This window comes from Mesorhizobium sp. BR1-1-15, assembly GCF_020165475.1.
Taxonomy (GTDB): domain Bacteria; phylum Pseudomonadota; class Alphaproteobacteria; order Rhizobiales; family Rhizobiaceae; genus Mesorhizobium.
On the sequence record NZ_JAIUIF010000012.1, the window covers coordinates 108371 to 163970 of the forward strand.

General features: G+C 63.8%; 60 protein-coding genes, 1 pseudogene and 1 riboswitch (1 of these 62 only partly in view). Of the genes and pseudogenes, 44 read left to right on the plus strand and 17 right to left on the minus strand.

The genetic code is table 11. The features are described 5' to 3' along the window. A protein-coding gene (locus LB541_RS20350) for a hypothetical protein (RefSeq protein WP_140521538.1) crosses the window boundary here: on the plus strand, window positions 1-54 show its 3' portion. Its footprint begins 2520 nt before the window's first position; the window shows 54 of its 2574 coding nt (coding positions 2521-2574); the start codon falls outside the window, past its left edge; it ends in the stop codon at window positions 52-54. A 179-nt stretch (window positions 55-233) separates the two neighbouring features. On the opposite strand, the gene LB541_RS20355 is transcribed toward LB541_RS20350, so the two are convergent. Further along, the gene (locus LB541_RS20355; protein WP_140515917.1) at window positions 234-1061 is read right to left on the minus strand and encodes an O-methyltransferase; all 828 of its coding nucleotides are present in this window, start codon (window positions 1059-1061) and stop codon (window positions 234-236) included. Window positions 1062-1245: 184 nt separating this feature from the next. Here LB541_RS20355 and LB541_RS20360 point away from each other — a divergent pair, with 184 nt between their 5' ends. The 6 genes from LB541_RS20360 to msrA all read left to right on the plus strand — a co-directional run bounded on the left by LB541_RS20360 (window position 1246) and on the right by msrA (window position 3722). Next, window positions 1246-1983: a glycoside hydrolase family 108 protein gene (locus tag LB541_RS20360; protein WP_224619441.1), complete on the plus strand. Its 738-nt coding sequence runs from the start codon at window positions 1246-1248 to the stop codon at window positions 1981-1983. Between the two features lie 2 nt (window positions 1984-1985). Further along, the gene (locus LB541_RS20365; RefSeq protein ID WP_140499933.1) at window positions 1986-2186 is read left to right on the plus strand and encodes a hypothetical protein; all 201 of its coding nucleotides are present in this window, start codon (window positions 1986-1988) and stop codon (window positions 2184-2186) included. Continuing rightward, window positions 2183-2422 (plus strand): ABC transporter permease, encoded by a 240-nt coding sequence (locus tag LB541_RS20370; RefSeq protein ID WP_140521540.1) that lies wholly within the window; start codon window positions 2183-2185, stop codon window positions 2420-2422. The genes LB541_RS20365 and LB541_RS20370 overlap by 4 nt, the downstream gene beginning before the upstream one ends. Beyond that, complete coding sequence (locus LB541_RS20375) at window positions 2407-2607, plus strand: hypothetical protein (RefSeq protein WP_140499930.1); 201 nt, start codon at window positions 2407-2409, stop codon at window positions 2605-2607. Before LB541_RS20370 ends, LB541_RS20375 begins: the two co-directional genes overlap by 16 nt. 100 nt (window positions 2608-2707) lie before the next feature. After that, window positions 2708-3019 (plus strand): hypothetical protein, encoded by a 312-nt coding sequence (locus LB541_RS20380; RefSeq protein ID WP_140500166.1) that lies wholly within the window; start codon window positions 2708-2710, stop codon window positions 3017-3019. Window positions 3020-3203: 184 nt separating this feature from the next. Further along, a complete protein-coding gene (gene msrA / locus LB541_RS20385) occupies window positions 3204-3722 on the plus strand; it encodes a peptide-methionine (S)-S-oxide reductase MsrA (RefSeq protein ID WP_140663785.1) in 519 nt (172 codons plus the stop codon). A gap of 139 nt (window positions 3723-3861) precedes the next feature. Here msrA and LB541_RS20390 read toward each other — a convergent pair whose 3' ends face one another. Further along, window positions 3862-4179, minus strand: a complete 318-nt coding sequence (locus LB541_RS20390; RefSeq protein WP_140515911.1) for a hypothetical protein — start codon at window positions 4177-4179, stop codon at window positions 3862-3864. 217 nt (window positions 4180-4396) lie between these two features. Next, window positions 4397-4510: riboswitch (TPP riboswitch) on the plus strand. Between LB541_RS20390 and LB541_RS20395 the strand changes: the two genes are divergently transcribed. The 4 genes from LB541_RS20395 (at window position 4501) to LB541_RS20410 (ending at window position 7742) form a co-directional block, all read left to right on the plus strand. Continuing rightward, entirely contained in the window at window positions 4501-5109 is a 609-nt protein-coding gene (locus LB541_RS20395) for a Ykof family thiamine-binding protein (RefSeq protein ID WP_224619442.1), read from the plus strand. It overlaps the preceding riboswitch by 10 nt. A gap of 98 nt (window positions 5110-5207) precedes the next feature. Further along, the gene (locus LB541_RS20400) at window positions 5208-5963 is read left to right on the plus strand and encodes an ABC transporter permease (RefSeq protein WP_140685726.1); all 756 of its coding nucleotides are present in this window, start codon (window positions 5208-5210) and stop codon (window positions 5961-5963) included. Beyond that, window positions 5960-6727 (plus strand): ABC transporter ATP-binding protein, encoded by a 768-nt coding sequence (locus LB541_RS20405; protein ID WP_224619463.1) that lies wholly within the window; start codon window positions 5960-5962, stop codon window positions 6725-6727. Before LB541_RS20400 ends, LB541_RS20405 begins: the two co-directional genes overlap by 4 nt. Further along, entirely contained in the window at window positions 6720-7742 is a 1023-nt protein-coding gene (locus LB541_RS20410) for an ABC transporter substrate-binding protein (RefSeq protein ID WP_224619443.1), read from the plus strand. Before LB541_RS20405 ends, LB541_RS20410 begins: the two co-directional genes overlap by 8 nt. Before the next feature lie 167 nt (window positions 7743-7909). Here LB541_RS20410 and LB541_RS20415 read toward each other — a convergent pair whose 3' ends face one another. Continuing rightward, on the minus strand, window positions 7910-10312 hold the full coding sequence (locus LB541_RS20415) for a tetratricopeptide repeat protein (protein ID WP_224619444.1): 2403 nt from the start codon (window positions 10310-10312) through the stop codon (window positions 7910-7912). Window positions 10313-10460: 148 nt separating this feature from the next. Between LB541_RS20415 and LB541_RS20420 the strand changes: the two genes are divergently transcribed. From LB541_RS20420 to LB541_RS20500, 17 genes are all read left to right on the plus strand, one after another. Beyond that, window positions 10461-10640 carry a hypothetical protein gene (locus LB541_RS20420; protein WP_224619446.1) on the plus strand — a complete coding sequence of 60 codons (180 nt, stop codon included), beginning with the start codon at window positions 10461-10463 and terminating at the stop codon, window positions 10638-10640. 95 nt (window positions 10641-10735) lie between these two features. Beyond that, window positions 10736-10900, plus strand: a complete 165-nt coding sequence (locus LB541_RS20425) for a DUF3309 family protein (protein WP_023757858.1) — start codon at window positions 10736-10738, stop codon at window positions 10898-10900. A gap of 479 nt (window positions 10901-11379) precedes the next feature. After that, the gene (locus tag LB541_RS20430; RefSeq protein WP_140499919.1) at window positions 11380-12105 is read left to right on the plus strand and encodes a GntR family transcriptional regulator; all 726 of its coding nucleotides are present in this window, start codon (window positions 11380-11382) and stop codon (window positions 12103-12105) included. A 3-nt stretch (window positions 12106-12108) separates the two neighbouring features. Next, on the plus strand, window positions 12109-13161 hold the full coding sequence (locus tag LB541_RS20435; RefSeq protein WP_140499917.1) for an ADP-ribosylglycohydrolase family protein: 1053 nt from the start codon (window positions 12109-12111) through the stop codon (window positions 13159-13161). Then, window positions 13158-14141: a PfkB family carbohydrate kinase gene (locus LB541_RS20440; protein WP_140521544.1), complete on the plus strand. Its 984-nt coding sequence runs from the start codon at window positions 13158-13160 to the stop codon at window positions 14139-14141. Before LB541_RS20435 ends, LB541_RS20440 begins: the two co-directional genes overlap by 4 nt. 40 nt (window positions 14142-14181) lie before the next feature. Further along, window positions 14182-15243 carry an ABC transporter substrate-binding protein gene (locus LB541_RS20445; protein ID WP_140499914.1) on the plus strand — a complete coding sequence of 354 codons (1062 nt, stop codon included), beginning with the start codon at window positions 14182-14184 and terminating at the stop codon, window positions 15241-15243. A gap of 65 nt (window positions 15244-15308) precedes the next feature. Next, on the plus strand, window positions 15309-16178 hold the full coding sequence (locus LB541_RS20450) for an ABC transporter permease (protein WP_140521545.1): 870 nt from the start codon (window positions 15309-15311) through the stop codon (window positions 16176-16178). Continuing rightward, window positions 16178-16966 carry an ABC transporter permease gene (locus LB541_RS20455; RefSeq protein WP_140521546.1) on the plus strand — a complete coding sequence of 263 codons (789 nt, stop codon included), beginning with the start codon at window positions 16178-16180 and terminating at the stop codon, window positions 16964-16966. The genes LB541_RS20450 and LB541_RS20455 overlap by 1 nt, the downstream gene beginning before the upstream one ends. After that, window positions 16966-18030, plus strand: coding sequence for an ABC transporter ATP-binding protein (locus LB541_RS20460; protein ID WP_140499909.1), 1065 nt, complete (start codon window positions 16966-16968; stop codon window positions 18028-18030). The genes LB541_RS20455 and LB541_RS20460 overlap by 1 nt, the downstream gene beginning before the upstream one ends. Before the next feature lie 58 nt (window positions 18031-18088). Beyond that, window positions 18089-19339, plus strand: coding sequence for an aconitase X (locus tag LB541_RS20465; protein ID WP_140499907.1), 1251 nt, complete (start codon window positions 18089-18091; stop codon window positions 19337-19339). Beyond that, entirely contained in the window at window positions 19336-19785 is a 450-nt protein-coding gene (locus LB541_RS20470) for an aconitase X swivel domain-containing protein (protein ID WP_140499906.1), read from the plus strand. Before LB541_RS20465 ends, LB541_RS20470 begins: the two co-directional genes overlap by 4 nt. 245 nt (window positions 19786-20030) lie before the next feature. Then, a complete protein-coding gene (locus LB541_RS20475) occupies window positions 20031-20627 on the plus strand; it encodes a thioredoxin family protein (RefSeq protein ID WP_224619448.1) in 597 nt (198 codons plus the stop codon). Between the two features lie 27 nt (window positions 20628-20654). After that, window positions 20655-22280 (plus strand): FAD-binding protein, encoded by a 1626-nt coding sequence (locus LB541_RS20480; protein ID WP_224619449.1) that lies wholly within the window; start codon window positions 20655-20657, stop codon window positions 22278-22280. Continuing rightward, a complete protein-coding gene (locus LB541_RS20485) occupies window positions 22277-22603 on the plus strand; it encodes a ferredoxin family protein (protein WP_224619452.1) in 327 nt (108 codons plus the stop codon). The genes LB541_RS20480 and LB541_RS20485 overlap by 4 nt, the downstream gene beginning before the upstream one ends. A gap of 13 nt (window positions 22604-22616) precedes the next feature. Further along, the gene (locus LB541_RS20490; RefSeq protein ID WP_140499899.1) at window positions 22617-23453 is read left to right on the plus strand and encodes an ABC transporter ATP-binding protein; all 837 of its coding nucleotides are present in this window, start codon (window positions 22617-22619) and stop codon (window positions 23451-23453) included. A gap of 12 nt (window positions 23454-23465) precedes the next feature. After that, window positions 23466-24365 (plus strand): ABC transporter permease, encoded by a 900-nt coding sequence (locus LB541_RS20495; protein ID WP_140582292.1) that lies wholly within the window; start codon window positions 23466-23468, stop codon window positions 24363-24365. 36 nt (window positions 24366-24401) lie between these two features. Then, window positions 24402-25421: an aliphatic sulfonate ABC transporter substrate-binding protein gene (locus LB541_RS20500; RefSeq protein ID WP_140515877.1), complete on the plus strand. Its 1020-nt coding sequence runs from the start codon at window positions 24402-24404 to the stop codon at window positions 25419-25421. Window positions 25422-25472: 51 nt separating this feature from the next. Here the strand turns inward: LB541_RS20500 and LB541_RS20505 are convergent, their stop codons facing one another. Next, a complete protein-coding gene (locus LB541_RS20505; protein WP_140515875.1) occupies window positions 25473-26501 on the minus strand; it encodes a LacI family DNA-binding transcriptional regulator in 1029 nt (342 codons plus the stop codon). A gap of 459 nt (window positions 26502-26960) precedes the next feature. Between LB541_RS20505 and LB541_RS20510 the strand changes: the two genes are divergently transcribed. The 9 genes from LB541_RS20510 (at window position 26961) to LB541_RS20550 (ending at window position 35402) form a co-directional block, all read left to right on the plus strand. Beyond that, window positions 26961-28058, plus strand: a complete 1098-nt coding sequence (locus tag LB541_RS20510) for a Gfo/Idh/MocA family protein (RefSeq protein ID WP_140728481.1) — start codon at window positions 26961-26963, stop codon at window positions 28056-28058. Between the two features lie 42 nt (window positions 28059-28100). Beyond that, window positions 28101-29015: a sugar phosphate isomerase/epimerase family protein gene (locus tag LB541_RS20515; RefSeq protein ID WP_224619454.1), complete on the plus strand. Its 915-nt coding sequence runs from the start codon at window positions 28101-28103 to the stop codon at window positions 29013-29015. Between the two features lie 55 nt (window positions 29016-29070). Next, the gene (locus tag LB541_RS20520) at window positions 29071-30015 is read left to right on the plus strand and encodes a substrate-binding domain-containing protein (protein WP_140561048.1); all 945 of its coding nucleotides are present in this window, start codon (window positions 29071-29073) and stop codon (window positions 30013-30015) included. A gap of 59 nt (window positions 30016-30074) precedes the next feature. Further along, a complete protein-coding gene (locus LB541_RS20525; protein ID WP_224619455.1) occupies window positions 30075-31079 on the plus strand; it encodes an ABC transporter permease in 1005 nt (334 codons plus the stop codon). 2 nt (window positions 31080-31081) lie between these two features. Continuing rightward, a complete protein-coding gene (locus tag LB541_RS20530; protein ID WP_140499887.1) occupies window positions 31082-31858 on the plus strand; it encodes an ATP-binding cassette domain-containing protein in 777 nt (258 codons plus the stop codon). Between the two features lie 4 nt (window positions 31859-31862). Then, a complete protein-coding gene (locus tag LB541_RS20535) occupies window positions 31863-33044 on the plus strand; it encodes an aldose 1-epimerase family protein (RefSeq protein WP_224619456.1) in 1182 nt (393 codons plus the stop codon). Between the two features lie 85 nt (window positions 33045-33129). Then, window positions 33130-34212 (plus strand): fatty acid desaturase family protein, encoded by a 1083-nt coding sequence (locus LB541_RS20540; protein ID WP_224619465.1) that lies wholly within the window; start codon window positions 33130-33132, stop codon window positions 34210-34212. 28 nt (window positions 34213-34240) lie between these two features. Continuing rightward, complete coding sequence (locus tag LB541_RS20545; RefSeq protein ID WP_140651064.1) at window positions 34241-34552, plus strand: MocE family 2Fe-2S type ferredoxin; 312 nt, start codon at window positions 34241-34243, stop codon at window positions 34550-34552. 49 nt (window positions 34553-34601) lie between these two features. Beyond that, window positions 34602-35402 carry a 3-methyl-2-oxobutanoate hydroxymethyltransferase gene (locus tag LB541_RS20550; protein ID WP_224619457.1) on the plus strand — a complete coding sequence of 267 codons (801 nt, stop codon included), beginning with the start codon at window positions 34602-34604 and terminating at the stop codon, window positions 35400-35402. On the opposite strand, the gene LB541_RS20555 is transcribed toward LB541_RS20550, so the two are convergent. Both LB541_RS20555 and LB541_RS20560 read right to left on the minus strand, forming a co-directional pair. After that, window positions 35367-35852, minus strand: coding sequence for an aromatic amino acid lyase (locus LB541_RS20555; RefSeq protein WP_411969805.1), 486 nt, complete (start codon window positions 35850-35852; stop codon window positions 35367-35369). The two genes, LB541_RS20550 and LB541_RS20555, sit on opposite strands and share 36 nt — an antisense overlap. Continuing rightward, a pseudogene (locus LB541_RS20560) lies at window positions 35801-36053 on the minus strand (ornithine cyclodeaminase family protein); the annotation flags it as partial. The gene LB541_RS20555 and the pseudogene LB541_RS20560, both read right to left, overlap by 52 nt. A 13-nt stretch (window positions 36054-36066) precedes the next feature. On the opposite strand from LB541_RS20560, the gene LB541_RS20565 reads away from it, so the two are divergent. The 7 genes from LB541_RS20565 to LB541_RS20595 all read left to right on the plus strand — a co-directional run bounded on the left by LB541_RS20565 (window position 36067) and on the right by LB541_RS20595 (window position 45492). After that, window positions 36067-37500 (plus strand): DHA2 family efflux MFS transporter permease subunit, encoded by a 1434-nt coding sequence (locus LB541_RS20565; RefSeq protein ID WP_224619458.1) that lies wholly within the window; start codon window positions 36067-36069, stop codon window positions 37498-37500. 271 nt (window positions 37501-37771) lie between these two features. Further along, window positions 37772-38758 (plus strand): ABC transporter permease, encoded by a 987-nt coding sequence (locus tag LB541_RS20570; protein ID WP_224619459.1) that lies wholly within the window; start codon window positions 37772-37774, stop codon window positions 38756-38758. 118 nt (window positions 38759-38876) lie between these two features. Then, entirely contained in the window at window positions 38877-39902 is a 1026-nt protein-coding gene (locus LB541_RS20575; protein ID WP_140499876.1) for a sugar ABC transporter substrate-binding protein, read from the plus strand. A gap of 258 nt (window positions 39903-40160) precedes the next feature. Further along, complete coding sequence (locus tag LB541_RS20580) at window positions 40161-42284, plus strand: ABC transporter permease (protein WP_224619460.1); 2124 nt, start codon at window positions 40161-40163, stop codon at window positions 42282-42284. After that, window positions 42281-43330: a hypothetical protein gene (locus tag LB541_RS20585; protein ID WP_140499872.1), complete on the plus strand. Its 1050-nt coding sequence runs from the start codon at window positions 42281-42283 to the stop codon at window positions 43328-43330. Before LB541_RS20580 ends, LB541_RS20585 begins: the two co-directional genes overlap by 4 nt. Beyond that, window positions 43330-44826, plus strand: coding sequence for a sugar ABC transporter ATP-binding protein (locus tag LB541_RS20590; RefSeq protein WP_140499871.1), 1497 nt, complete (start codon window positions 43330-43332; stop codon window positions 44824-44826). Before LB541_RS20585 ends, LB541_RS20590 begins: the two co-directional genes overlap by 1 nt. Window positions 44827-45084: 258 nt before the next feature. Beyond that, window positions 45085-45492, plus strand: a complete 408-nt coding sequence (locus LB541_RS20595; RefSeq protein ID WP_224619461.1) for a carboxymuconolactone decarboxylase family protein — start codon at window positions 45085-45087, stop codon at window positions 45490-45492. Window positions 45493-45503: 11 nt separating this feature from the next. Here the strand turns inward: LB541_RS20595 and LB541_RS20600 are convergent, their stop codons facing one another. The 11 genes from LB541_RS20600 to LB541_RS20645 form a co-directional block, all read right to left on the minus strand. Continuing rightward, on the minus strand, window positions 45504-46391 hold the full coding sequence (locus tag LB541_RS20600; protein ID WP_181167212.1) for an amidohydrolase family protein: 888 nt from the start codon (window positions 46389-46391) through the stop codon (window positions 45504-45506). Then, window positions 46391-47467: a vWA domain-containing protein gene (locus LB541_RS20605; protein ID WP_224619467.1), complete on the minus strand. Its 1077-nt coding sequence runs from the start codon at window positions 47465-47467 to the stop codon at window positions 46391-46393. Before LB541_RS20605 ends, LB541_RS20600 begins: the two co-directional genes overlap by 1 nt. A 101-nt stretch (window positions 47468-47568) precedes the next feature. Further along, window positions 47569-48450 (minus strand): AAA family ATPase, encoded by an 882-nt coding sequence (locus LB541_RS20610; RefSeq protein ID WP_140666839.1) that lies wholly within the window; start codon window positions 48448-48450, stop codon window positions 47569-47571. An 8-nt stretch (window positions 48451-48458) separates the two neighbouring features. Further along, entirely contained in the window at window positions 48459-49463 is a 1005-nt protein-coding gene (locus LB541_RS28560) for a xanthine dehydrogenase family protein molybdopterin-binding subunit (RefSeq protein ID WP_140521560.1), read from the minus strand. A gap of 1 nt (window position 49464) precedes the next feature. Beyond that, window positions 49465-50832 (minus strand): xanthine dehydrogenase family protein molybdopterin-binding subunit, encoded by a 1368-nt coding sequence (locus LB541_RS28565; protein WP_140499863.1) that lies wholly within the window; start codon window positions 50830-50832, stop codon window positions 49465-49467. Between the two features lie 10 nt (window positions 50833-50842). After that, the gene (locus tag LB541_RS20620) at window positions 50843-51325 is read right to left on the minus strand and encodes a (2Fe-2S)-binding protein (RefSeq protein WP_140499861.1); all 483 of its coding nucleotides are present in this window, start codon (window positions 51323-51325) and stop codon (window positions 50843-50845) included. Between the two features lie 52 nt (window positions 51326-51377). Further along, window positions 51378-52172: an FAD binding domain-containing protein gene (locus LB541_RS20625; protein WP_140499860.1), complete on the minus strand. Its 795-nt coding sequence runs from the start codon at window positions 52170-52172 to the stop codon at window positions 51378-51380. A gap of 10 nt (window positions 52173-52182) precedes the next feature. After that, the gene (locus LB541_RS20630) at window positions 52183-52626 is read right to left on the minus strand and encodes an SRPBCC family protein (protein ID WP_140499858.1); all 444 of its coding nucleotides are present in this window, start codon (window positions 52624-52626) and stop codon (window positions 52183-52185) included. A 117-nt stretch (window positions 52627-52743) separates the two neighbouring features. After that, complete coding sequence (locus LB541_RS20635; RefSeq protein WP_140499857.1) at window positions 52744-53571, minus strand: helix-turn-helix domain-containing protein; 828 nt, start codon at window positions 53569-53571, stop codon at window positions 52744-52746. A gap of 177 nt (window positions 53572-53748) precedes the next feature. Further along, window positions 53749-54747 (minus strand): ABC transporter permease, encoded by a 999-nt coding sequence (locus LB541_RS20640; RefSeq protein WP_140499855.1) that lies wholly within the window; start codon window positions 54745-54747, stop codon window positions 53749-53751. A 61-nt stretch (window positions 54748-54808) separates the two neighbouring features. Then, on the minus strand, window positions 54809-55552 hold the full coding sequence (locus tag LB541_RS20645; RefSeq protein WP_140500157.1) for an ATP-binding cassette domain-containing protein: 744 nt from the start codon (window positions 55550-55552) through the stop codon (window positions 54809-54811). Window positions 55553-55600 lie beyond the last annotated feature (48 nt).

A 55600-nucleotide genomic window follows, 5' to 3' on the forward strand; every position in this document is an offset into this window, starting at 1 on the left:
GCAGCAGCCGCTGCCGGCCGCGCGGTCAGGCTCAATCGCTGGGTGGTGCGCTAGTTCGGTTTCTTGCAGGATCAGCAATGCTTCGTCGCCATCGGGAAGTACGGCACCTTCAGGTAGTCATCGGCCGCCATGGGGCGGGGTGTCGATGTTCCGGCGCATGCCGAGATAAAGCCTGCGGGCGATATTTCTGAGCAAGGTCTCGCCTCCGATGGTTTATCCGGGCTGTCGTCTCGTCACCGCCTGATGCCCCAGGCATAGGTTCTTTGCTTGGACGCGTTCAGACGGCGCACCTCGTACCGGCCCTGCCGCTCGATCTCGGCGACTGCTTCGACCACGCCATCGAAGGACCCTGGCGTGACGTCGTCGAATACGACCATGTCGCCCTCGCGCTGAACGCCCGAAACGCAGCGATGCTCGGCCAGCACGTTCTTCCTGGTGTGCTGCGCGTCGATGAAGGCGAAGTGGATCCGGTTCACGCCGACCCTGGGCAATTGAAGGAGTGAATCGCCTTGCAGGAAAATGATCCGGTCGGCCAGCGGCTGCCAAGGCCGAAGCAGTTCGGCGCGCGACTTCCTGCCGTCATGGTCGTCGATGCAATTCCAGTAGAAGCGATGATGGTGCGGCAGGACGTCGAGCGTGACGACATGCCCGCAGGCGCCGGCATCGGCGAGTGCCTTGGCCATGCAGATCGCGGAGAAACCACGCGCGGTGCCGGTCTCGACGACGGTGGTGAACGGCCTTGGGCTGTCGGCCAGCTGGCGGCGAAGAAGACTGTAGAGCACCCGCCCGTGCGGGTAGGCGAGCGCGCTGGTCTTGATGGTGATCTGGGTGTGGAGGGCCAGTTCGTCGAGCCAGTCGCGATCGACGGCAAAGCCGGTTTCGGCCTCGAGCCTGTCGATCTCAGCGAATGAGACGCGCCGGGTGGCTTCGAACAGCCTCAGATATTCCTTTTTCGAGGCACGCGGCGCCGAGCCCAGCGGGTCGACGTTCCAGCGGCGATCGATGGCGGCCGACAGCCTGTTGAAGGCCAGGCGCCGCGCGGCGCCAACAAAGTCTCTCATCCCAGACCTGTTCGTCCCAAAATTGTATTTTTTCTAACCATGCGCCGGCCGGCGCGCAAGGCGACCTCCGGTTTTGACGCACTGCAAGTAGGCACCGAGGCGCGCGCAACGGCGACTATCCGCACCCCTGTGCTGCCGGCGATCACCCACTCACCTCATCCACCAAGAAATCGAAAGGGATATCATGGACCGCAATTTTACGCGGGCGCTTGCGCTCGTCCTCAAATCCGAAGGCGGCTGGTCGGACAATCCGGCCGATCCGGGCGGCGCCACCATGAAGGGCGTCACGCTCGCCAATTTCCGCCGCTACGTGAAGGCGGATGCCGCCAAGGCGGATCTCAGGAAGATCAGCGATGCCCAACTCGCCACGGTGTACCGCCGCTTCTACTGGGATGCGGTGGCTGGCGCCGAGTTGCCCGATGGCGTGGACTACGCAGTGTTCGATTTTGCCGTGAACAGCGGGCCGGGCAGGGCGGCGAAATATCTTCAAGCAGTGGTCGGCGCCGCCCCGGACGGCCGCATCGGGCCCGAGACGCTCGCTGCCGTCAGTTCCAGACCGGCCGCCGTCGTCATCGACAATCTCTGCGATGCCCGCCTGGCTTTCCTGAAGCGGCTTCCGACCTGGTCGACTTTCGGCAAAGGCTGGTCGAGCCGGGTCGGATCCGTCCGCGCACAGGCGCTGCTGCTGACGGCTGTCGGGGCAGGCGAGGCATCGGCCACGCGGCCAGATCCTGCACCGGCCGCTGCTGCGGCGGCGCCGGGCGGCGCTGCTGCCGTAGATGCCGTCGAACCGGTCGCGGCGGCGCCTGCCGGCGCCAACATCCCAGCTGCCACCAAGGCGGGCGGGATCATTGTCGCGTGCCTGCTCGTCGCCTACGCCGCCTGGCACCACATCGCCGCCGCCTTGCAAGGAATGTTCTGATCATGGCCACCACAACCCAGCCGACCATCCGCCCGACCAACAAACTGACGGCCGCGACCATCGCCGCCGCCGCCGTTTCGATTTCCGGCGTCTTCGTGCGCAATGTCTGGCCATCCTGGTACGATGCCGAGACATGGGCCACGCTGCTGCCGCTAGCCGTCTTTGCCGTCGGCTATCTCGTCAAGGACGCGCCAAACCAATGAGCGCGCTCCTCTCCTTCCTGCTCAGCAATTCGACCGTTCTCGGCATCGGCGCGGCCATCGCCGCTGCGTTTGGCTGGGGTGTTCGCCAGCGGCTTGCCGGCGAGCGCGCCGAACGCAGCCGGCAGGCCGCGGCCGAGGCGGCGGCGCGGGACGTCGCCAACCAGGTTGACAACGATATCGGCGCGCTACCCGCCGCCACTGCCCGAAAGGAGCTCAGGTCATGGGCAAGGGATTGATTGTCGCAGCGGCCGCAGCACTTGTCGCGGTAGCCGGCTGCACCACCGTCACCGGCGGATTTTGCGCGGTCTCGAGCCCGCTGCGCTTGTCCGCATCCGCCGTCGCAGCACTGTCGGATGCGGAAGTCCGGACGCTGCTGGCGCACAACCGCAAGGGCGAGAAACTGTGCGGGTGGAAGCCATGACGATCGTGTTGCCGCTCGATTCGGGCCCTGCTGCTCGGGGACCGCTCATCTTCGGTGCCGGATCGGTCATTCTGTTTCCTGATCGCGAGACAATGAAATGATGCATGATCTTTTCGACCTGCTCGGTATCAAGGTGCCGGTGGTGGTCGCCGGCCTTTCCGGCGGCATATTGCGCGCGCTGTCGCGCCACCGCTACAAACCGCGCGAGATGGTGGCCTCGCCGATCTGCGGCGCGCTAGCCGCCGCCTATCTGACGCTGCCCGTGGTCCAGTATTCCCGCGCCATGGGCCTGCCGATGGCCAATGACGACACCACGACCCTGGCGGCCGCATTCCTCATCGGCGTCTGCGCGATGTGGATATCGGATATCGTATTCGAGGTCGTGGTGCGCAGGTTCAGGCCTGGGGAGTGACGCCGCGCGTCCGTGGTGATCGGCAGCAGGACGCGCCCGTCGACTGGACGAAGCCGACGACAATGCCCATCTATGGGAAATCCTGGAGCGGCTGTCATAGCGCCGGGCCTCCAGTTTTATCGTGCGCAATTCCGGACGGAAACGGCTACAACCTTTCCCCGGAGTTGCTTTGGGGAGATTTGATATGGCGACTTCAAGCGAACGCGCGGTGCTTGCCGGCGGCTGTTTCTGGGGCATGCAGGATCTGATCCGACGCATCCCGGGCGTCCTGTCCACGCGCGTCGGCTACAGCGGCGGCGACGTGCCTGATGCCACCTACCGAAACCATGGCACCCATGCCGAAGCCATCGAGATCAATTTCGATCCCGCCAGGGTGAGCTACCGTACGCTGCTGGAGTTCTTCTTCCAGATTCATGATCCGACGACACGCAACCGCCAGGGCAACGATGTGGGGATGAGCTACCGTTCGGCGATCTACTACACCACCGATGAGCAGAAGCGCGTCGCCGAAGACACTATCGCCGACGTCGACGCCTCGGGCCTGTGGCCCGGCAAGGTGGTCACCGAGGTGGCTCCGGCCGGCGCGTTCTGGGAAGCCGAACCCGAGCATCAGGACTATCTGCAGAAATACCCGAACGGCTACACCTGTCATTTCGTCAGGCCGGGCTGGAAGCTGCCGGTTCGCGAAAAGGCTGTTTCGTAGACGGCGCCCGAACCGAGACGAAGGCCGATGGCGGTTTACGTCTCAGGCGCCTGCCTGTTCGGCGAGGGTGAAACATAAAGAGACGGAAACGCCACGGAACAGACGCCCCGTGGCGTTCTCCAGCAGTTTCGGCGAATGGCTACTTGCCGCAATGCTTGTCATTGACGGTCGGCGAAGCCGTGCCCGGAGCGGTGTGGCTGGCATCCGGCTGAGCACCTTGTGGGCTGGCCGGACAGTTCCGGTCCGCGTTCGAATTCATGCCGTCGGGCATGACGGTCGTGCTGCCGGTCGTGCCAGGATCCACCGTGTTCGGCGATGCCGGCGTGTTCGGGTCGACCGTGACCGACTGGCCGCTGCCGGGCCCATTATTGGCGCCGTTTCCGCCAGCACTTTGCGCCATCGCCGAAGTCGCGAGACCAATGGTAAGAGCCGAAGCTGCGAGGATTTTCATGAGCATGGTTTGTCTCCATTTCTGTGAAGTCTTCGCTCGTTTCCACGAAGTTCGTCGCGTTTGCGACTATAGGGACAACCACTCGTCGTGGCTAAGGTTCCGGACAAATTTCCCTCAAGACCGGGCCCGACGGAACCGCCCATAATCAGGCCTGGCGCAATGCATTTCCGGCGATGGTCCTGAAAAAACAGCTTTCATAGCCGCCCGATTGGTGCTTTAACGCGTCCATCCACAGGGGTGCTCCGTACGGTCGGGGCTGAGACGGGGGCGGCAAGCCCACAGACCCTAGAAGCTGATCTGGGTAATACCAGCGGAGCGAGGCGGGCGATGTTTTCAGGCGCACAGATTTCCCTATATCCCATGTCCAGCGATTTTGTCGGCGTCATCCTTGGCGCGCTCGGGGCACTGGACCCTTATCGTGATCGACTGCGGATCGAGACCGACGATATCTCGACCTTGCTGGTCGGACCGCCCGAGGTGCTGTTTCCTGCCATGCGCGACCTGTTCGTGGCGGCAGCGCGCAGCGGCAAGCATTGCGTGCTTTCGGCCGCCATCTCGCGCGGCTGCCCGGGCGAGCCGGACGATCCGATCTGCCGCTCCGACGCGTTTGGCGGACCTGCCGGGCCGCTCGGCCCGCGCAAGGAAGCCGCTATCGCCGCCGTGCGCGGCGTGGCCGCCACCGGCCAGCCGGCGGCGGCGCAGTTCTCGCTTTATGTCATGGGCACCGACGACCACATGGACGAGATCTATGGCTGCATCGACTTCCTGAAGCAGTCGGGCGTATATGAGCGCTCCAAGCATTTCTGCACAAAGTTGCGCGGCGACGCAGGCGCCATTTTTACCGCACTCAACGAGGCCTTTTGCCGCTTCGGGCCGGGTGCCGGCCACGTAACGCTCGACGTCACCGTCTCGGCCAACAGCCCCACCGCCGTCTGACGGCGCGCCCCGCGCCATCCGCTCCGGGTACCTGCGTGTCCTCCCCGTCCGCCCCTTCGCGTCCGATCGTGGACCTCATCGCCAGAACCGCTCCGGCGATGCTTTCGGTGGGGCTGCTGCTAGCCGCGTGGGAACTCTATGCGCGCTTTGGTGGCATCAAGCCGACAATCCTCCCGGCGCCATCGCGCGTCTTCGCTCAGGCAATGCTCAACCGGCACGCGCTGGCCGATAACGCCGTGCCAACCCTCCGTGCCACGCTCGCCGGCTTTGCCTGTTCGCTCGGCGCTGCCTTTGCGCTGTCGATATTGATCGACTTCTTCCAGCCATTGCGGCGCGCCCTTTTTCCGGTCTTCGTGGTCAGCCAGACCTTGCCGCTGGTGGCGATTGCACCGCTGGTGGTGCTGTGGTTCGGCTTTGGGCTGATGCCCAAGATCATGCTGGTGGCGCTGGTCACCTTCTTTCCGATGTTGGTGGCTTTGGCCGAAGGCTATGAGGCGACAGAGGCTGAGATCGGCCAAATGCTGCGCGCCATGGGAGCAGGGCGCTGGCGTGTCTTCATCCTGGCGCGGCTGCCCTCGGCGCTGCCCTACTTCTTCGCCGGTGTCAGGATCTCGATCACCTATGCCGTCGTTGGCGCCATCTTCGCCGAATATGCGGGCGCGGCGAAGGGCCTCGGCATCTACATGCTCAACGCCAAGAACAACTTCCGCCCGGACCTGGTGCTGGCCGCCGTCGCCGTCAGCGCCGTGCTGACGCTCGTCCTGTTCGGGCTGACGATGCTGGTCCAGCGCCTTGCCATGCCATGGGAACGGACCGCCGGCGGGCGGGCCGCAGGAAAGGGGCCGTGGCGATGAACCGGCTCGAACTGCGACATGTGCGCAAGGCCTTCGAAGGACTCGACGTGCTTGCCGACATTTCGCTCAGCGTCGGCGCCGGCGAATTCGTCTCCATTCTGGGCCCCTCCGGCGCCGGCAAGTCGACGCTGTTCCAGCTTCTGACCGGCGCGCTTCACGGCGAGGGCGAGATATTCTTCGACGGCAAGCCGCTCGATGACCACGGCCGGCATTTCGCTTTCATGCCGCAGCGCGACGCGTTGATGCCTTGGCGGCGCATTCTCGACAACGCCACGCTCGGGCTTGAGGTGCAAGGTGTCAGGCGCAAGGCTGCCCGCGCTCGCGTTGCTCCGCTGTTCGAGGAATTCGGGCTTGCCGGTTTCGAACGGCATTTTCCGGCGCAGCTTTCCGGCGGCATGCGCCAGCGAGCGGCCTTGCTGCGCACCGTGGTGCAGGAACGCGATATGCTGCTGCTCGACGAGCCATTCGGCGCACTCGATGCCCTGACCCGCGCCGCCATGCAACGCTGGTTGGAACAGATGCGGCGGCGCCACTGCTGGACGGCGCTGCTGATCACCCACGACGTGCGCGAAGCTGTGTTCCTGTCCGACCGCATCTATGTGCTTTCGGCGCGGCCGGCGCGCGTCGTCGCTGAGATCACCGTGCCGCTGCCGCGTCCACGCGAACTGGCCGGCGGCGCTGCACGGCAGGCCGGCACCCTCGAAGCCGAGATCCTCGACATCCTCCTCAACCCGAGCCACCAGAAGGACACGGACCATGACTGACCTGACGCGCCGGCAAGCCTTGCTGCTCACTGCCGCTGCCGGCCTTCCCCTTGTAGCCCGGCCAGGCCGATCTCTTGCCCAGGCGGCCGCCCGGAAAGTAACGGTGGCGCTGGACTGGACGGTCAACACCAACCATATCGGCCTGTTCGTCGCTCGCGACAAAGGGTTTTACAGCGAGGCCGGCCTCGAGGTCGACATCCTGCCCTACAGCGATACCGGTGCAGGCACGCTGATTGCCAACCGCGTTGCCGATTTCGGCATCAACGGCTCCATCGGCCTCTTCACCCAGAAAACCGCCGGCGCCGATCTCAAGGCGGTCTATGCCGTGGTGCAGTCCGAAACCGGACGGCTGGTGTTCAATGCAGCGCGTGACGAGATCAGAACCCCCAGGGATCTTGACGGCCTGACCTATGGCGGTTTCGGCAGTGCCTGGGAAAACGCGCTGATCTCGACCATCATCCGTCACGACGGCGGCAAGGGGGCTTTCGAAACGGTGACGCTCGGCACGTCCGCCTATGAGGCGCTGGCCAACGGTTCGATCGACTTCACGTTGGAGGTCTCGACCTGGGAAGGCGTCGAGGCAGAACTGAAAGGCATCAAACAGCGAAGCTTCGTCTATGCCGACTACGGCGTCCCCGACGAGCACACCACGCTGATCTCCTCTAGCGATGCGTATCTGCGTGCAAATCCGGAATTGGCGTCGGGCTTCATACGGGCAACGCGGCGCGGCTACCAGTTCACCGTCGATCATCCCGAAGAAGCGGCCACACTGCTGATCGCCGCCAACAAGGGTGCCCTGACCAATCCGGCATTGATCCACGCCTCGCTGAAGACGCTGATCGACGGGCACTATCTGCGCCGGCAAAACGGCGCCATAGGCAGCATGGACCCGGCCAAGATGGAAGCGATCGGTTCCTATCTCTTCGCCGCCGGCATCCTCCGGAACGGGGACGGCGAGCCCGTTGCCCGGCAACCGGATTTTGGCAACTATTTCAGTAACTTCTATCTGGGGTAGGGATCAAACCGCATCGGGCGCCAGCGCTGCTCAAGCTGATTGCCTTTCGTCAGTCTCGTCAGAGCTGCGCCCAAGGCAAACCTTTAAGGCAATAAAGCACAGAGCGGCGACTGCCATTACGCCCAAACCACTCCAACGCAAAATCCGCGCCCTCCCGAAAAGCCCGTCTAATCTACCCCAAGGCTCAGTGCCTTCTTGCGATCGGCCTGAGCACGCTTGCGGTTGCCCTTGGCTTCCCACGCCCGGCTCCGCGCCTCGTAGGCGGTTGCGAAATCCGGCTTAAGCCTTATCGCCTGGCTGAAATCCGCGATGGCCCCTTCACAGTCCGCTCTGCTGGTTCGGATCACGCCTCGACCGAAATAGCCAAAGGGGTTCTTGTGATCGAGGCTGATGGCCTTTTCGAAATCGTGCAGCGCGGCGACGTCCTCGTGCCCTCCCATCCATAGGAGGCCTCGATCGGCATAGACCCTTGCGTCCGCGGGGTTGAGATTGATGGCCTTTTCGAAGTCGGCAAACGCCCCGTCGTAGTTTTCCTGGAAACTGAGGTTCTGGCCGCGACTGTAGTAGGTCTCGGCTATATTCGGATTGATCGCGATCGCCTGCGTGTAATCGGCAACAGCATGAGCATAATCGTTCTTGGCCTCCCAAGCCATGGCCCGGGCCAGATAGGCGTCATGAAATGCCGGGACCAGTGCGATCGCCTTGCCATACAGGGCTATGGCGCCGTCATAGTCATTTTTCTCATGCAGCCTCCGACCCTTGGCGAAAAGCGCCTTGGCGGCCGAATCAGTATCGCTCGGTGCGGCCGAACCGGCGGCTGAACTGGCGGTGGCCGCCGCCGAGCTGACGGCGCCGAGCGTGGCGGCCGCCATATCGCCCTGTCCCTTCGCAGCCACAGCCGCCTTGCGGGCGACCGCGTAATCGCGATTGTCGGGATCGAGCTTGATCGCCTGGCCGAAGTCGGCGATTGCCTCGTCATAGTCCTTCCTGTCAGCACGCGCCATGCCGCGCCCATAATAGCTGGCGTCGTCTTTCGGATCGATCTCGATGGCTACCGAATAGGCGGCAATCGCGCGCCCCGCGTCGCCCTTGGCGTGCCAGGCCATGCCCATGCAGAAGTAGGCGTCGCGCGCTTTTGGATCGAGTGTTGAAGCCCGGCTGCAATCGGCAAGAGCGCCTTCGGCATCGCCTGACGTGATCTTGGCGAGGCCCCGGCGAGAATGAGCCGCAGCAAAATTGGGGGCGAGCTGGATGACCGTGTCGTAATCGGCGATCGCTTGCTCGTAAACGCGTTTGGCGGCCTGGGCCTTGCCGCGGCCGTAATAGGCGAACCGGTTGTTCGGATCGAGCGCAATCGCTTTGTTGTAGGCGCCGATCGCCTGATCGTACTTGCCCATGTCCAGGAAGGCATCGCCGCCAAGGATCGCTTCGAGGGCGCGCGGATCGGTCGCCTCCAGAACCCTTGCGGCCAGCGTGTCTTGGGTGGCAGTGATATCCGGAACGACGGCTCGCTGCTTTTGCTGTTGGGTGTCCGGCAACGGTGCCGGCTTGCTTTGGTCGGCGGCAAGCTGAGCGCCGCAGCTTCCTGCCCGCGTCGGATCAAGCTCGATGGCGCGCAGGCAATCCGCCGCCGCTCCGGCGCTGTCTCCCTTGAGTGTCCTTGCGCGGCTGCGCCCGAGATAGGCGTCCGCATTGTCGGGATCGAGGCTGATCGCCTTGTCAAAATCGAGAAGCGCGCCCTCGAGGCCATACTTCGACAGCCGCATCCCCGCACGCTCGATCAAGGTCTTTGCGGCTGCGCGATTGCTGGTCGTATCCTTGGCGGCGGATAAGTCCTCGCCGGGCGCCTGTTCAGCATCGTCATCGGTGACAGTGGGATCGAACTCACTCTCGGCGGCGCGGGCGATACCGCGTTTGACATTGGCCAATATGTTGTTGGGATCGATACGGACCGCCTCGTCATACTCGGCCAGGGCCTGTTTCGGGTCGCCCATCCTGTCCCAGGCGATGCCCAGGCCCGCATGCGCCTTGCCATTCTGAGGGTCCGCCTCGATCGCCTGTTGAAAATCGATGATGGCCGCGTCGATCTTGCCCTTGTGCAGGAAGGCGAGGCCACGGTTGCTGTAGGCATCGCTGGAGGACGGCTCCAGGCTGATGGCGATGTTGAAGTCCGCGATCGCACGGTCGTCGTCTCCATTGCTGAACCAGTCGGCGCCGCGGTTGAGATACGCGGAAGCGTCGTTCGGATCGAGCGCGATCGCCTCGCTGTAGTCGGCGATCGATCGGTCGTATTGCTTCTGGTCGCCGAGAGCGACGCCCCTTTGGAAATAGGCTGTGGCGCGGCTGCGCGCTGGCTCTGCGGCGTCCTCCGCAATCGCGGAGCAGGCAACAATGCGCTTGTCCGACTCGATGTCCTCGCCGAAGCAGGTTGCATAATCCTTCTCGGCTGCGAGCGCAGGCGTGTTCCGGGCGAGAGCGGCGCCAAGCCCGGCTGAGGGCCACCGGTCGGGCGCAAGGCTTGTCAGCGCGATCGCGGCGGCGAGGAGCCCCGCATCCTTCCACCTCATCATATCGCTGGTCCCCCCAAAACTTTAATCCGCCTTGGCAGCTAGGTTCCCTACTGTTCCTTATTTGTTCCAGAAATGCAAGCATGAATTGCAAATCCGCTCTCACAGATCTGACGATGCAAGATCGAGATAAGTCGAAGTGGATCCGATCTTGACGCTCAACCGCCTGTTTTTGCTGTCGGCTTTATCCTTCTACAATCTCGCCGTTTACGCCGTAGTCACGTTCCTTCAGCTTTATCGTATCCTGCGCGTCGGCCGGTCGGAAAGCCCCGCCATTGCGGCAGGACTGCTGCACGAATTGCGCCGTCGCCTTCTCGACGTCATGCATTAGGTGGAACGCGAACGCGTTCAAAGCGTTGTCTGTGAGCAACATTCTCAACCCAGAAGTGCCGAACCGGCGCGCAAGTGCCTGCGGGAGTGGAAGCCATGAGTCTTGGAACCATCCTTATCATCATCCTTATCCTCGCCCTGCTCGGCGGCTTCAGTGGCCTCGGCGGCGGTCCGTTCTACGGAACCGGTTATTATGGTGGCGGCGGGCTGGGGCTTGTGTTGCTGATCGTCATTATTCTGGTCGTGCTCGGACGCATCTAAAGCGCGTCGTGCACGTCGTTCTCACAAGGCGAGAGCCGCTTTTGGGCGACATGCATTGTTTGGGCGACATGCATTGGTCGCTGATCGCGATCCCGTGACCAATGTCGATGCCGGTGCGCACCGGATCGTGATGCGGGCAAACAGGCTTGTGATCGGGCCTCTGGCGAAACTCCCGTAAGGTGATTTCGGTCCACACCCCCCGTGGAAAGCAAGAGGAGAGGTCCCACCCCTTGTCCTCCTCCAAGGCCCGCCCCGGTTCCCGGAGCGGGCTTTCGTTCTTCTGCCGGTAGGGTCACCGCAGCAGGATCGCGACACGGTGCGACGCGTCCAGCACTGGGGAAATTCCTTCTTCGTTGCCGCCTGCGGCCGGCGGATCGTCGAAAGCAGTGCATCGGGGCACATGACCCGTCCCATTGACAAGTCCGCTATACGAGGAGAGATTAAACAGGACTAGACAGGTTCACTATACAGGTACGAATATGAAGCGGAGCGCGATCAAACTGTCTCCCGGCACGGGCAAGCCCGAGCAGATCGCCACCGTTCTGGAATACGAGATCCGCTCCGGCGTGCTGGGTTTCGGCGACCGTCTGCAAAGCGAAAACGAACTCGTGCAGCGTTTCTCCGTCAGCCGCAACACGGTGCGCAAAGGCTTGGAGGAACTTTCCAGCCGCGGATTGATCACCACAAAGGTCGGTATCGGCTCCTTCGTCACCTTTGACGGCAAGCCGGTCGATGATGCGATCGGCTGGTCGCGCGCGCTGGCCAATGCCGGCGCCAACGCCGAAACGCGGACGCTGCGGCTGGAGGTGATCGAAGACCACGACCTTGCCGTGCTGTTAGGCGTCGAAAGTCCGCTCTTCATCGCCGTCGACCGGGTCCGCACCAATGCCAGCGACGGCCATGCCATCTCCATCGAACGCAGCCGCCTGCCGCTGTCGCCAGAGCTGGAGGACGTGCCTCTGCGGGGCTTGCGCGAAGGCTCGCTGCACCAGACGCTACGCGAAGCGGGGCTTGTACCCGACCATGGCGAGGAGTGGGTCGACATCGAGATGTTGAACGCCCATGACGCCGCTATCCTCGGGTGCCCGCAAGGCACACCCTTCCTGCGCGGCCGTCGCCTGACGCGTGCGGCCGATGAGCGGCCGGTCGAATATGTCACCAGCCTGCTCAATCCCGCCCATTTCGCGCTGCATATGAGGTTCTGAGCGATGCCGGAGAACGAGCTTGAGATGGACCGCGCCATGGGTGCGCTCGTCGGCGGGGCGCTGGGCGACGCGCTCGGCATGCCGACGCAGCTTCTGTCGCCTCAGCGCATCGCCGAACTCTACGGCCATGTCGAGGATTTCGTCTCGCCCTTTGCCGATCATCCGGTGTCGAAAGGGCTGCCGGCCGGGACTATCACCGACGATACCGAGCAGGCGCTGCTGCTCGGCCGCATCCTGGTTGCCTCAGGCGACCGCTTCGACCATGCGCGCTGGGTCAACGCGCTGCTCGACTGGGAGCGCGAGGTCAAGGCGCGCGGCAGCTACGACCTTTTGGGACCGTCGACCAAGCGCGCCATCGACGCCATCAACAAGGGCGTGCCAGCCGAGGAGGCTGGGCGCGGCGGCGACACCAATGGCGCGGCCATGCGCATCGCGCCGCTCGGCATCATGATGCAGCCGGAGCCGCTGGATGCGCTCGTCGACAAGGTGGCCGAAACCTGCCGGGCGACACACAACACCTCGATCGCCATTGCCTCCGCCGCGGCGGTCGCGGCCGCCGTCAGCCGCGGCATCGCCGGCGGCGACTGGCGCGCCGCGTCCGACAGCGCCGTCGCGGCGGCGAGGCGGGGGGCGACACACGGCCACTGGGTGACCGGCGGCGACATCGCCGCGCGCGTCGCCTGGGCGCAGGATCTGATCCGCGGCAAGGCGCCACGAGACGCGGTCCGGCTGATCACCGATCTGGTCGGCACCGGCGTTGCCAGCCAGGAGTCCGTTCCGGCCGCTTTTGCTGTGCTGGAGGTCGCCGGCGGCGATGCTTGGCAAGCGGCGGTCATCAGCGCCAATCTCGGCGGCGACACCGACACGATCGGCGCCATCGCCGCAGGCATGGCCGGCGCCTGCACCGGCCTTTCACGATTGCCGCAGGACCGCATCGCCCGCCTCAAAGGCTTTGACATGGCGGGCGTTCGTGCGCTCGCCGCCGATCTCGTCGCGGCGCGGACCTCGCACAGTCGCCTGGAGCAGGCCGGCCCCGGCAAGGACGCGGCGGCATGAGCGCGCGTCTCGTCCATATCGGCAGCGCGGTGGTCGACTATGTCTACCGTATCGATGCCTTGCCGGCGCCGGGCACGGAGAAGACGGCTTCGAGCTATGCGCAGGTCGCCGGTGGCGGTTTCAACATGATGGTCGCGGCAATCCGCACCGGGATGAAGGTGGTATTCGCAGGCCAACTCGGCAGCGGACCCAATGGCGACTTCCTGCGCGCCGCCTTCGCCGTCGAAGATATCAACATTCTGACGCAGCCTTCGCCTCTGATGGATAGCGGCAACTGCGTCGCCATGATCTCCAGCGATGCCGAACGCACCTTCGTGTCGTGGCCGGGGGCGGAGAGCGTGCTCAGCCTCGACATGATGGCTCCGGTGCTGGTCTCGACCGAGGATTGGGTGTTCACGTCAGGCTATACGCTGAGCTATCCCGGCAGCCGCGACGCGCTCACCGACTGGATCGAGACGCTGCCGGCGGACATTCCACTTGTCTTCGACCCGACGCCGGTCGTTTCGGACATTTCGCGCGCCACCCTGTCGCGGGTGCTCGCCCGCACGACCTGGCTGAGCTGCAATACGACGGAAGCCGCCGACATTGCCGGCCCGGGCGATGCCGACGCCCTTGCGGCGCGATTGCTTGCCGATCATTGTCCCAAGGCCGACGGCGTCGTCATCCGCTGCGGCGCCAGGGGCTGCCATATCCGACTGGCGGACGGTTCCGCCGGGACCATTCCCGGTTTCAAGGTGGCGGCGGTCGATACCAACGGCGCCGGCGACACTCATATTGGCGCCTTCGTAAGTGCGCTCGCGCGCGGCATGCTGCCTTTCGAGGCGGCGCGCTACGCCAATGCGGCGGCGGCCATTTCGGTCACTCGCCATGGCGGTTCATCCGCGCCCACAGACGCGGAGATCCGGACTTTCCTGAGCCATGCCGACGGTGGCTCGACCGGCGCGCGAGGCCAGAACCGGAAGGCCCATCAGACAGCCTGATTAAGCCCGGGAAGCGGGCAAACAAAAGAGAGGAACGAACATGCGCATGCCTGACTTTACTGCCCTGCTGACGGCGACGGCCGTCTTCACCTCCGCACTTACTTTTGCCGCCAAGGCCGATGAAGTGCACGTGCTCAACTGGAAGGGCTACGGCGCCGACGAGCCATGGGCGATCGCCGCCTTCGAGAAGGCGACCGGCCATAAGGTGGTCAACGACTTCTTCAATTCCGAACAGGAAATGCTGACCAAGATCCGCACCAATCCCGGCCTCTATGACGTCGTCATGATCAACGCCGCCTTCAACGACCAGGCGATGGCTGAAAAGCTGATCCAGCCGATCGACACCTCCAAGCTGCCCAACTATGCCGATATCAGCAAGGACAAGGCGAACTCGCCGATGCTCGACCATGACGGCAAGGTCTATGGCGTGCCGTGGGTGTGGGGCCTGACCGCCCTTGCCATCAACGAAAAGTCCTTCGACAAGCCGCCGACGTCGATCGCCGAAATGTGGAATCCCGCCCACAAGGGCCGCGTCGTCATCCGCGACGACGCCGTCGAGGCGGTGCAGTTCGGCGCCATCGCGACGGGCCAGAACATCAACGACATCAAGGATATGGACGCGGTCAAGACGAAGCTCACCTCGCTGATGCCGCAGATCAAGACCTTCTGGAGCTCGGAGAACGACTGGAACCAGATGGTGGCTTCCAACCAGATCGACATCGGCACCTATTGGAGCGGTTCGGCCGACCGCGCCAAGACGCATTTCAAGCTGCCGGTCTCGCTCGTGATCCCGCAGGAAGGCGCCGTCGCCTGGCTGGACGCCTTCTCCATCCCGGTCGGCTCCAAGAATGTCGCGGGCGCCGAAGCCTTCATCAATTACATGATCGATCCGAAATTCTATGTCGAATGGGTCACCAAGGTCGGTGCACCGGTGTCGGCCAACACCAAGGCGGTGGAAGCGTTGCCCGAGGATTCGTTCAACCGCAAGGTGATGGGTGATCCCACAGTCGCCAAGCGCATCCAGTTCCAGGCTCCGATCACCGATGCGCAGCGCGAAGCTTATCTTACGCTCTGGCAGCAGCTCAAGGTCGACGTGAAGTAAAACCCGCGCCAGGGCCAGCCGGCGTTCGCGCCGGTTGGTCCTTCCAATCCGGGGAGGAGGATAGCATGGCAGCAGAGGGTGCGGTCGCAGTGCGCGGCGGGCTGAGGTCGGCACTGCCGCTGCTGGCGCCCGCCTATCTCTGGCTGACGGTGGCGATCTTCCTGCCGTTGTCGGCCATGGTGTTCTTCTCGTTCATGACCGACCTGCCGCTGACGGGAAAGCCGTGGGCGTTCACGCTTGGCAACTACGCCGCCTTCTTCTCGCAGAACCTTTACCTGACGCTGCTGCTCGCCTCGCTGCGCCTCGGCCTCGAGGTGACCTTGTGGTGCATCGTCATCGGCTATCCCGCGGCTTATGTACTGGCCAAGGTGCTGAAGGGGCGCAGCCGCGAGGCGATCTTCCTGCTCGTCATCCTGCCGTTCTGGTCGAACGGGCTGGTGCGCATCTTCTCCTGGGCGATGGTTCTGCGCGAAGGTGGCATTCTCGACACCGCGCTCAACGCTGTGCTGCCGTTCAAGATCAACATCGACCTCATGTATTCCTATCCGGCGATCATCATCGGACTGGTGCACTCCTATGTGCCCTACATGGTGCTGACCTGTTATCTCACTTTGCAGGCGATCGACGATTCATTGCTCGAGGCCGGACGCTCGCTCGGCGCCTCGCGGCTGCAGGTGCTGAAGCGGGTCATCATCCCGCTGTCGATGCCGGGCCTGGTGGCGGGCGCGGCCCTCATATTCGTGCCCGTCGTCGGCTCCTTCATGGAGCCGCGGATCCTCGGCGGCCGCAGCGGCACCTTTTACGGCACGGTGATCGAGGACCAGTTCGTCGCCGTGTTCAACTGGCCGCTGGGGGCCGCACTCTCCTTCATTCTGCTGGCCGTCGTGCTGATCATTCTGGCGCTGGCCGCACCGGTGCTGCGGAGGGTGGCGTGATGGCGACGACGCGTATCCTGGAGTGGCTCGGCCGCTTCTATATCGCGGTGCTGCTCGCCTTCCTGTATTTGCCCATCATTATCATGGCGCTGATGTCGTTCAACGTCTCGCCATTCTACCAGCTGCCGTTCGAGTGGACGACGGAATGGTACGCCTCGCTGTGGCAGAACGACCAGCTCATCGCCGCCACCTGGAACAGCATCGAGATCGCCGTCATCACCACGGTCATCTCGACCGTGCTCGGCTCGGCGGCGTCCCTGGCGCTCTACCGCAATGAATTCCGCGGCAAGAAATTCCTGCAGGCGCTGTTGTTCCCACCGATCGCCATTCCCTGGCTGATCACCGGCACGGCGATGCTGATCTTCTTCTTCGGCATCGGCATTGGACGCGGCCTGTTCGCCATCCTGCTCGGCCATGTCGCGCTGGCGCTGCCCTATGTCATCGTCGTCGTCTCGGCCCGGCTGCAAACCTTCGCGCCGGAGTTGGAAGAGGCGGCACGCTCGCTCGGGGCCAATCAGTGGCAGGTGACGAACCGGGTTACGCTGCCGTGGATCATGCCGGGTGTGATCGCGGGCGGCTTGTTTGCGTTCGCCGTGTCGTTCGACCAGTTCGTGGTGTCCTACTTCCTGGCGACGCCGGGGCAGACGACGCTGCCGGTCGAGATCTACGCCGCGATCCGCAAGGGTTTCACGCCCGAGATCAACGCGGTCTCCACCATCATAATCGTGGTGTCAATGGCGCTGATGCTGCTCACAGCGCGCTTCTTCAAATTCGGCGGAGAGAAATAATGGCGGGCGTCCAGGTATCAAACGTCTCGCGCAGCTTCGGCGCGCACAAGGCGTTGGACGACGTCTCGATCGATTTCGTCGATGGCGGCTTCTACGCGCTGCTTGGGCCATCAGGCAGCGGCAAGACCACGCTGCTCAGGCAAATCGCCGGCTTCGATTTTCCCGACAGCGGCCGCATCGCCATCGGCGGCGAGAGCGTCGAGCGGGTACCGGTCGAGAAGCGGCGCATCGGCATGGTGTTCCAGAACTACGCGCTGTTCCCCAATATGAGCGTCGCCGACAATGTCGCCTTCGGCCTGTCGGTGCGCGGCGAGGCCAAGGCGGTGATTGCCACCGAGGTGCAACGCGCGCTCGACCTCGTTCAGCTCGGCTCGCTCGGCGGTCGCAAGCCGCATCAGCTCTCCGGCGGCCAGCGCCAGCGGGTCGCGCTGGCGCGCGCCATCGTCACCAAGCCACGCGTGCTTTTGCTCGACGAGCCGCTCGGCGCGCTCGACAAGGCGCTGCGCGTCGACATGCAAATCGAGCTCAAGCGCATCCAGCGCGAGATCGGCATCACAACCATTTTCGTCACCCACGACCAGGAAGAGGCGCTGACGATGAGCGACCGCATCGGTATCTTGCGCGATGGCCGGCTGGTGCAGGAAGGGCCGCCGGAGGAGATCTACGACAGGCCGAAAAGCGAATTCGCCGCCATCTTCCTCGGGGATGCCAACATCTTTCGCGGCGATACCACCGGCAACGGCATCCGCTTGGCGGACGGCACGACGATCGCCGCCGGGGCCGGCGCCAGGCTTGCCGCCGGCGCAAAGGCAAGCTGCGCCGTGCGTCCGGAGCGTATTCGGATTGCCCTGGATGCCGGAACTTCGGGCGGCGATGCCAACATACTGAAGGGCCAGGTTTGCAAACGCATCTTCGCCGGCAACAACAGCACCTACTTTGTCGAGCGTGCCGGCCAGACGCTGAAGGTCATCGTCCAGAACACCGGCGCTGACAGGCTGGCGGAAGGTCAGCATGTCGTACTACGCTGGTCCCCGCAGAGCACGGTGTTGATCCCTGCGGGGTAGTTCACTGAACTGCTGGCGTTCCTTCGCGCCATAAGATCGAGTAGGGGCCAGAGCGGCAATGACGTTGGAATTGACTGCCGAGGACCAATCCATGCTCGACGGCGAGCAAGGGCCGTCGGCGGCCGCGGCCATGAAGATCCTCGTCGCCTTTTCCAAAGCCGTCGGAGCGGACAGCCTCCTCGACATTGCCGGCGCCCATATCGATGGCTGCCTCTACCATGGCACGGCAGGGCTCGATTTCGTCGAACGGCTGGTCGAGGGCGGCGGCCGCGTGCAGGTGCCGACGACGCTCAATGTCGGCTCATTCGATCTCATCCATCCCGGCATGGTGAAGATGCCCGCGGCGGAGGAAGCGCCGGCGCGGCGGCTGATGAAGGCGCATATCGAGCTCGGCTGCCAGGCGACCTTCACCTGCGCGCCCTACCAGACGCGGTTCCGGCCAGATTTCGGGCAGCAGATCGCCTGGGGCGAATCCAACGCCATCGTGTTTGCAAATTCGGTGATCGGCGCGCGCACCAACCGCTATGGCGATTTCATCGACCTGTGCTGCGCCATGACGGGCCGCGCGCCGGCCTGGGGCCTGCATCTGAGCGAGAACCGGCGCGGCCGCATCCTGTTCGAGCTGGACTTTGCTGAGCCAGAGCCGAGCGACGCCCTGTTCGTCGGCGTCGGACTGATCATCGGGCAACCCAGCGGCGATCGCGTTCCGGTTGTCACAGGTCTGCCACGGCCGCGCGACGAGGACCAGCTGAAGGCGCTGGGCGCGGCAGCAGCGACTACCGGCGCCGTGGCGCTGTTCCATGCGGTCGGCATCACGCCCGAAGCGGGAACGCTCGACGAGGCGTTCCATGGTCAAGCGCCGGAAGAGACGATCCGCATCACGCGCGCCGATATCGATCATGCACTGGCCAAGCTGTCGCGCGTACCCGACGGGGCGCCGCTGGCGGCCGTGTCGCTGGGCACTCCGCATTTCTCGCATGCGGAATGGATGCGCCTGCTGCCCTTGCTGCGTGCCATCGCGCCGGGCAGGGGCATCCCGATCTATGTCAACACCGGTCGCGCGACGCTGACGCGATTGCAGGAGGAGGGCGCGCTTGATGGCACACAGGCGTTCGGCCTGATCCCCGTCGCCGACACCTGCACCTATGTCACTGCGATTCTGGAACGGCTCGACGGCGTGGTGATGACCAATTCCGGCAAATGGGCGCATTACGCTCCGGGCAATATCGGCGTGACGGTTGCGTTCGCGGATATGGCGGATTGCATCCGCTCCGCCGCGGTGGGGCATGTCATGCGGGGCGCGTCATGACCGCGCCGGTGGAACCGGGCGTCGTCCAGCGATCCGGCACCTTCCAACTGGCCGGGAGTGCCGAGGGCCGGGCGTTGGTATTCTCGCAACCGCTGAGCTTCTGGGGCGGCGTTGATGCCACGACAGGCGACATAACGGATCACTCGCATCCTGGCCTCGGCCAGAACGTCGCCGGGAAAATCCTGATCATGCCGAGCGGGCGCGGCTCCTCGTCCTCATCCTCGGTGCTGGCCGAGGCAATCCGCAGGGGCACGGCTCCGGCCGGCATCCTCCTGGAACGGCCTGACCCGATCCTGGCAGTGGGCGCCATCGTCGCGGAATTTCTCTACGGGATCAGCATGCCGCTGGTGGTCTGCGACATTAACGGCATTGTTTCCGGCGAGCGGATCGCGATCGATGTCGGCGGGGATGACAGGGCAATTGTCCGCAAGGAAACCGTTTCCTGACCAAGCTCGACGCGGACGACGAAGGCAGTTGCGGCTTCGCTCCCCGCCAAATCTCATTTCTTTCAAAACGGCCTTCCGTTCGAACAAACTTTTCGCCCGGCCCGAAACATTGGCACGATATTCCAAGCGGCGCGGTTGACCGGAGGCGGGTTGTCTAGCCTATAATTCTACTAAATTCATAGACTAACTTCGCCGGCGCTGCACGGCATGGTCCGCCTGAGCGGCAGCAAGAAGGGAGCGCATCGATGCCGAAGACAGAATCCAACTCGATCGAGCTTGGCACCAAAGCGGCCGATTTCCTGCTGCCCGACGCACAAGGCGTGCCGCACCGGCTCGGCGATTTCGATGCAAAGCCCGCCTTGCTCGTCGCCTTCATCTCCAACCGCTGCCCTTTTGTCGTGCTGATCCGCGAGCAGCTTGCCGCTTTCGCCAGGGAATATGCGGGCAAGGGGCTGCAAGTGGTGGCCATCAATGCCAACGACCATGAGGCGCATCCCGAAGAGACGCTGGCCCGCATCGGCGAGGAAGTGGAGAAATTCGGCTATTCCTTCCCCTATCTCAAGGATGCCTCGCAGCAGACGGCGAAAGCCTATGGCGCGGCCTGTACACCCGACTTCTTCCTGTTCGGCGCCGACCGGCGGCTTGCCTATCATGGCCAGTTCGACGATGCGCGGCCGGGCAACGGCAAGGCGGTGACGGGCGCCGACCTGCGCGCGGCGGTCGACGCGGTGCTGGAGGGCGGCAGGCCCGCCGCCGACCAGGTGCCGTCGATCGGCTGCAACATCAAATGGAGCGCCGGCAATGAGCCGGCGTGGTTCTCGGGCGCTGCGCGCGCTGCTTAGCGCCTCGCACTCCTTCGCAGAGCATCCATGTCCATGCCTCAAAAATCCGCGTCCGACAGGCTGCAACTCCAGGCCGACGTGCTCGTGCTGGGCGGAGGCCCGTCCGCAGCCTGGGCGGCGGTCGCCGCTGCCGAAAGCGGCGCGCAGGTGGTGCTGGCCGACAAGGGCTATCTCGGCACCAGCGGCGCCACCGCGCCGTCCAATACGGGTACCTGGTGCGTACCGCCGGGCGACAACAGGCATGCGGTGGTCGAGCGACGCTGGCAGCGCACCGGCGAGCTTGCGGACCAGCGCTGGATGCTGCGCTGCGTAGACACGGCCTATCGCAACCTGCTCAGGCTTTCCGAGTGGGGCTATCCGTTCCCGAGCGAGGATGACGGCCGGCTCTACATCGCCAATCTGCGCGGGCCCGACTACATGCGCTTCATGCGCCGCCGTGTGCTTCTGGCTGGCGTTACCGTGCTCGACCATCATCCGGCGCTGGAACTCCTGTCGGATGGCGATGCCGTCGTAGGCGCGGCCGGTATCGGCCGGCAGGCCGGCCAGGACTGGCGCGTCGACGCCAACGCAGTGGTGCTGGCGACCGGCGGCTGCGCTTTCCGTGAGCGCATCCTCGGCGGGACTGGACTGACCGGCGACGGCTATCTGATGGCGGCGGAGGCCGGCGCCAGCCTGTCGGGCATGGAGTTTACCGGCAAATACACGTTGGCGCCCTTTGGATCTTCGCTGAACAAGGGGCTGCCGTTCCGCTGGGCCTCGTTCCATCGCGAGGATGGATCGCCGATCCTGGGCCCTGCCGGTGAGCCGCTGCGCAACGGCATCGGCGACCGCGAGGACGAGGTGGCGCGCGCATTGATCGAGGGACCGGTCTATGCGCGGCTCGATCAGGCGGAGCCGGCGCTGCAAGGCTGGTTGCGCCAAGGGCAGCCGAACTGCTTCGTGCCTTATGACCGCGCCGGTGTCGACCCGTTCACCGAGCTGTTCCGCATCACCCTGCGCGCCGAAGGCACGGTGCGCGGCACCGGCGGCATTGACATCGTCTCCGACGACTGCGCCACCGGCGTGTCCGGCCTCTATGTCGCAGGCGACGCCGCCAGCCGCGAGATCATGACCGGAGCGGTATCGGGCGGCGGCGCCGTCAACTCCTCCTGGGCGCTGGCCAGCGGCTGGTGGGCGGGCAAGGGCGCCTCAGCCCATGCAAGGCGTCGCGGCGGCAAGGCATTCCGCGGCACCGCGGAACCGCTCGGCCAGGCCGGCCTGCGCCCGGCGGCAGCGGCGCGCGCCGACATCGCGGCAGCCGAGGTCATCGAGGCTGTGCGCAACGAGGTGACGCCGCTCGACAAAAATTTCTTCCGCAACGGCGAGAGCTTGGAGAAAAGCCGGGGGCGGCTGGAGAGTGTCTGGCGCGACGTGCGCGACCATCTGCGGGGCGAAGGGGTGGACCGGGTCCGCGCGCGCGAGGCGGCGTCGATCGCCGCCGCGGGGCGCTGGTCGGTGGCGGCCGCGCTGCATCGGACAGAAAGCCGCGGCATGCATCGGCGCACCGATCTGCAGGGCAAGAACCCGGCCCTCGCGCATCGGCTGGTCATCACCGGCGTCGACGACTTCCGCATTGCCGGGGCGCCGGAGCGCCTGGCGGAGCTGGCGTCATGATCGAGATCGTCTCGGCCGCGCGCTGCGTCGAATGCGACATCTGCGTCAAGGTGTGCCCGACCAATGTGTTCGACGCTACCAAGAACGGCGCGCCTGTGATCGCCCGTCAGGACGACTGCCAGACCTGCTTTCTCTGTGAAATCTACTGCCCGACCGACGCGCTTTACGTGGCCGAGTTCGCCGAGGGGCCGACCGGCATCACGGAAGCGCAGGTCGAGGCACGTCAACTGTTCGGCGGCTACGCCCGCGCACTCGGCTGGAAGCGCGGCAAGGCCGGCGGCTCTGAAATCGACCCGACGCACCGCATCCGCGTGGCGCAATAGGAAGCGACAGGACATGGACCGCATCGTCGTCAGCGATATCAAGAAGACCTTTCTGCTCAAGCCGGGGCAGTTCGTCACCGTCGACGGCGAGGAGACCGACCGCGTCACCGTGCTCGACGGCGTCGATCTTTCGATCCGCAAAGGCGAGTTCATCACTTTGGTCGGCCCGAGCGGCTCGGGCAAATCTGTGCTGCTCGACATCATCGGCGGGCTGACGCAGGCGAGCGGCGGCGATGTCCAGCTCGACGGCCGGCGCATCACCAGGCCGGATCCTAAGACCGGCTATGTCTTCCAACAATATGCGCTGTTTCCCTGGCGCACGGCGCTGGCCAACATCGAATACGCGCTGGAGGTGCGTGGCGTCGCCAAGGCCGAGCGCACGGTGACGGCGCGCCATTTGTTATCGTTGTTCGGTCTTGCCGGTTTTGAGGACCGTTTCCCCAACCAGCTCTCCGGGGGCATGCAGCAGCGCGTGGCGATCGCCCGCGCCTTGGCGAGCAACCCGGAAGTGCTTTTGATGGATGAACCCTTCGCCGCACTCGACCAGCAGACGCGCGAGCTCCTGCAGGGCGAGTTGCTGCGGATCTGGGGCAAGATCAAGACAACAGTGATCTTCGTTACCCATTCGATCGACGAGGCAATCTTCCTCGCTGACCGCGTGGTGGTGATGACGGCGCGGCCGGGCGCGGTGAAGGAGATCATAGACATCGACCTGCCACGGCCGCGCGACGGGGACATCCGCGCCAGCGCCGGATTCAACGGATATCGCGGCCGCGTCTGGGACGCGCTGCGCGATGAGGTCAACAAGGCGCAAAAGGACTGGACGCTGTCGCCAGCCTTCAGTCATTGAGGAGGTAGAGCCATGGCTTATCTTACCGAAAAGTTCGGCCCTGCCGGCGCTCTTCATCTGTTTGCCGGCGCCGGCGAGACGGCGGCCGCCGCAAGAGTCCCGGCCATCACCGCCCACAGTGCCAAGGTCCGGCGCAAAGGGACGAGCCACGGGACTTTCCTTTACGGCTTGCCGCTGCTCGGCCTGTTCTTTCTCGTGTGGGAAATCGCGCCACGGCTCGGCTGGCTGAACCGCATCTTCTTTCCGCCGCTGAGCGAGGTGCTGGTCGCTTGGTGGAACCTGCTCGCCTCGGGCGTTCTGGTCGAACATATCGGCATCAGCCTGCAGCGCGCTGCGATCGGCTTCGCTCTCGGCGTGGTGGTGGCCATTCCGCTCGGCCTGCTGATGGGGCGCTACTCGCTGTTCGAGAAGGTCTCTGACCTGCTTGTGCAGACGCTGCGCAACACCTCGCAATTCGCGCTGCTTCCGGTGTTCATCCTTTTGCTTGGCATCGGCGAGGAATCGAAGGTGGCGATCACCTTCTACTCCTCGGTCTTCTTTCTGCTGGTCAACACGATCAGCGGCGTCAAGTCGGTCGATCCGCTGCTGATCAAGGCGGCGCGCTCGATGGGTACGTCTGACTTCGACCTGTTCCGGAAGGTTATCCTGCCGGCCAGCATCCCCTCTGTTGTCGCCGGCGCAAGGCTGGCGGTGAAGTCGTCGCTGTTCGCGGTGATCGGCGCCGAGATGCTGGCGGCCAAATCCGGCCTCGGTTTCCTTATTCAGAACTCGCAGTTGATGATGGAAACGGCGGACATGTATGCCGGCATCCTGACGCTGACCGTCATCGGGCTCACCGTCAACTATTTGCTCGTCTGGTTCGAGCGCTGGGCGACCGCCTGGAAAGGCCAGTCCGAGTCCTCGCTCATCTGAGCCGTTCACTCATTCCAATCAGCAAGGATTTTCCTCATGTCCAACATTGCATTCGACGGATTTCGCCGGCTGTTCCTGAAGGGCGCCATTGCCGTCGTCATCGGCCTTGGCGGCATGCCCGCCTTCGCGCAGGACAAGCCCGAATTCATCCGCATCGGCAGCACCGCGCCGGGGCACCTCAAATTCGTCCTCGCACAGAAGGACGGCTGGTGGGAAAAGGAGTTCGCCAAGGACGGCATCAAGGTCGAACTTGTCACCTTCAATGGCGGCTCCGAGGCGACGACGGCGCTTGCGACAGGCGCCATCGAATTCACCTATACTGGCAACAATCCCGCGTTGCGCGTCGCCGCCTCCGGCGCCGATGTCAAGCTGATTGGCCTGTCGAGCTATGTGCGGTCGGGCGGCTCGTATATCGTGGTCAAATCCGACTCTCCACTGAAGACGCTGCAGGACCTCAAAGGCAAGAAGGTCGCCTATCTCACCGGTACGGTGCGGCACTCGAATTTCAACAAGGCGCTGAACAGCGTCGGCCTGACGACCGGTGATGTCGAGGGATTGAACCTGCCTTTCGAGGCATCCGGCCCGGCACTGCTGCGCGGCGACATCGACGCCCTCGTCGAAACGGATTCGACCGCGGCCAAGTTGGTCGACACCGGCGAGGCACGGGTGCTCTTCGACACCAGCACCCATCCGGAATGGAACGTGCCGAACGTCATTTCGGTCAACGGCGCCTTCGCGGCGAAATATCCCGACCTGGTCAAGCGGCTCCTGAAGGTCGACATCGAGATTTCCCGCTGGGCCGATGCCCATCCCGACGAGACGATCAAGACATTCGTCGAGGCGACCAAGTCGTCGGAGAAATCGGTGCGCAAGACCTATGCCGACGGCGTCTTTCACCAGGATCCGAGGCTGACCGACGATGCGATCGAGGCGCTCAAGGGCGAAGAGAAATTCATGGCCGGTGCCGGGCTTTTGAAGGGCTCGATCGACTACGGCAAATGGATCGACAAGAGCTTTGTCGACGCGGCCGGCGCGGAAGTCGCGGCCGTCCAGTAGCGGGCGTGCTGAACGGGCAGGGGTTCCGGCGCCGCTCCATTTCAGAGAGTGTCAGATCTCCGGGATGTTCTCCTTGAAGATCACCTGGAGCCTCGGCTGGTGCAATTCGTAAGGCAGTCTCCGGACCGCATGGGTCAAGGTGTTGAGCGCTTCGCGCGCTTCGACGCGCGGGTTCTGGTCGATGACCGCGTCGAGCGTGCCGTCGAGCAGAAGCTCCTTGGTGCCTTCGGTTACCTCATGGCCGAGGAAAACCATCGATATCGCACGGCCGCGCTCCTTGAGCGCGCGGGCAATGCCGGTGTTGCCCGCGCCGACATTGTAGATCGCGGCCAGGTCGGGGTGCCGCTCCAGAAGGGCTGATGCCTCCGAATAGGCCTTTTCGCGGTCGTCAAGCATCTCGCGCATTTCGACGATCTCCAGATTGGGCGATTCCTCGGCCAATATGTGCCGGAATCCCATCTCGCGTTCCTCATGGCCGCGATAGGAGAGCGAGCCGGCGAACAGCGCCACCTTGCCAGGACGTTCCGACCCCATGAAACGGTTGAGCAAATAGCCCGCCAGCCGTCCGGCGGCGCGGTTGTCGATGCCGATATACGCGACCCTTGGCACATGCAGGATGTCGGAGGCGATGGTCACCACCTTGACGTCGTTGGCCGACAGCGAGCGGATCGCCTCGCGCACCGTCGGATGGTCGAGCGCGATGACGCCGACGCCCTGAGTCTGGCCGCGCAGATCCTGCAAAAGGCGTGCGAGCCGGTCGGGATTGAAGCCCTCTATGGTGGCGATGTGGACATCGAGATCCGGCCGCGCCAAGGCTTGGGCTTCGATGTGGCGATGCAGCATCTTGATGAAGGAATTGGTGCCGGCCGGCAGCGCGAAGTCGAGCCGGATGACATCGCCGGACAAGGGCTTGAGAGGCGCCCCGTTCGCGCCTTCGGCGATGTAGCCAAGACGCCGCGCCATTTCGAGCACGATTTCGCGCGTGCGCGCCCGCACACCCGGACGGTTGTTGAGAACACGGTCGACGGTGGCGGCGGAAACGCCGGCTTCCCGGGCGATGTCAGTCAGGGTGGAACGCACCGTCTTTCATCTCCTCAATGCATTAGGATCACGCAATGCCGACCGCCGGCCGGGTGGCGACTGCTCTTCGCCATCCGCGATTCTGATGGGAAATGATGTATCCGGCCTTGGCCGATGCGCAAGCCGCCGGGCTAAATCAGATCGCCCGGCAGGATCGCATCGCCGTGGGAAGATAGATTTCCCATCAAATCGAGGCATCAGGAGCGGTGTATGGATTCCGGTATGACGCATTCCTTCGCCTTTCTGCTAGATTGTGAGGTGTTTTGATTATTCATGATGTTGACAGCCTCCCGTGACTGCCGTCAATATCCCTCATGGGCTCGTGGAGGAAACATTGGCCCCGAGGGAGGGAATTCCAATGCCTGATCCGATCCGCATGCCGCGGCTCCGGTTGCCAGCATCTGGAGGCGCGTTGGCGAGATGACGACGGCCGCGAAGACAGAATTCTGGGAGGAAGACATGGCAGGCAAAGGCTTCGAGCCGGACGTGAAGGTTCGCACCAGGGAATTCAAGATCGGCTGCGTCGGCGCCGGCATGATCATGGCCGAATGCCATCTCGCGGCCTATAGGGAAGCAGGCTTTCCTGTCGTGGCGATCGCTTCGCGCACAAGGGCGAATGCGCAGAAGGTCGCCACGCGCTGGGGCATTCCGACCGTCCACGACACGCCGGAACGACTGATCGAGGATCCGCAAGTCGAGATCATCGACCTGGCTTTCCCACCGGACCAGCAGCCGGCGCTGATCCGCCACGCGCTGAAGCAGAAGCACATCAAGGCGATCCTGGCGCAGAAGCCGCTGGCGCTGTCGGTCGAGGAAGCGGTGAAGCTGCGCGACGAGGCGGCGAAGGCGGGCAAGATCCTCTCGGTCAACCAGAACATGCGCTACGACCAGTCGATGCGCGTGCTGAAGCAGATCATCGACAGCGGCGCGCTCGGCGACGTCGTCTTCGCGCAGATCGACATGCATGCGATCCCGCACTGGCAAGGCTTCCTCGAGGAGTACGACCGGCTGACGCTTGCCAACATGAGCGTGCATCATCTCGACGTGCTGCGTTTCCTGTTCGGCGATCCCGATGAGATCACCACGCTGACGCGCAAGGATCCGCGCACGACTTTCGAACACACCGACGGCATCACCGTCTCGACGCTGCGCTTCCCGTCCGGCGTGCTTGCCGTGTCGCTCGAGGATGTCTGGTCCGGCCCACGCCAGGAAGGCTACAAGGACGACCAGCACATCAACTGGCGCGTCGACGGCACCAAGGGCGTCGCCAAGGGCACGATCGGCTGGCCGACCGGTGCGGCCTCCACGCTCACCTATGCCTCGGCCGAGACGACGGATGGCGAGTGGGTGAGCCCAAGCTGGGACACGATGTGGTTCCCGCATGCTTTCATCGGCGTGATGGAACAACTCCAGCACGCGGTGAAGACAGGCACGCCACCGGCGCTTTCCGTGGCCGACAACGTCAAGACCATGGCGCTGGTAGAGGCGGGTTACCGCTCGATCGCTTCGGGCCGCACGGTCAAGCTTTCCGAAATCTCGACAAACCCGATCAATTGAAATCACTGGTAACTGAATCGCTTACAGGGAGGAATTCACACCATGATGCAGGCAGGTATTTTCACGGGCTATTTCCCGTACGGCCTCGAAGAGACGGCGAACAAGATCCGCGGGCTCGGTTTCAACACGGTGCAGCTCGACCTGCATTTCAGGGATATCGACCTGTCGGCCGGGCAGATCACCAAGGACAAGGCCAAGACCGTGCGCGATGTCTTCCGCGACCACAACCTGCCGGTCTGCTGCGTGTCGGGCTACACCAACATCATCCATCCCGACAAGGCAGAGCGCGACAAGCGCGTCGGCTACCTCAAGGAGATCATCCGCAACGCCCGCCATTTCGGCTCGCGCTACGTGATCTCGGAAACCGGCACCTACAACACCGAATCCGACTGGGTGCACCACCCCAAGAACAAGACCGAGGAGGGGTTCGAGGAATGCCGCAAGGTGATCGCTGATCTTGCGCAAACCGCCTATGACCATGGCGCGGTCTTCCTGCTCGAAACCTATGTCAACAACGTCGTCGGCTCGGTCGAGGAAACGGTCAAGATGTTCGCGCAGGTCGACCATCCCGGCCTGGGCCTCTTGATGGACCCGACGAACTACTTCGAGACGCACAACATCGACAGGATGGACCAGATCCTGAACCAGGTGTTCGACACGTTGACGGACAAAATCAAGATAGCGCATGCCAAGGACGTCAAGCGCTCGGGCAGCGACAAGTCGGAAAAGCACGCCGACATCGGCGATGAGGATGCCATGGAAAGCCACACCTTCCGCGGCGTCGGCGAGATCGAACTGCCGGCGCCCGGCCTCGGCTCGCTCAACTACGACCTTTATCTTCAGCGGCTTGCCGAGAAGCACCCGAACATTCCGGTCATCATCGAGCACCTGTCGGAAGACGACGTGCCGCGCGCCAAGACATTCCTCGACGGGAAGTTCCGCGCCAACGGCCTGTGACGGCCGGCCGCGCCGCCTGTGCATGGCGGCACGGCTCCAAACAAGGAGGAAAGCAATGTTGAAATTTGCATTGAAATTGGCGGCCGCCGCGACCGTGCTTGCCGGCATCGCGTTCGGGTCGGCCGCGCAGGCACAGGACGGCCAGAAGACCTTTTATCTGCTGTCGCATGGCGGTCCGTCGGACGCTTTCTGGATCGACTGGAACGCCGGCGCTACCAAGGCCTGCGACCAGCTCAAGGTGACCTGCAAGATCTCCTTCAGCGGCGGCGACATGGCGGCGCAGAAGGAAGCCTTCAATTCCGCGCTTGCCGCCAAGCCCGACGGCATTGCCACCACCTCGGCGCAGCCCGGCCTGTGGACCGAGGAGGTCAAGGCCGCGAAGGCCGCCGGCATCCCGATCGTGTTCTTCAACACCGACGACCCGGCGACGGGGCGGCAGGCCTATGTCGGCGCCGACCTGAAGGAGGCAGGGGCGATCTGGGCAAAGTATCTTGTCGACCACAAGATGGTGAAGCAAGGGGATAAGGTCTTCCTGCCGGTCGAAGTCCCCGGCGCCAGCTATCAGCAGCTCGAGACCGAAGGCATCGCCAGCGTCTTCGATCCGCTCGGCATCAAGTATGACGTGGTTGATTGCGGCACCGATCCGGCCGGCATCATCGCCAAGATGACCGACTATATGGTTGCCAACAATCCGCCGGCGATCATCGCGCTCGGCGATTCCGTGGCGGCCAGCGTCAAGCGGGTCTTCGATGGCGCCGGCGTGCCGGCAGGCAAAATCCCGGTCGTCGGCTGGGGCAATTCGAAGGAGACGGCGCAAGCCGTCAAGGACGGTTTCGTCAACGCGGCCGCCTGGCAGTACCCATCGGCGCAGGGCTTCATGCCGGTAGCACTGCTCGGGCTTGCCGCCTCGGGCGAGCCGATCGGCTACGACATCCATACATTCGGTCTCTACGACGCCTCGAGCGTCGAGCCGATCCTGAAACTCTACGACAAGAAGTGAAAATGGGCGCCCGCCGCGCCGGCGGCGGGCGCCCTGCTAACAGCATGGTTCAGAACGTCATGGCAGTCACCGCGGAAGAGGGCGCAACTAGCGCCAGGAGCAGGTCGAGGCTGATGCGCTCGCCGCAATTTTCCTCGTTCATCATCCTCGTCGTCCTTCTCGTGGTGTTCGCGGTCGCGGACGGCAATTTCCTGTCGCCGCTCAACATCTCCAACATGATGGCGTTCCTGCCCGAGCTCGGCATCATCGCGCTCGGCATGACGCTGCTTCTGACGGCCGGCGAGTTCGACCTGTCGGTCGGTGCCGTATTCGGCCTGGCGCCGGTCGTCGTGATGCTTCTCGTGCAGAACGGCGGGGTGGATATCGGCGTCGCCCTTCTGGCCGGACTTCTACTGTGCATCGCGATTGGGGCGATCAACGGGGTGATCGTCACCAAGATCGGCATCTCGTCGTTCCTGGTGACCCTGTCCATGCTGCTGATCGTGCGCGGCGCGGCCCTCTACATCACCCAGGGTTTCCCGCTGAAGTCGTGGGACCAGCCTGGCTTCTTCGTGACGCTGCTTGCCGGCAGCTTCAATATCGGCTCGTTCCGCTTCTATACCTCGCTGTGGTGGTTCGTCGGCCTGTCGTTGCTGGCAATCTACGTCCTGCGCTATGCCAAGCTCGGCAACTGGATCAGCGCCATCGGTTCCAACCGCAACGCGGCGGTGGCGCGCGGCGTGCCGGCGGACGCCGTCAAGATCTGGCTGTTCATCGCCACCTCGGTGCTGGCGGGGCTTGCCGGCATGATCAGCGCCTTTCGCATCTCGGCCGCTTCGCCGGTGGCCGGCACCGGTTACGAACTTGAGGTGATCGCCATGGTGGTGGTCGGCGGCACGGCGCTGACCGGCGGGCGTGGCACCATCCTGGGCACCATCGTCGGCGCGCTGATGCTGCGCGCCATCCGCAACGGCATCGTGCTCGTCGGCGTGCCCGGCCTTGCCTACAACATCTTCGTCGGCGTGATCATCCTCGCCATGCTCATCCTGCACGCTTTGCTGCAGAAAAACGCGGCAAGGAGCTGACGATGATGCAAGAAGTGCTTCGGCTGCAGAACCTGCAAAAATCCTTCGGCAGCGTGCGCGCGCTGAAGAATGCCTCGCTGACGCTGAGAGAAGGCGAGATAGTGGCCCTGCTCGGCGACAATGGCGCCGGCAAGTCGACGCTGATCAAGGCGATTTCTGGCGTCTTCCCGGTCGATCGCGGTGACATCTATGTGCGCGGGCAGAAGGTTTCGATCCGCTCGACGCGCGACGCGATGGATCTCGGCATCGAGACCATCCACCAGGATACGTCGCTGGCGCCGGATCTCAGTATCGCGCGCAACCTCTTCCTCGGCCGCGAACCGGTCAATTTCAAATGGTTGGGCGTGTTTGCGCCGCTCGACCTCGCCAAGCTGCGCGATGCCGCTTCCTCCCTGCTGAAGCGCGTCGGCATCTCGAAAAAACTCGACGCCGACGCGCTGGTCTCGACGTTGTCGGGCGGCGAGCGCCAGTCGATCGCCATTTCGCGGGCCATGCAGTTCGCCGCCAAGGTGATCATCCTCGACGAGCCGACCAACAATCTCGGCGTCGAGGAAACTCATGGCGTGCTGCGCTTCGTCAAGGAGATGCGTCAGGCCGGCCATTCGGTACTGCTCATCACCCACAACATCCACCACGTGTTCGAGGTCGCCGACCGCATCATCGTCATGCGCCGCGGCGAGATCGTTGCCGAGCAGACGGTCGCCGATACCGATCTGCTGACCGTGGAAAGCATCATCACCGGCGCCGACCTGTCGGCTCTGATGAAGAGGGCGCAGTGACGGCATGGTAGAGCTTTACGGCAAGACGCTCTCGCGCCGGCAGGTCTCGGAACGCTCCGGCATGCTGTCGCAGTTCGCCGGCGTGCGGCTGATGACGCTCGGCGACGGGGTGGAGCGCGGTGTCCGCATGCTGGAGTTCCGCACCGGCGCCGGCCTGCGCTTCACCGCACTCGTCGACCGCGCGCTCGACATCGCCGATTGCGACTTCAAGGGCCAGGCGATCGGCTGGCACTCGCCGGGCGGTTTTCGCAACCCCGGTCTTCACGACTATGAGGGGGAAGGGGGGCTGGCCTGGGCGCGCTCCTTTTCCGGTTTGCTGGTCACCTGCGGCCTCGACCATATACTGGGTCGGGAAGAGGTGCCGGCCGAGAACTACAACTATCCCGGCAAGAAGACCGTGATCCATTCGCTGCATGGCCGTGTCGGCACCATCCCGGCGCGGCTGACCGGCTACGGTGAGGCGTGGGACGGCGACCGCTGCGTGCTGTGGGCCGAAGGCATCGTCCAGCAATCGGCGGTATTCGGCGAGGATCTGCATCTGATCCGGCGGATCGAGGCGGATGTCGGCGGCAACGAGATCCGGCTGTCCGACCGCGTCGTGAACCATGGCTTCAATCGCACGCCGCATATGTATTTCTACCATGTGAATGTCAGTCATCCCCTGCTTGACGAGGGCTCGCGCTACCTCGCGCCAATCCGCGACGTGGTTTGGGCCGGCCATGCCGGCGAGCGCTATGAGGCGCAGAAGGTCGGCTACCGCACCGTGCCGGAACCGCGAATGGGGTTCAGCGAACAGGTCTGGCAGCATGAAATGGACGCCGATGGAAAGGGCGAGGTACCAGTGGCGGTGGTCAACGACCGGCTCGGCCTCGGCTTCGAAATGGTGACGCGGAAAGACCAGCTGCCTTGCGCCTATCAATGGCAGAATTTCCAGGCCGGACAGTATGCGCTGGGTATCGAGCCATCGACGCATCATGTGCTCGGCGATCTCGCCGCGCGCGAACGCGGCGAGATGATCTGGCTGGAGCATGACGAAGGCCGCGCCTACGATGCCGTGTTCCGGGTCCTGGACGGCAGGGAAGCTATCGCCGGCGCCGAAGCGAGGATTGCGGCAATCGCCCGCCAGCCCGAACAGGATTATCCTCGGCCCTCCGGCAATTTCCGGAGACTGGCGGGCCCGGCATGAGCGCGACATGTATTCAAAGCAAGCCCTCCGGCCGGCGGGCCGGATTGCGAGCGGTGCGAGAAGTTTGGAGGCCCGTGTGAAGACGATGGCAAAAAAGCGGGATTACAGCCTGGTCGGTGAAAGCACCAGGGCCGCGATCGAGACCGGCCTGGCCTCCGCCGAATGGTACCACACCGATGTCCCCCGCAAGGTGATGAAGGAGCTGATGCAGCGTTCCGACGGGCCGGCGATCCGCGACACCATCATCTGGATTGTTGCGATCCTGGGGTCGGCCGCCGGCATTATCTGGTTCTGGGGCTCATGGTGGGTGGTGCCGTTCCTGTTCGTCTACGGCGTGCTATACGGCTCGTCGAGTGACTCGCGCTGGCACGAATGCGGCCATGGCACGGCCTTCCGCACGCGCTGGATGAATGATGTCGTGTACCACATCGCCTCCTTCATGCTGATGCGCAATCCAGTGCAATGGCGCTGGAGCCATGCCCGCCACCACACCGACACCATCATCGTCGGCCGCGACGCCGAGATCGCCGTCATGCGGCCGCCGGACCTGTTGAAGGCGGCGCTGGCCTTCACCGGCATCCTCGATTTCCGCTATTCGCTGCCGACGCTCGTGCGTCAGGCGTTCGGCAAGCTGTCCGACGAGGAGAAGAGCTATGTTCCGGAAATGGAATGGGCAAAGGCCGTGACGGCCGCGCGGTGGCATGTTGCCGTGTACATTGCGACGATCGCTGTCGCGGTCGTCCTCAGGTCATGGATACCGGTGGTGCTGATTGGTTTGCCGCGCCTCTACGGCACCTGGCACATGGTGACCACCGGCCTGCTGCAGCATATCGGGCTGGCCGACAATGTCGTCGACCACCGGCTCAACACGCGCACCGTCTACATGAACCCGATCAGCCGGTTCATCTACTGGAACATGAACTATCATGTGGAGCACCACATGTTTCCGATGGTGCCCTATCATGCGCTGCCCAGGCTGCATGATCTGATCAAGCACGACCTGCCCGTGCCGAACCCGTCGATGTGGCATGCCTATCGCGAGGTCTGGCCGGTCCTGCTCAGGCAGCTGAAATACGAGGACTACTACCTCAAGCGCGAGCTGCCGCCGACGGCCAGGCCCTATCGCGGCGAATTCCATGAGTTCGACATGTCGGCGGCGGCTGAATAAGGGGCGCGAATGGTTGCGGGAGACAGAGATGGCCGATTGGATTGAAGCGTGTGGGGTGGACGATGTCGAGGAAGAGGATGTCATCCGCTTCGACCACGGTGGCCGAACCTTCGCGATCTATCGCTCCCCGGAGAATGAATTCTTCGCCACCGACGGTTTCTGCACGCATGAGAAGGCACATCTCGCCGACGGGCTGGTGATGGACGACATCATCGAATGTCCAAAGCACAATGGCCGCTTCAACTATAAGACCGGCCAGGCCAAGGGCGCGCCGGTCTGCGTCAATCTTGCGACCTATCCGGTGAAGATCGAAGCTGGCAAGGTGATGATCGAGATCTGAAGCGCGGCACACCGATCCGGCACCGCGGCAAGCAAAAGAGGAACGTTTAATGAGCCGAAAGAGACTGACCGTCGCCGACCTGCGCGCCATGAAAGGCAAGCGTCAGCTGACCATGCTGCGCGTGCTGACCCTGGACGAGGCGGAAGCTGCCGAGCGGGCAGGGGTCGATATCGTCTCCGTGCCGCCGGAACTCGTGCTCAACCCGCAATACCGCGATGCGGCACCGAGCCTGTTCACCATGCCGGGAGACAATTTCTACGAAATCGGCACATCGGATGATTTCCTGCGTTGGGCTTTCCGGCTCTACAAGGCCGGCGCCGACGCGGTCTATTGCAGCGCGGGCTACGCCACCATCAAGCGGATGGCGGACGATGCCATCCCCGTCATCGGCCATGTCGGCCTCATTCCATCCCGCGCGACGTGGACCGGCGGCTTCAAGGCGGTCGGCAAAACCGCCGACACCGCCATGCAGGTGTTCGAAGCGGTGAAACAGCTCGAGGCCGCCGGCGCGATCGGCGCCGAAATCGAAGTGGTGCCGGTCGAGGTCGCCAAGGCGATCTCCGAGCGTACCTCGCTGATCATGCTGTCGATGGGCGCGGGCACCGGTTGCGACGCGCAATATCTGTTCGCCGAAGATATCCTCGGGCAGAATCGGGGCCACATGCCACGACACTCCAAGGTCTATCGCAACTTCTCCGCTGAATATGATCGGTTGCAGGCGGAGCGGGTGGCCGCATTCTCCGAATATGTCGCCGACGTCAACAGCGGCGTCTATCCCGAGGACAGGCATGTGGTGCACATGGACCCGGCCGAGCTACGCCTGTTCCTCGACAAGGTCGGCCGGGGCTAAGATCGGCTGCCATCTGTCGCTGGCGAGCGCGGCATGAAGCGCTTCGGCTTCGATGCCGAGCGCCCGATCCTCCTTCAGCGCCGGCACCAGCGCGCGTATCGCCGTATGGATAGCGGCTGTGCGCGGCGCCAGCGTCAGCCCGTCGCGCAGGTCGACGGCCTGGGCGGCCGCCATCAGTTCGAAGGCGATCAACCGGCGCCACAGTGCGATCATGGCGGCGCATTTCGAAACGGCCAGCGGCGTTTGCGTGGCATGGTCCTCGACGTCCTCGGAGACGGGCAGGAAATCGAGCATCACCGGATTGGCCTCGTGGCGGATGGCGGCCAGGATCGATGTTACCGCCTTCTGCAGCGGCGCGAAGCCGGCCGATGCGCCGCCGACCGGCGACAGGTATTTCGGACCGCGCTCATCGTGCCATAGGGCAGGACCAGCGCGCCACGCTTGATCCACTCGGTCTTCAGCAGCGGCTGCGGTTCCGGCAGCCGCGAGGCCTCGACGACGATGTCGGCGCCCTCGACGCAACTTTGCCAATCGGCCACAGCCTTGACCGGCTTGCCGAGATCGGTGGAGAGCCTGGCGGCAAAGCCGTCGCGGCTTTTCCGGCCGGCGCGAATGGACACGGATCTGGACGCCGTCGGTCAAATGCTGTTCAAAGCGGTCCGTCATGACTGCCATTCCCGAGATTGAAGCTTCAGCCGACCCAGCCAGGAATTCGCGGCGTGTGGCGCTGATCGTCGCCATCGCCTTCTTCATGCAGCTCTTGGATTCGACGATCATCTCGACGTCGCTGCCGCAGATGGGCGCCTCCTTCGGCGTGCCGGCGGTGGCGATGAGCATCGGCATCACCATTTATATGCTGACCATGGCGGTGTTCGTGCCGCTGTCGGGCTGGCTCGCCGACCGGTTCGGCGCGCGCAACATCTTCCTGATGGCGATCGCACTGTTCACGCTGGCTTCGCTCGCCTGCGGCTTCTCCGAGAATCTCACCGAGTTCGTCGCGGCGCGCGCCGCGCAAGGGCTGGGCAGCGCATTGATGACGCCGATCGGCCGCATCCTGGTGCTGCGCAACGCGTCAAAATCGGAACTGCTCAACGCAACCGCGCTCATCACCTGGCCGGCGCTGTTCGCGCCTGTCGTTGGTCCGGTGCTTGGCGGTTTCATCACCACCTATCTCTCCTGGCACTGGAATTTCTTCATCAACATCCCGCTTGGGCTGATCGGGCTGGCGCTGGTCGCCCGCTTCATCCCCGGTGACCGTGAAGCCGATCCCAAGCCACTCGACTGGCCGGGTTTCTTCCTGACATCGGCGGGACTTGCTTGCCTTCTCTGCGGCCTCGAGCGTATCGCGCATCCCGACGACGGCGTGCTGCCGACGGTGCTGCTGGTCACGGCAGGGATCGTCATCGGCTGGTTGGCGGTGCGGCATCTCCGGCGCGCGCCCCATCCGCTGCTCGACCTGTCCTCGTTCAAGGTGCTGACCTTCGCCATCTCGACGCTTGCGGCCGGCACCATATTCCGCGTCGCGATCAACGCCACGCCGTTCCTGCTGCCGCTTTTGTTCCAGGTCGGCTTTGGCATGAGCCCGGTCGATGCCGGCATGATGATCCTGGCCTATTTCCTCGGCAATCTCGGGATGAAGACGGTGACGACGCCGATGCTGCGCCGCTTCGGCTTTCGTTCGGTGATGATCGTCAACGGCGTCATCGCGTCCGCGTCGATCATGGCCTGTGCGGGGATCTCGCCGCAGACGCCGCAGGCGCTCGTGGTGGGGCTGATGCTGATCGCCGGTCTGTCGCGTTCCATGCAGTTCACGGCGCTGAACACGCTGGCCTTCGCCGATATCGCCGCGGCGCAGCGCAGCTCGGCGGCGACGCTGTCCTCGATGCTGCAGCAGGTGGCAATGCTGTTCGGTGTGGCGATAGCTGCGGCGATCCTCAACTTGTCGCAGATCGCCAGGGCCCACCCGGCGCTGGACCTCGTCGATTTTCGAGTCACCTTCCTGGTGATCGGCGTCATCGGGCTGGTGGCGTCGTTCCGTTTCCTGGTGTTGCCGAGGACCGCCGGCGCCGAGGTTTCCGGCCACATGGCCGGGAACTGAAATCGAATTTTCCCATCCACCGCAGGGTTAAATTCCATCTTCGCCTTGCGCCTTGGTGTCGTGCTTGCGCAAGACGCAGGGATGGCGCAAACAATTGCCAAAAGTGCTGAAGTTTCCAGGCATTGCGCCAGCATCAGCAATCAATGCGTCCACATCGCGAGTCTCGTCGGCAGTCCGTGTTTTGAACGCGGATTCATTTGACGAACCGACGTTGAGCCGATTAGCTTTCTTCCCAGGGGCGGCAGCGCTGCCGCCGGGGTGAAGACAGACAATGAGTGCGATCGGTCGGCCGAGTTTCAAGAGCCTGAACCAGGAAGGCATTGTCTTTGCCATAGCGGTGATGCTGTTCATTGCCGCGGCCATAGGCCTGCCGGGCTTCATCGCTCCGAACAATCTCGTTGCCATCGTTCGTTCGGTCTCGGTACTGGGCATATTGGCATTGGGCATGGCGGTCGTCATCATCGGCCGCGGCATCGACCTGTCGGCGGTGGCGATCATGGCGATGTCGGTCGCCTGGTATCTGCAATTGATGAATTCAGGAACGCCTGACGGGTTGGCCTTCGCCTATGTGCTGGCCGGCGTTCTCGCCATCGGACTGCTCAACGGTTTTCTTGTCGCCTATGCCGACGTCCCGGCGATCTTCGTGACGCTGGCGACCGGCTCCTTCGTCTTCGGCTATGTGCGCTCGCAACTGATCACGCAGGATGCCGTTCCGGTGCCGCAGGGCCATTGGGTGGAACTGCTCGGCGGCCTGCGCTTCCTCGACATTCCCATCGAGGTGTTCGTCTTCGCCGCACTGGCTTTCCTGTTCTTCCTGTTCCTGCGCTACACCAAATGGGGCCGCTACATCTATTTCGCCGGCGACAATCCGGTCGCCGCGCGCAACATCGGTATTCCAGTGCGGCCGATGCTGGTGCTGCGCTATGTGCTTTCCGCCTTCGTGGCGCTGATCGCCGGCCTGCTGACAGCGGCCAGCCTGCATTCGATCAACACCCGCGTCGTCAACTCGACGCTGCTCTACGACATCGTGCTGGTGGCGGTGATCGGGGGCATCGGGCTTTCGGGCGGACGAGGCGGGGTGCGAAACGTGCTGGTCGGAGCGGCGCTGATCGGCATCCTGCTCAATGCGATGACCATCATCGACATTCCGCTGCTCTACCAAAACCTGATCAAGGCGGCGATCCTGCTCGGTGCCATCATCGTCGACGGCATCATCAATCCGCGTGACGAACAGACGGCGCAGCAGGGCGACATCTAGAGCATGATCCCGAAAAGTGGGAACTTTTCGGAAAAGATCATGCTCAAACAGGAAGACTAAACCAAAGCGGACGGTTGGGGCCGGCCGTAAATAACAACGACCAACCAGAGGATGTGACATGAAACTGATCAAAACATTGATGGCCGCCGCGACGGCGCTTGCGGTCACCGCGTTCGTGGCGCCGAGCTTCGCTGCCGACGATCCCGGCCCCGCTGCCTATGCGCAGGCACTCAAGGGCAAACGCGTCATGCTGGTGCCGCTGGCGATGGGCTTCGACCTGGCGCAGGGCTGGGCGCACTATCTGAAGACCGAAGTCGAGGCCTGGGGCGGCACGTTCGAGACGCGTGATCCGAACTGGGTCGTCGATGCCGGCGCGCAGGCGATCACCGATGCCATCTCCTCCGACACCAGGCCTGACGTGCTGATCATCCACGCGCCCGACCTCAATTCCTACTCCAAGCTGATGAAGAAGGCGCAGGCAGCCGGCACCTACGTGATCTTGGTCGACAATCCCGCCAATTTCCCGGCCGATGCCTTTGTCGGCAGCGATTGGGACCGGCTCGGCCAACTCGAGGCGGAAGCCGCGATCAAGGGCTGCGGCGAGAACTCGTCCAAAAAGATCGGCCTTGTGCAGGGCGATCAAGCGAACTCCTCCAGCCTTTATCAGTACGCCGGCATCATGAAGGTACTGGAAAAGCATCCCGAGTTTCAGGTCGTGGCCAAGCCCGACTCCAACTGGGATGCGACCACCTCGCGCAATGTCACGACGACGATGCTGCAGCAGAACCCCGACATCTGCTCGATCATCGACTTCTGGGATGGTGATGCTACTGGCGCGTCGGCCGCGATCCGTGATGCCAAGCTCGAGGGCAAGGTTTTCCTGGTCACCACCGGAGGCGGCGAAAAGGCGGCCGACTGCGACAAGCTGCAGGACGGCACTTATGGCGCGGTTGTCATGACCGACCTTGCCCGGCAGTCGGGGGACATGAACGCCATCATAAAGTTCCTGCTGCAGAGCGGCCAGCCGGCCGGCACGTCGCACACCTACATCTACACGCTGGAGAAGGCGACGACCAAGGCCGACCTCAAGCCCGACAGCTGCTGGGACCTGAAGGCGCTGCAAGCGGAAGCTGCGGCGAAGTAGGTCGCGAGTTTACGCCTGATATCAATATGGCGGCCGGGTTGTACGTGGACAATCTCCAACCTCGGCGCTGCCCCTCACCTTACCCTCTCTTCGTGAAACGGGGAGAGGGGGTGTCGACGCTGGAGCTTATCCCTTCTCCCCGTTCTTCACGGGGAGAAGGTGCCGGCAGGCGGATGAGGGGCAGCGGCGAAGTTGAGAATTGCTCCGGAGCGATTACCCGGCCACCTTTTTCTCTTCTCTCGCAATAGCAGTGACCTGATGTCCTTTCGCGAACGCCTCCAGGCCTGGCGCTACAATCTCGTGCCCGACCATCTGGTCGGCGAGATACTGACCAAGCGCTGGACCGACAATGCCATTCCCTTCCTGGCACTGGTGGCAACACTCGGCGTGTTCGGTTCGATCATTCCGGGCTTCTTCAAACTGACCTCGCTGCAGGAATCGACCCGCCAGCTCGGTGAATTCTCGATGGTCGTCACCGGCATGACGGTGGTGATGCTTGGCGGCGGCATCGACCTGTCGGTCGGCTCGATCTTTGCGCTGTCCTGCTTTTCGGCCGTCTATGTCTTCTTCATCCTCGAACAGTCGATCTGGCTGGCGCTGGCCGCTTCGCTTGCCGCCGGCCTCGTCTTCGGCGCCGTCAACGGCTATCTCGTCGGATACCTCAGGCTGCGCGCCTTCCTCACCACGCTGGTGACCTTCATTTTCGGGCGGGCGCTGTTCGACATCCTGGTCACCACCTATGCCGCCGATGTGCAGCTGTCCCAAGCCACCTCCGATGTGCTCGACTTCATCGGCGACGGCACCTTCTGGGGCCTGTCGGTCTCGGTGTGGTTGGCCATTATCCTCGCCATCGTCACTCATATCGCGCTGACGCGCTCGCGGCCCGGCTGGCATGTGCTGGCGGTTGGCGGCTCCCGGCGCTCTGCCCACAATGCCGGCATCCGTGTGCGCCGCACCGTGTTCATGACTTATGTCTTCTCAGGCTTCTGCGCCTCGATCGGCGGCTTCCTCATAGCTTGCCGGCTGAGCGGAGCAGGGCCGGGCACCGGCCTCAACCTCGAGATCATGGCGCTGACCGCGGCGGTGGTCGGCGGTGTCAGCCTCGGAGGCGGGCGCGGCTCGGTGATCAAGGGGCTGATGGGCGCCATCATCGTTTTGACCATGACCAACGGCCTGATCAGGCTGGGCTACGGCACCGGCACCAACCAGATGGTGCTGGGCATCATGCTGGCAGTGGCGGTGACGATCGACATCCGCTGGCTGAAGAACCGCCACAAGGTGCTGAACGAGGTCTATGTCGCGCCGGTCTATCTCAGGATGGGCGAGACGCAGTCGGCGGCGCCCGGCTCCGGCACATCCTACGAACTCGACAATCGGCTGTCGGGCGCCGACCATATCGGGCTCGGCGAACTGGAAGGACCGGAAGATGTCATTCTCGACCGTGACGACCACCTCTATTGCGGCACGCGCCATGGCGAGATCGTCCGCTTCTTCGCGCCGGACTATGTGAAGTCGGAAGTGTTCGCTCATATCGGCGGCTTTCCGCTCGGCCTTGCCTTCGACAAATCAGGCAATCTGATCAGTTGTGTCGGCGCCATGGGGCTCTATTCCGTCTCGCCCGATCGTGAGGTCAAACGCCTGTCGGCCGAAACGTCGCGCTCCTGGACATCGGTCGTCGACGACGCACGGCTGCGCGATCCCAACGACTGCGACATAGCACCGGACGGCCGCATCTATTTCACCGACTCGACCAAGCGCTATGACGCGCATGACTGGGCGCTGGATTCGATCGAGAACCGCGCCACCGGCCGTCTTCTGGTCTATGACCCGAAGGACGGATCGACCAGGACGCTGCTCGACGGCTACCGCTACACCAACGGCGTGTGCATGGCGCATGACGGCAAGTCGCTGTTCTTCGCCGAGAGCTGGGCCTGCCGCGTGCATCGCTACTGGCTGGAAGGGCCGAAGGCCGGCACCGCCGAATGCGTCATCCGGGACATGCCGGGCTATCCTGATAACATCAACCGGGCGTCGGACGGCAATTACTGGATGGCGTGGCTCGGCATGCGCACGCCGAGCTTCGACCTGTCGCTGCGCCATCCCGACATGCGCAAGCGCATGACGCGCCGGCTGCCGCAGGACGAGTGGCTGTTCCCCAACATCAATACCGGGGGCGTGGTGAAATTTACGGAGGAGGGCAACATCGTCGAAGCGATGGGCGACCTCTCGGGCGGCGCGCATCCGATGGTCACCTCGATGCGCGAGCACAAGGGATATCTCTTCGTCGGCGGCATCCTCAACAACCGCATCGGCCGCTACAAGATTGCTGGCGCCGACCCGAATTGGACCAGCCCGGCTTCCTATTGGGGAGCAAAGCGATGATCCTCGATCCCATCCTGGATTTATTTCGCGGCAAGGCGGTGACGATCCCGCCGCTGGATGGCGCTTTCCGACCCAACACGCAGCTTGACGATGCGCCGGCGTTTGCCGAACTGACCGAGCCGGACAATCTGCTGATCTCTGGCGACAAGCTGCTCGCTTCCAGCGGCAACGCCGTCTATTCGATTGCCGCCGGTACCGCGCCCAAGTTGGTCGAGACCTTTGCGTCCACCGTTACCGCGCTGGCGTTCTCGCCATCGGGTGAGCTGACGGTCGGATTGGAAAGCGGCAAGCTCCTGGTCGGCGGTAGGGATGTTTCGCTACCGGCTGGTGTCAGCTGCATCACCGCGCTCGCCTATCCCGGTGACGGCGCTCTGTGGCTGGCCAATGGTTCGGCCGAATTCGCACCATCACAATGGGCGGCCGACCTGATGAAGAAAGGCGCGTCCGGATCGCTTTGGAAGCAGGATGCGGCAGGCGGGACCTTCCGCAAGGTGGCCGGCGCCATCGCCTTTCCCTATGGGCTCCATCCCATCGGCAGGGATGTGCTGGTGAGCGAGAGCTGGCGCCATCAGCTCATCCGCTTCGAGGCGGCAAGCGGCAGCCGCTCGACGGTGTTGACCCATCTGCCCGGCTATCCCGCGCGGCTGTCGCCGGCAGCCGATGGCGGCGCCTGGCTGACCCTGTTTGCGCCGCGCAACCGGCTGATCGAATTCGTGCTGCAGGAGACGCATTACCGTCAGGACATGATCGAGCAGGTGCCGCCGGCCTATTGGATCGCACCGGCTCTGGCCTCAAGCCGCAGCTTCCTCGAACCGCTGCAATGCGGCGGCATCCGCACGATGGGCATCCACAAGCCCTGGTCGCCGAGCCGCTCCTACGGTCTGGTGGTCAGGCTCGACCAGAAGATGCAGCCTCGGTTCAGCCTGCACAGCCGCGCCAACGGCATACGTCACGGCATTTGCAGCGTGGTTGAAAAAGATGGCGAACTGTTCGTCGCCTCGAAGGGCGGCGACTGCGTGTTGGCTGTCGATGCCGGGGGGTTTTGATGGAACCAATCGTGCGCCTGGAGAATGTCACCAAAAATTATCGCGGCGTGCCCGCGGTCAAGAATGTCAGCTTCGAATTGCGCAAGGGCGAGATCCACGCGCTGCTCGGCGAAAACGGCGCCGGCAAGTCGACGCTGACCAAGATCATCGCCGGAGTGGTCGACGCCAGTTCGGGCAAGATGTTCCACAAGGGACGCGAGATCGCTTACGCCTCGCCGCATGCGGCGCTCGAGGCGGGCATCGCAATGGTGTTCCAGGAGACCAGCCTGGTGCCGTCGATGACGGTGGCGCAGAATCTTTATCTCGGCACCGAGAAATTCCTCAACCGGCTGCGCGGCACCTACATTTCCGCGCAGCAGTTCCTGCAGTCGCTGAATTTTCCGGTCGACCCGAACGCCATGGTGGCGACGCTTGGCGCGGCCAAGCGCCAGATGGTCGAGATCGCGCGCGCCGTGCACCACAATGCCGAGATCATCATCTTCGACGAGCCGACCGCGACGTTGACGCCGGAGGAAAAGCGGCACTTCTTCGCGCTGATCCGGCGGCTCAAGGCGCGCGGCGTCTCCATCGTCTTCATCAGCCATGCGCTGGAAGAGGCGCTGCTGATTGCCGACCGTATCACCATCCTGCGCGACGGCGAGTTGGCCATCACCGACGACACGTCGGCCTTCGATCGCGACCGGATCGTTGCCGCCATGGTCGGGCGCACGCTGTCCGGGCAGATCTATCGCCAGCGAGACGAGGCCAGGCTGCGCAAGGCGGGCAAGAAAGTTCTGTCGGTGCAGGACATCTCAATGAGCAATGTCGTGCGCAACAATTCGTTCTCGATCTTCGAAGGCCAGATCACCGGCGTCTTCGGGCTGATCGGCTCCGGCCGTACCGAGACGTTCAAAATCGTGTCCGGCATCTACAAACGCGATTTCCTGCGCGGCGGGGCGATCGAGCTGGACGACAGGCCGGTGCGCTATCTCGTGCCGAGCGAAGCGGTAGCCGACGGCATCGTCTACGTCACGGAGGATCGCAAGAGCGAAGGCATTTTCGAGACGATGGGCATTGCCGAGAACCTGTTCGGCGGGCTGCTGGCAGCCGGCCGCGAAACGGCCTGGGTGATCAACCAGCAGGAAATGCGCGCGCTTTCCGCCGAATGGACCAAGACGCTGAATATCAAGGCGATCAACGACAATGCGCGCGTGGTCGAGCTTTCCGGCGGCAACCAGCAGAAGGTGGTTATCGGCAAGGGGCTGGTGCAGAAGCCGCGCGTCGTCATCTTCGACGAGCCGACGCGCGGCGTCGATGTCGGCGCCATCGCCGAGATCCACCAGATCATCAACCGGCTGGCAGACGAGGGTCTGGCCGTCGTGGTCATCTCGTCCTACCTGCCGGAGATCATGAACCTGTCCGACCGGATCCTGGTCTGCCGCCAGGGCCGCATCGTCGAAGAGTTTTCGCCGGCGGAGGCGACGGAGGAAAAGATTATGTATGCGGCGGTGCATTAGAGGGTGTGTCGGTATTCAGGTGAGGCCGGCCTGCAAACGCCGGCTTCCTGCGCTCCCGGTGCTCACGTACTTCAAGTACGCTCCGCTCCGGTTCTCGGAACCCGTCGTTTTCGACTCGGCCTGACTTGAATCTCGACATACCCTCGCGGTGCTGTTTGCGTCGCAAAAGGCGAATAGGCGAATGAAGTGAATGGATTGGCGGCGGCTGTTCAGCGTCCGATTCAAACGTCCGGCATCGAAAAAACGAAAGGAAACGCCATGGCCACCACTAGACTCCTGAGCGATGCCGAGGTGGAGAAAATCCCGGCGGTGAAGGCGGTGTTCAACGACATCAGGGCAACGCGGAAATCGGATTTCGTCAATAATTTCTGGCGCGGGCTGGCCAATGATCCTGCGGCCCTCAAGCGTGTCTGGGAACAGCTCAAGGCGGTGATGGTTGCCGACAGCGCCATCGATCCGCTGACCAAGGAAATGATCTACATCGCGGTGTCGACCGCCAATGGCTGCTCCTATTGCGTCCATTCGCACACCGCCGCCGCTCGTGCGAAAGGCATGACCGACGCACAGCATGGCGAGTTGGTGTCGATCATCGGGTTGGCGGGACAGACCAACCATCTGGTGACGGCAATGCAGATCCCGGTCGATCCACAGTTCGAGGTGAAGTGAGGAAAGACGCGCTACACCGGCCTGTAAACCTTCTCCGCCGCGTTCCAGAAAATGTCGGCTTCCGCCGCCGTGCCATGCTTCTCCACCGCATCGCGGTGCGCCTTGATCAGTTCGGCGTGGCCGGTCCAGAGCTTCTCGATCGGGAAGTTCGAGCCGAACATCAGATGGTCGCTGCCAAGAATATCGATCGCATTGTCGATGATGTAGGCGATCAGCGCCGGATCGTTGCGGTGAACGAAGGTGCCGAGGCCAGACAGCTTGGCGTAGAGATTGGGCGCCGCCGACAGTGTGCGCAGGCCGGCCTTCCAGGCTTCGGTGGTTTCCGGTTCCATGCCGGTCAGCATGCCGGCGTGGGTCAGGATGAAATTCGTCTCCGGGTTTTCGCCGACCAGCGTCAGCCCGTCCTTCATCTGGGCGGGGAAGAGCTGCAGGTCGAAGGACAGGCCGTAATCCTTCAGCCGCGCGACGTTGGCGCGGACCTTGGGGTCGATCACCTGGTCGGCCGAGGCGGCGAAGCGGAAGGCCGGGGTCTCGTGCCAGTGCAGTTGCATGCGCACGCCGCGCAGCAGCCTGTATTTCATCAACCGGTCGATCTGCGGCCTGACATCGTCCACCGTCATGTCGGCATAGCCGACGATGGCGTGCGGCCAGCCGGTCTCGTCAGCGGTCTTCTGCAGGAAGGCGACCTCCTTCTCGAAATCCTCCTTGGCCCAATTGGTCTGGACATAAACGGCTTTTTCGACGCCCGAACCTTTTTGGTCGGCCAAAAATTCATCGATCGGATAGTCGCGGCGGATCGGTTCGTAAGGGCCGAAGATGCGCGGCACCATCGGGCCGACCAGCCATGGTTGGTCCTTCTGGCGCCAGATGTGGAAATGCGCGTCGATGGCTTTCTGCATCACGATACCTTTTTCCAGATGGTCGCGGCCGCCGGGGCGGGGCGTGCGAGCGACAGGATGAAATCGGTGAGGCCGGCCAGCGACGAGCCGTCGACCAGATCGTCGAGGTCGGGCAGGATGGCGCGCAGCGCCGCTGTCGCCGGCTGGAAGCGCGGATCGCCGGCCAGCGGAGTCGCCAGCGACAGCCGGAAGGCGCGGGCGCTAAGCCTGCGCATGGCAATCTCCAGTTCGGCATGGTCGCCGCGCTCCAGCGCGTCGGAGAGAATGACGACCGCGGCGCCGCGCGTGAACGACGAAAAGCGCGGCACCGAGAGGAATGCCAGCAGGGTCGGTCCCATGCGGGTGCCGCCATCCCAATCGTCGACCTGGGCCGCCGCGCGCGCCAGCGCCTGATCGCGGTCGCGGATGCGCAATGCCGAGGTGATGCGGGTGAGCCGCGTGCCGAAGGTAAAGATCTCGGCGCGGTCCGCGCCCTGCACGGCGGCATGCGCCAGCTTGAGATAGTCGGCGGTGTGCAGCTTCATCGAGCCGGAGACATCGATCAAGAGCAGCAGTTTGCGCGGCACGGTCTGGCGGCGGCGCAGCAGCGGCGAGGGGACATCGCCATCTGCGCCGACGATTTCCCTGAGCGAGCGGCGCAGGTCGAGCTTGCCGCGCGAATGGGTACGCACGGTGCGGAAGGAACGTCGGGCGGGCAGGGCCGATGACAGCTTTCGGCGAAACGCGGTCAGACTGTCGTCGTCGCGCTGGAAGTCGCGCGAGCTCAACTGCTCCAGGGCGGAAGACAACTCGCCGCCTTCCTGTTTCTGCTCGGCCTCGATCCGTTCGTCGTCGGCACCGCCATCATCCTTGATGCGCGTTTCCTCGTCTGCATCGCCTTCGATCACAGCTGACGCGTTGCCATAGAAATGGCTCTGGAAATGCGCTTCGAATTCGTCGCGGCGGTCAGGCGGCGGCGCTAGTGTGGCCAGGGCCGCCTCACGGATGTCCGCCATCGAGCGCGGCCCCAGCAGGGTCACGGCCTGCATGAAACGGGAGACTTGTTCCGGGGCAATAGCGAAGCCGTAGCGGCGCAGCAGGCGAGCGAAGCTGAGCAAGGGCGTTGCGGCGCGGGGGAGATGTCCGGCAGGACAGAGGGGGGCGCTGTCCCGCCCGCGTTGCTGAATGACGTCGCGGCTCACGCCAGCACCTCGTCGACGATCCGGCCGAGCTCGGGCGCGATGTAGGACAGATCCTCCTCGTCCTTGATCAGCACGCCGATGGCGCGGCGGAAGGCTTCCGGCCATGGACTGCCGCCTTTTTCGAGAATGGTCGCGGCATTGGCCCATTCGACCGCCTCGGCGATGCCGGGCGGTTTGGCGAGTGGACGCGCGCGGATGGTCTGCACGGCTGTGGCCACGGCGCGTGCCGTTGCCTCTGCGACATCGCCGGCGCGCAGCATGATGATGGCCGCCTCACGCTCGGCATCGGGATAGCCAATCCAGTGATAGACGCAACGCCGCCGGAGCGCTTCGGCGAGTTCGCGGGTGCGGTTGGAGGTCAGGATGACGATCGGCTGTGTGGTGGCGCGGATGGTGCCGCGCTCGGGAATGCTGATCTGGAAGTCGGAAAGAAACTCCAACAGCAGCGCCTCGAATTCGTGGTCGGAACGGTCGATCTCGTCGACCAGCAGGATGCGCTGCTCCGGCGCCTTCAGGACCTGCAGCAGCGGGCGGGCGATCAGAAAGCGGTCGTCGTAGATATCGACTTCTTGCTCGCCGGCATGGCGGATGGCGAGCAGCTGGCGCTGGTAGTTCCACTCATAGAGTGCATGCGCGGCGTCTATGCCTTCATAGCATTGCAACCGCACCAGATCGCGGCCGAGCAGTTCGGCCATTGCCTTGGCCGCTTCCGTCTTGCCGACGCCCGGAGCGCCTTCGAGCAGCAGCGGCTTGCCCAGCCGGATCGCCAGGAAGATGGCCGTCGCCAGGCTTTCATCAGCCAGATAATGCGAGGCAGCGAGGCGCTCGGCGACCGCTTCTGGCGAAGTCGCGACCGTTTCGGCGTTTACCTCGGGCATGTCGGTTCTCAGGTCGTCGCTTGCGCCTTGAGCGCACGCAAAATGCGTTCCGGCGTGATCGGTAGCGTGTCGATGCGCACGCCGACAGCGTCGAAAACGGCATTGGCGACCGCCGGAATCTGTGGATTGGCGCACATTTCGCCGGGCCCCTTGGCGCCGTAAGGACCATCTGCCGAGGGCCGCTCCAGCACGATAATCTCGGTTTCGGCCAGGTCGCCGGGACCTGGCATCAGATACTGGTTGAAGTCGGTGCCGCCGTGGTCACGGTTAGGATAATAGGGCTCGGTCGTTTCGTAGAGCGCATGGCTGATGCCCATCCAGGAGCCGCCGACCAGCTGCTGCTCGACCATCTTGGGATTCAGCGCACGGCCGATCTCGAAGACGTTCTTCACCGTCAGCACCGTCACCTCGCCGGTCTCGTCATCGACCTCGACCTCGGCCACCGTGCAGGCATGCGCGTAACAGGTCGACGGCTTCATCGCGCCGGTCTCCTTCTCCGGATAGGAGCGCGGGATGAGGAACATGCCGCGTCCCGAGATCGAGCGGCCGCGCTTGAAATGCGCCGACAGAGCGACGTCGAAGATCGAGATCGATTTCTGCGGCGCGCCCTTCACCAATATGTTGCCCTGACCGTCGGTCTCGAGGTCGGAGGCGTTGACCTCCAACTCCTCCGCGGCCACTTCCAGCATCACCTGGCGGGCTTCCCTCGCCGCCTGGATGACGGCGTTGCCGGCGCGGTGCGTGCCGCGCGAGGCGAAAGTGCCCATGCAGTGCGGGCCGGTGTCGGTATCGGCGGTGTCGACGACGACGCGGTCGGTCGGCACGCCAATTGTCTCGGCGCAGATCTGCGCCATGATCTGCTTCATGCCCTGGCCGAGATCGACCGATGATAGGGTCACCATGAAATTGCCGGTTGGGGTCGAATGCACCAGCGCCTGGGTGGGATCGCCGCCAAGGTTCATGCCCGTGGGATAATTGATCGCGGCAACGCCGCGTCCGCGCCTGATCGCCATCTCAAGCTCCCTTCGCGTAGGAGGACATCGCCATGTACTTCTCGGCCACGGGCCAGTTGGCGGCGCGCGAAGCCTCCTGCATGCACTCTATGAGGGCCGCCCCTTCGGTCGGCTGGCGATGCGCCTTCATATCGCCGTCGCGATAGGCGTTGATGAAGCGGAATTCGAGCGGATCCATGCCGATCAGCCGCGCCAGCTTGTCCATCTGCACCTCCAGCGCGAAGTCACCGATGGTGACGCCAAAGCCGCGCATGGCGGAGGAGGGGGTGCGGTTGGTGTAGACGCAGTACGTGTCGATCCAGACATTGGGGATGGTGTAGGGGCCGGGATAGTGCCCCGCGCCCTTCTGGGCGCCATAGGGCGAATGGCGGGAGTAGGCGCCGGCGTCGGTGTAGCCGGTGACTTTGCGCGCGACGATGCGGCCGTCCTTCATCACGCCGTCCTTGATGACGACCTTTTCGGCCGCGCGAGGTGACGAAATCTGCATCTCCTCCTCGCGGCTGTAGGTAAAACAGACCGGTCGCCCTGTTAGCTTGGCGCCGAGGATCGCGATCGGTTCGACGATGACATCGACCTTGCCGCCAAAGCCGCCGCCGACCGTGCCGCCGACGAAATGCAGCTTGCTGCCCGGCATCTGCAAAATGATCGACGTGTTGTCGAGGGTGAAGAACATCGCCTGCGTGTTGGTATAGCAGGTGAAGCGGTCATTGCCCTCCGGTGCCACGATACAGCCGGTGGTCTCGGTCGGCGCATGCTCTATCGGCGAGGACTGGTAGCTTTGTTCGAGGACGTAGTCGGCCTCGGCAAACCCCGCCTCGACATCGCCGAAGCGCACCTTGCGGCACTCGCCGCTGTCATAGAGATAGTAGTTCTGGCCGTGATACTCGTTGACGAGGGGCGCGCCGGGCTTCAGCGCTTCCTCCATGTCGAAGACGGCCGGCAGCACCTCGTAGTCGACCTTGACCTTGGCCGCGGCTTCCTGGGCGGCGCGCTCCGTCTCGGCCAGCACCGCCACCACGGCCTCGCCCTTCCAGCGCACCTTGCCGTCGGCCAGAACCGCCTCGTCCTCCGGCCCGATCTGGATCAGGATCAGGATGGTGTAGACATTGTGCGGGACGTCCCTGGCGGTGAGAATTTTCACCACGCCCGGATGTTTTTCCGCTTCGGACGTATCGATCGATCGGATGCGGGCATGATGGTGCGGGCTGCGCACCATCTTCAGATGCAGCATGCCGGGAAAGTTGCGGTCGGCGAAATAGGCGGTTTTGCCGGTGACATGGCCGGGCGAATCCGAGCGGGGCCTCGGCTGGCCGATCTCGTTGAGGTCATCCTTGCGGACGTCCGAAAAATAGCTTTTGCGCAGTTCCATCTTGCTTCCCTCAGGCCGCGTTCTGCGAGTTGGCGCGAGCGGCGGTGAGCACCGCCTGGATGATAGGCTCGTAGCCTGTACAGCGGCATATGTTGCCCGACAGCGCTTCGACGACATCGTCGCGGCTGGGATCGGGCGTGTGGTCGAGCAACACCTTGGCCGCCATGAGCATGCCCGGCGTGCAGAAGCCGCATTGGGTGGCGAAGGCGTCGAGAAAGGCGCGCTGCAGCGGATGCAGGACGCCGCCTTCGGCAAGACCCGATGTGGTGGTGATGGCAGCGCCGTTGCAGGTTTCGGCGAGCGTCAGACAGGACAGCCGGAGCTCACCGTCGACGATCACCGAGCAGGCGCCACAGGTGCCTTGATGGCAGCCGCCCTTCGGCGAAGTGTCGCCGATCTTGTCGCGCAAGGCGTTGAGCAGCGTGGTGCCGCTTTCGACGAATTCGGCCTTCTCAGAACCGTTGAGCGTGAACTGGACGGGAACCTTTGCCATTCTTCCTCCTTGCGCGCCTGCCCCGCAGGGCAAGCGCGCGCCCCGAATGTGACTAGCTGAGCAGCAGCCGACCGAGATGAACCGGCAGCACTTGCGCGCGATACCAGGCGCTGGCGATCGGGTCGGTGATTGGTGCGGTGCCGTCGCCCGCGGCGGCCAGTGCCGAAGCGATGCCGTCCGCGTCCAGTGTCCTGCCGAGCAGCGCTTTTTCGGCTGTCTTGGCTCGCATCGGCCGGTCGGCCATACAACCGAGCGCGATGCGCGCCGAGGATATCGTGCCGTCGCCGGCTTGTTCCAGGATAGCGGCGATACTGAGCACCGAGACGCCCTTGGGCTTTACCCGCGAGACCTTCACGAATCGAAAGCTTCCCTGTGCCGGCCGCGTGAAGCTGACCGAGGTGACGATCGCGCGGCTCCCGCCCCGCTTGGCCAGAAACGCTTCCATCGGCATTTCGCCGTCATTGGTGCTCACCATGGCGTCCAGCGCCAGCAGGGCGACTGCGAAATCGCCATAGGGGCTTGGCGCAAACAGATTGCCGCCGACGGTCGCCATGTTGCGGATCGCCGGACCGCCAACCGCACGCGCGGCCTTGGCAAGCTGGCCGAGCTCGGGATGGCGGGCGATCGCCGCCATGGTCACCGAAGCGCCGATGCGGATCGTGCCGCCGGAGACCGTGATGACCGACAAGGCCGGGTCGGTCGACCTGACAAGGCCGGAGACCGAAACGTCGCCCTCATTGGCGGCGCGCAAGACGAGCGTGCCACCGCCGAGATAGCGCGTGCCGGCGGCTTTCAGCGCCGCGCTGGCGTCTTTCACCGTTGCAAAACTCTGCAATGCCAGCGCCACGGCCCGCTCCTCAACCCTGGCCGGCGAAATGGCTCTTCAGGGCGTTGAAGCCGCCCTGGAAGACATTGGCGCCCATGCCCTCGGCCAGCTTGTCGGCTTCTTCGGGTGCTGCGTCGAAGCTGGCGGTCCATTCGGCATAGGTGCGGTCGCCGTCGGTGACGCGCCGCAATTGCAGCGTAGCCCTGTGGTTGGTGAGCGGCTGCGGCGTTTCCAGGATCGAATAGCTGACGAGGAAATTCTCATCGGAGAAATCGAGCAGCTTTTCGCGCAGCCGCGCGCCGCTGGCCAGCTGGAAGTTGCGCACGCAGCCGATCGTGATGGCGTCCTTGCCGTCCTCGATATGGCTTTCGACCATGCGCGGATGCCAATTCGGCAGTCCGTTGAAGTCGCGGATGCGCGCCCAGACCTTTTCGACCGGCGCGTCGATGACGGTGGAGATGGTGACATCAGCCATATGCTCTTTCCCTTGCAAACATTCTGCTTAGGACGGTAGGCCGACCGTGGTCGCGGTGCTTATCAATGCGTCTTGGGCACGTATCAATCAGTCTGAAAATAGCCGCTTTCCGGCCCGTCAGGACACTGCTCGCGCCGCTTCGCGATAGAGCGTCGGCGGCACGCCGACATGGTCGCGGAAGAAACGCGAGAAATTGCCCTGGGTGGTGAAGCCGAGATTGCAGGCGACCGATATCAGCGGCTCATGCGACCACTGGAGCTGGCGCACCGCTTCCTCCATGCGCAGCGTGTTCCAGTAGACGTTGGGCGTCAAACTGGTCTGTTCCTTGAACAGGGCGAAGAAATGCGGCCGCGACAGGCCGACGCTGCGCGCCACGTCATCGAACGAGATACGCTCGCAGACATTGGCTTTCATCAGCTGGATCGCCTTGCGGACGCGGAAATCCTGCATGGTGTTCACGCGGCCGCGCGGCTCCTGCGGAGCTGAAGCGTCGGCGGCATCCAGCACCGAGTCGATGAAGCGCTCGATCTCGTAACTGGCGACATCGTCGATGCTCTCATTGTCGGTCAGATGATCGAGCAGGCCGGCAGCAGCCTGGTGCAGCCAGGGTTCGAGCGTGATTGCCGCCTGCGCGAAAAGCGGCGCGGACGAGGGCAGGTCACGGCGCCGCCGTGCCCAGTCCGGGTCGATGTAAAAGGCGAGGAACAGGCCTGGGGTGCCGTCCTGCGACAGCACATGGCTATGCGGCTGCAGCGAGTTGATGCCGGCAGCCGTGCCAGGTCCAAGCAGGACCGTCTCACGGCCGATGGTCATCTCGCCGGCGGTGCCTTCCAGCCAGATGATGAGATGTGCCTCGACATGGGCATGGGTGACGAAGTCGCTCGCGACATTCAGGACAGAAACATGTCCGAACCGGCCCCAGTAGAGCCTGATCGCTTCCGTCATGGGTATATCCTCCCGCAGGCGACTGGCCTCCCTTCGCCTGCTTGGGGATTGTGCGGCCGGTTTTCCGTATCCGTCAAGGCATAGCCGCACGCCCGGTATTCGCGGCAGGCCGCTTCAGCCGATTTTCAGACTGAGCGATAGGACCGAAATGAACGCCGCTTCGGCGAAGACAGGCTTTTAGTCGCTTCGCCTGAAGTTGCGGATGCGGTCGAACAGCACCGCCAGCAGGATGGCGCCGCCGATGAAGGTGCCCTGCCAGAAGGCGTTAATGCCGAGCAGGCCGAGGCTGTTGCGGATCACCTCGATGAGGGCGGCACCCACGATCGCGCCAAAGGCGGTGCCGACGCCGCCGGCGAGATTGGCGCCGCCGATGACGGTGGCGGCGATGACCTGCAGCTCCATGCCGTTGCCGAGATTGGTGGTGACGGCGCCCAGCCAGCCGGTCTGGATGATGCCGGCTATTCCCGCCGACAGCGCCGAAATCATGTAGACGGCGACCTTGATCTGGCGCACCGGAACGCCGGTCAGCGTCGCCGCATGCTCGTTGCCGCCAATGGCGAAGATATGCCGGCCGAACTTGGTCCAGCGCAGGATGAAGCCGGTGATCAGCGCCAAAAGGATCATGTAGAGCACCGGATTGGCGATCCCGAACAGCCAGGCGCCGCCGCCCAGCGCCAGCAGCTTGTCGTGATCGGGCCCGAACTGGAAGACGACGGTGTTGTTGGAGGCGACCATGGCGAGGCTGCGGGCGATCGACAGCATGCCGAGCGTGACCACGAAGGGCGGGAAGCCGAGATAGGCGATCAGAATGCCGTTGAAGCCGCCGATGACGAGTGCCGTGGCGATCGAGGCCAGGATGCCGACTTCGATCGAAAACCCGGCATGCATGGTAACGGCCAGCACCATCGAGCACAGGCACAGCACCGAACCGACCGAGAGGTCGATGCCGCCGGTGATGATGACGAAGGTCATTCCCAGCGCGACAATGGCGACGAAGGTGACGTTGCGGGTGATGTTGAAGAGGTTCTTCGGGGTGGCGAAGGCATCCGTCGCAAAGGATAGGAAGATACAGGCGAGGATGACGGCGATCACCACCCAGAACGTCTGGCTGGAGAACAGCCGCGACAGAAAACTGTGCTGTTTCTGCGCGATCGTCTGATCAAGGGTGACTGCCATTATCGACCTTTCCTGCCGGCAGCGAAACGCGCCAGCGCAATGAAATCCGGTTTTGCCGCTCTCACACCACCTGCTCGATGGCGCCGGTGATCAGCCCTGTCACTTCCTCGGGCGAACTCGAGGCGATCGCCTTGTCGGCGACTTTCCTGCCGCGCCGCATGACGATGACGCGGTCGGCGACGTCGAAAACGTCGGGCATGCGGTGGCTGATCAGCACCACGGCGATGCCCTGGTCGCGCAAATGGCGAATCAGGTTGAGGACCTCCGCCACCTGGCGGACCGAAATCGCCGCTGTCGGCTCGTCCATCAGCACGATCTTGGCCTGTGACAGCATGGTGCGGGCGATCGCCACCGCCTGGCGCTGACCGCCGGACATCTGCTTGACGAGGTCGCGCGGGCGCGTCTCGGATTTGAGCTCGGCGAATATCTGGCCGGCGCGCTTGTACATGGCGGCATAGTCGAGGATACGGAAGGGCCCGACGCCGCGGCGCAGTTCGCGGCCGAGATAGACATTGGCCGCCGCCGTCAAATTATTGCACAGCGCCAGATCCTGGTGGACGATCTCGATGCCGTGCTGGCGGGCCTCGACCGGCTTGTGCAGGATCAGATCCTTGCCGTCCATCTGCATGGTGCCGTGGCTCGGGCGGAAATTGCCGGCGATCATCTTGACCAGCGTCGACTTGCCGGCGCCGTTGTCACCCATCAGGCCGACGACCTGGCCGGGCTCGATCGACAGCGACACGTCGTTCACCGCCTGGATGGCGCCGAAATGCTTCGAGATGTTGGTGAGTTCGAGAACCGCCACCAGCCTTTTGCCTCCCATGTCTGGCCGTCTGTCCCGGAAGGGGCGACG

Bases quoted from the DNA above. Each gene is read 5' to 3' on its own strand.
- LB541_RS20355 (WP_140515917.1), bottom strand. From the start codon at position 1,061: ATGAGAGACTTTGTTGGCGCCGCGCGGCGCCTGGCCTTCAACAGGCTG.
- LB541_RS20360 (WP_224619441.1), top strand. From the start codon at position 1,246: ATGGACCGCAATTTTACGCGGGCGCTTGCGCTCGTCCTCAAATCCGAA.
- LB541_RS20365 (WP_140499933.1), top strand. From the start codon at position 1,986: ATGGCCACCACAACCCAGCCGACCATCCGCCCGACCAACAAACTGACG.
- LB541_RS20370 (WP_140521540.1), top strand. From the start codon at position 2,183: ATGAGCGCGCTCCTCTCCTTCCTGCTCAGCAATTCGACCGTTCTCGGC.
- LB541_RS20375 (WP_140499930.1), top strand. From the start codon at position 2,407: ATGGGCAAGGGATTGATTGTCGCAGCGGCCGCAGCACTTGTCGCGGTA.
- LB541_RS20380 (WP_140500166.1), top strand. From the start codon at position 2,708: ATGCATGATCTTTTCGACCTGCTCGGTATCAAGGTGCCGGTGGTGGTC.
- msrA (WP_140663785.1), top strand. From the start codon at position 3,204: ATGGCGACTTCAAGCGAACGCGCGGTGCTTGCCGGCGGCTGTTTCTGG.
- LB541_RS20390 (WP_140515911.1), bottom strand. From the start codon at position 4,179: ATGCTCATGAAAATCCTCGCAGCTTCGGCTCTTACCATTGGTCTCGCG.
- LB541_RS20395 (WP_224619442.1), top strand. From the start codon at position 4,501: ATGTTTTCAGGCGCACAGATTTCCCTATATCCCATGTCCAGCGATTTT.
- LB541_RS20400 (WP_140685726.1), top strand. From the start codon at position 5,208: ATGCTTTCGGTGGGGCTGCTGCTAGCCGCGTGGGAACTCTATGCGCGC.
- LB541_RS20405 (WP_224619463.1), top strand. From the start codon at position 5,960: ATGAACCGGCTCGAACTGCGACATGTGCGCAAGGCCTTCGAAGGACTC.
- LB541_RS20410 (WP_224619443.1), top strand. From the start codon at position 6,720: ATGACTGACCTGACGCGCCGGCAAGCCTTGCTGCTCACTGCCGCTGCC.
- LB541_RS20415 (WP_224619444.1), bottom strand. From the start codon at position 10,312: ATGATGAGGTGGAAGGATGCGGGGCTCCTCGCCGCCGCGATCGCGCTG.
- LB541_RS20425 (WP_023757858.1), top strand. From the start codon at position 10,736: ATGAGTCTTGGAACCATCCTTATCATCATCCTTATCCTCGCCCTGCTC.
- LB541_RS20430 (WP_140499919.1), top strand. From the start codon at position 11,380: ATGAAGCGGAGCGCGATCAAACTGTCTCCCGGCACGGGCAAGCCCGAG.
- LB541_RS20435 (WP_140499917.1), top strand. From the start codon at position 12,109: ATGCCGGAGAACGAGCTTGAGATGGACCGCGCCATGGGTGCGCTCGTC.
- LB541_RS20440 (WP_140521544.1), top strand. From the start codon at position 13,158: ATGAGCGCGCGTCTCGTCCATATCGGCAGCGCGGTGGTCGACTATGTC.
- LB541_RS20445 (WP_140499914.1), top strand. From the start codon at position 14,182: ATGCGCATGCCTGACTTTACTGCCCTGCTGACGGCGACGGCCGTCTTC.
- LB541_RS20450 (WP_140521545.1), top strand. From the start codon at position 15,309: ATGGCAGCAGAGGGTGCGGTCGCAGTGCGCGGCGGGCTGAGGTCGGCA.
- LB541_RS20455 (WP_140521546.1), top strand. From the start codon at position 16,178: ATGGCGACGACGCGTATCCTGGAGTGGCTCGGCCGCTTCTATATCGCG.
- LB541_RS20460 (WP_140499909.1), top strand. From the start codon at position 16,966: ATGGCGGGCGTCCAGGTATCAAACGTCTCGCGCAGCTTCGGCGCGCAC.
- LB541_RS20465 (WP_140499907.1), top strand. From the start codon at position 18,089: ATGACGTTGGAATTGACTGCCGAGGACCAATCCATGCTCGACGGCGAG.
- LB541_RS20470 (WP_140499906.1), top strand. From the start codon at position 19,336: ATGACCGCGCCGGTGGAACCGGGCGTCGTCCAGCGATCCGGCACCTTC.
- LB541_RS20475 (WP_224619448.1), top strand. From the start codon at position 20,031: ATGCCGAAGACAGAATCCAACTCGATCGAGCTTGGCACCAAAGCGGCC.
- LB541_RS20480 (WP_224619449.1), top strand. From the start codon at position 20,655: ATGTCCATGCCTCAAAAATCCGCGTCCGACAGGCTGCAACTCCAGGCC.
- LB541_RS20485 (WP_224619452.1), top strand. From the start codon at position 22,277: ATGATCGAGATCGTCTCGGCCGCGCGCTGCGTCGAATGCGACATCTGC.
- LB541_RS20490 (WP_140499899.1), top strand. From the start codon at position 22,617: ATGGACCGCATCGTCGTCAGCGATATCAAGAAGACCTTTCTGCTCAAG.
- LB541_RS20495 (WP_140582292.1), top strand. From the start codon at position 23,466: ATGGCTTATCTTACCGAAAAGTTCGGCCCTGCCGGCGCTCTTCATCTG.
- LB541_RS20500 (WP_140515877.1), top strand. From the start codon at position 24,402: ATGTCCAACATTGCATTCGACGGATTTCGCCGGCTGTTCCTGAAGGGC.
- LB541_RS20510 (WP_140728481.1), top strand. From the start codon at position 26,961: ATGGCAGGCAAAGGCTTCGAGCCGGACGTGAAGGTTCGCACCAGGGAA.
- LB541_RS20515 (WP_224619454.1), top strand. From the start codon at position 28,101: ATGATGCAGGCAGGTATTTTCACGGGCTATTTCCCGTACGGCCTCGAA.
- LB541_RS20520 (WP_140561048.1), top strand. From the start codon at position 29,071: ATGTTGAAATTTGCATTGAAATTGGCGGCCGCCGCGACCGTGCTTGCC.
- LB541_RS20525 (WP_224619455.1), top strand. From the start codon at position 30,075: ATGGCAGTCACCGCGGAAGAGGGCGCAACTAGCGCCAGGAGCAGGTCG.
- LB541_RS20530 (WP_140499887.1), top strand. From the start codon at position 31,082: ATGATGCAAGAAGTGCTTCGGCTGCAGAACCTGCAAAAATCCTTCGGC.
- LB541_RS20535 (WP_224619456.1), top strand. From the start codon at position 31,863: ATGGTAGAGCTTTACGGCAAGACGCTCTCGCGCCGGCAGGTCTCGGAA.
- LB541_RS20540 (WP_224619465.1), top strand. From the start codon at position 33,130: ATGGCAAAAAAGCGGGATTACAGCCTGGTCGGTGAAAGCACCAGGGCC.
- LB541_RS20545 (WP_140651064.1), top strand. From the start codon at position 34,241: ATGGCCGATTGGATTGAAGCGTGTGGGGTGGACGATGTCGAGGAAGAG.
- LB541_RS20550 (WP_224619457.1), top strand. From the start codon at position 34,602: ATGAGCCGAAAGAGACTGACCGTCGCCGACCTGCGCGCCATGAAAGGC.
- LB541_RS20565 (WP_224619458.1), top strand. From the start codon at position 36,067: ATGACTGCCATTCCCGAGATTGAAGCTTCAGCCGACCCAGCCAGGAAT.
- LB541_RS20570 (WP_224619459.1), top strand. From the start codon at position 37,772: ATGAGTGCGATCGGTCGGCCGAGTTTCAAGAGCCTGAACCAGGAAGGC.
- LB541_RS20575 (WP_140499876.1), top strand. From the start codon at position 38,877: ATGAAACTGATCAAAACATTGATGGCCGCCGCGACGGCGCTTGCGGTC.
- LB541_RS20580 (WP_224619460.1), top strand. From the start codon at position 40,161: ATGTCCTTTCGCGAACGCCTCCAGGCCTGGCGCTACAATCTCGTGCCC.
- LB541_RS20585 (WP_140499872.1), top strand. From the start codon at position 42,281: ATGATCCTCGATCCCATCCTGGATTTATTTCGCGGCAAGGCGGTGACG.
- LB541_RS20590 (WP_140499871.1), top strand. From the start codon at position 43,330: ATGGAACCAATCGTGCGCCTGGAGAATGTCACCAAAAATTATCGCGGC.
- LB541_RS20595 (WP_224619461.1), top strand. From the start codon at position 45,085: ATGGCCACCACTAGACTCCTGAGCGATGCCGAGGTGGAGAAAATCCCG.
- LB541_RS20600 (WP_181167212.1), bottom strand. From the start codon at position 46,391: ATGCAGAAAGCCATCGACGCGCATTTCCACATCTGGCGCCAGAAGGAC.
- LB541_RS20610 (WP_140666839.1), bottom strand. From the start codon at position 48,450: ATGCCCGAGGTAAACGCCGAAACGGTCGCGACTTCGCCAGAAGCGGTC.
- LB541_RS28560 (WP_140521560.1), bottom strand. From the start codon at position 49,463: ATGGCGATCAGGCGCGGACGCGGCGTTGCCGCGATCAATTATCCCACG.
- LB541_RS28565 (WP_140499863.1), bottom strand. From the start codon at position 50,832: ATGGAACTGCGCAAAAGCTATTTTTCGGACGTCCGCAAGGATGACCTC.
- LB541_RS20620 (WP_140499861.1), bottom strand. From the start codon at position 51,325: ATGGCAAAGGTTCCCGTCCAGTTCACGCTCAACGGTTCTGAGAAGGCC.
- LB541_RS20630 (WP_140499858.1), bottom strand. From the start codon at position 52,626: ATGGCTGATGTCACCATCTCCACCGTCATCGACGCGCCGGTCGAAAAG.
- LB541_RS20635 (WP_140499857.1), bottom strand. From the start codon at position 53,571: ATGACGGAAGCGATCAGGCTCTACTGGGGCCGGTTCGGACATGTTTCT.
- LB541_RS20640 (WP_140499855.1), bottom strand. From the start codon at position 54,747: ATGGCAGTCACCCTTGATCAGACGATCGCGCAGAAACAGCACAGTTTT.